We start from the raw sequence: 57,671 nt of genomic DNA, 5'->3' as shown, positions 1-57,671 counted from the left end.
TGTAGCTGAGAATAGTAAAGTTTGTCGAGAATCTGGAGTTTCACTTAAAATTCTTTCGATATCTTCGATGAATCCCATATTTAACATTTCATCTGCTTCATCTAAAACGATCATCTTAATATCTTGTAAACGAATTGTTTTACGTTCAATATGATCGATTAAACGACCAGGAGTTGCAGCGATAATTTCTGGTTTCTTCTTTAATCCGCGAATTTGGCGGTTAATATCTTGTCCACCATAAATTGGAAGAGTACGAATACCTTTTACAGCACCAATACGATTTAATTCTTCTGCTACTTGAACAGCTAATTCTCTAGTTGGAGCAAGCACTAATCCTTGAATAGCTTTGCCTACTTCGATTTTTTCTAATAAAGGAACACCAAACGCAGTAGTTTTTCCAGTACCTGTTTGTGCTTGTCCGATCATATCCTTACCAGAAAGGGCAATCGGAATTGCTTGTGCTTGAATTGGAGTTGGTTCTTCAAACCCCATGTTAGATAATGCGTTCTCTAAACTATTACTTAATTTAAAATCTGAAAAAGTTGTCAATACTTTTTCCTCCTTGTTTTTTACTCTGTTGATTGAACTTCCATTTATACGAGGTAATAATGTCATGGTATGAAATGTGTGTTTCTTTTATGGAATGTAATAACAACACCACTTAATGAGTACATAATTTCTGTCCATAAGTTTATACATAATCCATTCTTGTAAGATCAATCAAGAGTGTATGTGTTAGTTTTGCTATAATATATACTCTCCATTTTATTTCACTTTTTTTCATTATCCAAACATTAAGGTAAATAATAATTAGTGGAAAACCTGTAAACCATCTTTTCATTAGGATTACACACGGTTTTTTAAAAGGAAGAATATAAATAGTAGATTATGTTTAGCTTAAGGATAAGAGTTTATTCTAAAAAACAAACCCTCCCACCAAAAAAAAGGTGATGCGTATAGAAAGGCATCACCTTTTTCCTAAATAAAATTAAGCTTTAGAAACGTTAGAAGCTTGTGGTCCACGGTTACCTTCAACGATTTCGAAAGTTACTTCTTGACCTTCTTCTAAAGTTTTGAAACCTTCTGTTTGGATAGCAGAGAAGTGAACGAATACATCTTGCCCTTCAGAAGACTCGATGAAACCAAAACCTTTTTCTGCATTAAACCATTTAACTTTACCTGTGTTCATTGTAAAACCTCCAAAAATGTGTTACACACTAAGCACCTAATATAACTTTTAGGAAAGCGATTTACATCACTTAATTTAAAAAAATCGTAACTAACAAGCTGTAGGAATAAATCGACTACATGACTTGCAGCTACGACTCTCTAACCCTTAAACATATACCGAACTTAATTGCGTTACCCTTATATTAAACTGTAATCATGGATTTGTCAATCAAGATATGAAAAGTTTCTAAAATACTATTTATTTAGTTGCTCAGCAGAATCAACCGTATGCTTCAATAACATACTAATAGTAACCGGCCCAACCCCACCTGGAACTGGTGTAATTGCAGATGCTTTTTCCAAACAAGCCTCATAGTCAACATCCCCAATATTACCTTTGTTATATCCAGCATCTAATATGACAGCGCCTGGTTTAACCCAATCTCCTTGGATGAAATTCGGCTTTCCAACAGCTGCAATAATGAGATCAGCTTGTCTTACATGGTCTGCTAAGTTCTGTGTTCTAGAGTGACAAGTAGTCACAGTAGCGTCTTTATTTAAAAGCAATGCTGATACAGGTTTCCCCAATATAGGACTTCTGCCAACCACAACAGCATGCTTACCGCTAGCTTCTATTCCATAGTATTCCATTATTTTTAATATAGCAGCTGGTGTACAAGATGGGTATTTTCCAAATCCTAATGCAGTTTGTCCATATCCAAAGCTAGTTACACCATCCACATCCTTATCAATCGCAATTGCTTCAAATGCTTTTCTTTCATCAATGTGACTTGGAACTGGATGTTGAAGTAAAATTCCATGTACTTCTTGATCTTCATTTAAAGCGGAAATAGTTTCTAACAATTCCTCTGTTGTTGTTTCCTTACTTAAGTGAATTCTTCTCGACTCTATTCCTAGCTTCGCACAAGCATTCCCTTTCATTCTTACATATGTTTCTGAAGATGGATCATCTCCTACAAGGATAGTGGCTAAGCATGGAGTAATTCCATTTTCCTTTAAGCCTACAATTCTTTCCTTCAATTCATCCTTCACTGCTTTTGCAACAACATTTCCATCTAAAATCAATTTTTCTTCCATGTATATACCCCCTGGTAAGATGTTAAAGAAGAAATCTTCTTTCGCCCAGACGACCGGCTATACATATACACAGCTCCCATATGGTTAGATCCATTTATGTCGTCAGTTACTATGTATGGTAATACTCCACTTAATGATAACATAGGGATAAATCTATTTAACAGTATTATTTAAACGTAAATAGAAAAAGGCTTTATCTCATTATATAATAATGTGATAAAGCCACTTTTATCGTTATTTAACGATATACATATTGGTTTATATTCAAGGACTATACACTTATTTTCTGGTGTAACACCTAAAACAACGAAAGCCCTACCTCTCTTTCATCCTTACGGTTCCTAGACCGTGCCAGTTTGAATTTAGGGAGAATGCTGTAGAAAAAAGAAATACATTTCTGGGTATTAAAATTGGAAGGTTTTATCCGCGATATTCTGTGTTGGAATGATTTTTTTGAAGATTTATTAGGAGTGTGATTTCTGGCTGAAATGATAAGAATGCCATATTATACATTTTATTATAGTATTGTTCCGATTTAAACTATATCCTATTCATCATAAAATTCTACAAAATTCTGTGTACCTCAAATACATACAACTCATAATATCCTATATCTTACATCAAGTCAAACAAAAGAGGCTGTTACTATTTGGAAATTTTTCAGCCGCCCACATTTGGGGCGGCTAGTAAATAATATCATTAATTAACAGGTATTGTCGCTTTTTGAATCTCTTCTTCTAGTTGTGCTGTTAACATTTCCTTTCTTTCTTCACTCCACTCATAATAAGAGGCCATATAATTAATTACCTGTTCTTTAACTATTTGAAGTGTCTTCATGTCAAATAGAAGCATACCAGTTCTTCTTAACAAGACATCAGTTGGAGTTAATGCGAATTCATATTCTAATGCATAGTGTATTTTAGCCCAAAAATAGGGAATTAATCCTTCCATATTGTATTCTTCACTATTTTGTAATAATTCAAAAAGAATAGGTGCATTACTTCCGTACATTCTTGCTATCTTTTCTGCTTCCACTTTCGTTAAACCTACTTCCATGCCATGTGGTACGATAGACTCCACAAATTTAGTAAATCCTTTTTCGCCCCCTACATCACCACCTGATATTGGTAAATGCTTGGTTGCAGCTTCTTTAAAGGTTTTACCCGTTGTTTCGCTTAACCTTTTTGCCACTAGATTTACTACGGTTTCTGCCATTTTTCGATAACCTGTTAATTTCCCCCCAGCAATCGTAATTAATTTACTATCTGATTCCCAAATTTCATCTTTACGAGAGATTTCCGATGGATCCTTTCCGTCTTCTAAAATTAACGGTCTCACTCCTGCCCAACTTGATTCAATATTTTCTGTTGTTACCGTTACACTTGGAAACATAAATCTAATGGCCTTTAATAGATACTGTTGATCTTCTTTTGACATAGTTGGACTTACTGGATCATCACCATAAAAAGTATCGGTTGTTCCTACATAAGCTTTCCCATCTCTTGGAATAGCAAAAACCATCCTTTTATCAGGTGTATCAAAATAGATTGCTTGCTTTAACGGAAAAACTGATTGATCAATAACAATGTGAACACCCTTTGTTAATTGTAGAGATTTACCTTTCTTGCTTCCATCCTTCTCTCTTAAATTGTCTACCCAAGGACCAGTTGCATTTACGATCAACGACGCATAAATTGGATATGATTCATTTGTTACTATATTTTTCACCATTACACCATTTACAGTACCTGCCTGATCATAAAGAAATTTTTCTACTTTTGTGTAATTCAAAGCAACTGCACCTTTTTCAACAGCCTTTTTCATTACTTCAATAGTTAGACGGCTATCATCTGTACGATATTCTACATAATACCCGCCTCCCTTTAACCCTTCTTTCTTCACTAAAGGTTCTTTTTTTAATGTTTCTACTACTGAAAACATGGTTCTTCGTTCTGATTTCTTTACACCTGCAAGAAAGTCGTACACTCGAAGTCCTATACTTGTCGTGAATTTACCAAATGTCCCTCCAGTATGGAAAGGCAATAACATCCATTCAGGTGTTGTTACATGTGGCCCATTTTCATAAACAACCGCTCTTTCTTTTCCTACTTCTGCGACCATTTTCACTTCCAACTGTTTCAGATATCGCAATCCACCATGAACTAATTTTGTTGATCTACTAGAAGTACCTGCTGAATAATCCTGCATTTCTACTAGTGCTACATTCATTCCACGAGTTGCTGCATCTAGCGCTATTCCTGCACCAGTTATTCCTCCACCAATAACTAAAACATCATATACCTTTTCTTTAATAGCTCTTTCTGTTAGTTCTCTTGTATTTGGCTTTTTTTGCATGTTATTTCCCTCCTATTTGTTAAAAACAACGAAAAAGAGACCACAAAGTTACATTATCAAGTATGTTGACAATGCCTTGTGGTCTCTCCAATTCTCCAGACGATAAATATTAACTTGTTTTTATTATACCATCATTTTTAATATTTTGGTAGTATTTAAGATTATTACTTAAATGCCATGGTTGCTTTTACAGCCTTCTTCCATCCATTATATAATTCTTCTCTTTGATCTTCTTCCATTGCTGGTGTAAAAGCACGTTCTACGCTCCACTGCTCAGCAATTTCCTCTTGACTTTCCCAGAAACCTACTGCTAGACCCGCAAGATATGCAGCACCTAATGCTGTTGTTTCATTAATGACTGGTCTTTCAACTGGTACATCTAAAATATCTGATTGAAATTGCATTAAGAAATTATTTTTTACTGCTCCACCATCTGTTCTAAGTGTTTTTAATTGAATATTGGAATCGGCTTCCATTGCGGATAATACATCTCTTGTTTGGTAAGCAAGCGACTCTAATGTTGCTCGAACAAAATGTTCTTTTGTTGTTCCTCTAGTTACTCCAAACATAGCTCCTCTAACATCACTATCCCAATAAGGTGTGCCTAAACCGACAAATGCTGGCACTAAATAGACACCATCCGTTGAATCTACTCGAGATGCATACACTTCACTGTCTTTTGCATCTTTCAACATTCTTAATCCATCTCGAAGCCATTGTATAGCAGATCCTGCAACAAAAATACTTCCTTCTAGTGCATATTCAACTTTCCCATTTAATCCCCATGCAATTGTTGTTAATAGTCCATGATCTGATTTCACTGCATTTTCTCCAGTATTCATTAACATAAAACAGCCGGTTCCATACGTATTTTTAGCCATTCCTTGTTCAAAGCAAGCCTGACCAAATAGGGCTGCTTGTTGATCTCCAGCAACTCCTGCAATAGGAATGTTTTGACCAAAGAAGTGATAATCTACTGTATGACCATAAACTTCAGAGGAAGGCTTTACTTCTGGTAGCATGGACTTAGGTACAGTTAATATTTCAAGTAGTTCATCATCCCATTTCAAATCGTATATATTGAACATTAAAGTACGGGAAGCATTCGTATAATCTGTAACATGTACTTTTCCACCTGTCAATTTCCAAATCAACCAAGTATCAATAGTACCAAATAATAGATCTCCGTTTTCCGCTCTTTCTCTTGTTCCTTCTACATTGTCTAATATCCATTTTACTTTTGTTCCTGCGAAATAAGCATCAATTAAAAGACCTGTTTTGTCACGGAATAGCTGGTTCAGTCCTTGCTTCTTTAATTCCTCACAGATATCTCTTGTTTGTCTAGATTGCCAAACAATGGCATTATATACTGGAACTCCCGTGTTTTTATCCCAAACTACAGCTGTTTCCCTTTGATTGGTGATACCAATTCCTTCTATTTGAACTGGTTTAATATCTGATTCTGATAAAACAGTTGCAATGACAGAAAGAATAGAACCCCAAATTTCACTTGCATTATGCTCTACCCAACCTGGCTGTGGGAAAATTTGTGTAAATTCCTTTTGTGCTGTATGAACGATTTCTCCTTTTTTATTAAAGATAATCGCTCTTGAACTTGTTGTACCTTGATCTAATGATAAAATATATTTTTCCATGTATAAAACCTCCAAATTTAATCGTTATAGTTTATTCTTATAAATAATCTTTTTAAAAACAATGATTACCTTCGCAGGATAGTCCAGGAAGAATAGATTAAGCAGCTCTTCTTCTTACTGCCTTACTTTGATTTTTAGTCATAACAAATGATAATAATAGAATAATAGCATTTGCAAGTAAGATTATCCAAGTTCCTGATAACATGGTATCTTTAAAGAAGTATGTGTAAAAAATAGCTGCAAGTGAACCTCCCATTATTGGACCAAGAACTGGAATCCATGCATAACTCCAATTTGAGTTGCCTTTACCTGCAATAGGTAAGAGAAAATGAGCAATTCTCGGCCCTAAATCACGGGCTGGATTGATAGCATATCCAGTTGTTCCCCCTAGAGACATCCCAATAACAACAATTAACAAACCAACTGCTAATGGATTTAACCCATCTGTAAAGTTATTTGCTCCAATAAACATTAAACCAAGAACTAGCATGAATGTACCAATTAATTCACTAAGTATATTTCCGAATGTATGTGGAATAGCTGGCCCAGTGGCAAATACACCTAATTTTGCACCTGGATCATTTGTTGCTCCCCAATGTGGTAAGTAATGTAAGTATACGATGCAAGCGCCTAAAATTGCCCCAATCATTTGTGCTAATATATATTCTGTTACTTGATTCCAAGCAAAGTCCCCTGTTATAGCAAAAGCAATAGTAACTGCAGGATTTAAGTGAGCACCACTAAAGCTTCCTACTGCAAACACACCCATTGTTACAGCTAATCCCCAAGCCAATGTTACGACGATCCATCCGCCTCCATTAGAGAATGCTTTCTTTAAATTTCCTCCTGCAACAACTCCAGCCCCAAAGATAATCAAAATCATCGTTCCAATTAATTCACCCATAAATGCTGACATGCAACTTCCCCCTTTGTCAATTAGTTAAAAAAACGCATAAAAAAGGAGAGCACAACAGCATTCATCACATTACAAATATGTGATCACTGTGTGCATCTCCTTATCTTCGACACGTTTAATTAACTTGTAACGTTAGTGTAAACGCTTACCGCAACATTGTCAATTCTTTTTTCGTATTTTCACTATATTTATATTACTTTCCTTTTTGCCATAAAGTTTTTTTAGATGTTGTAATACTTACCGCTCCCGCTTGAATAGCATTTTCCACATCTTCCATACTACGGATTAACCCGCCAGCTAAAATAGGCACTTGCAGCTTTTCTTTTATTTCGCTAATCATCCATGGCATGGTACCAGGAAGAACTTCTATATAATCAGGTTGTGTTCGGTTAACAAGCTTAATACTTTTTTCAATTGCATGACTATCAAGTAAGAAAACTCTTTGAATGGCTATGACTCCCTTTTGTTTTGCTTTTTGAATAACCGACGTTTTCGTGGAAATAAGTCCATAAGGCTTAATCTCTTGACAAATAAATTCAGTAGCATGTTCATCGCTTTTTAATCCTTGAATCAAATCCACATGAAAAATCATTTTCTTTTTTGCATTTTTTGCTAGTATACTAATATTTTTCAGTTGTGAGATATGTATTTCTAAGAAGACACCAACTTCGTAATCACTATCTAAGAAAGCTTCAAACTCCTTCATATTTGATGAAGCAGGTATAATCGTTTGTTTCATTTGCATTTCCCCCGAATTCTATCTTTTTTTAGATTTATTATTCTATTTATTAGAAATCATTTATTCTTTTTTCCATGATAGAGAGGCTTAGGCTATATGTATTATTTATTGTTTCTCTCCTCGTAATATCTAAATGCTAGGATACAAAGGACCAAAAATGCGATTCCAATAGAATATCCTCCTACAACATCTGTTGGATAGTGAACGCCTAAATATATTCTACTTGTTCCAATTAATAGAATAAGTAGAATTAATCCTAAGAAAGACAGTATTTTCGCCCACGTACCCTGTAAGATATGCACCAAAAGATAAGCTAAACTACCATAAAAAAGTAAGGATCCCATGGAGTGTCCACTAGGAAAGCTATAACCTTTCTCCAGAATAACTGGAAGTATATCTGGTCGCTCTCTTTTGAAATACCATTTTAATGTCTTGTTCAATAATGCACCAAGTCCATTTGCTGTTATCATGAATACCATTAAAGCATATTTCTTTTTCCATAAAAGAAGAACAGAAACAAATAAAACAGCGTAAATTAAAAAAGCAACAGAAGCTAAATCCGTTAGTCTTAATACCCATCTAGTTATATCAACTGAGATAAAACTTTGCACGAAAGAAATAATGTGCTGATCGAAGACTAACAAATCTTTGCTTGTTACTTGCTTAGAAACTAAGTAAAAAATTCCTGTAAAGAAACCAATTATCGCCATCATTGTTAATGCATAGCGTATCGTTAGTTTTTTTTCTTTTCTATCCATCATCTATTTCTCCCATTATTTTTAATATAAAAGAAAAAGAAGTTGCATCGAAACAACTTCCACTATTAGTATACTGTATAACATCCCATTAGCCAATAATTGTTAGCTGTTATGCCTCTCTTATTACTTTTTTTCTTGTTCTTTTTTTCTTTTCCACTTGTCTTTCCGGCTTTGTGTTATCTATTGATGCTTGTAATGCAGCCATTAAATCCATTACATTTGATTCAACTGGTTTACTATCACTACTTATTACTATTTCTTTCCCTTGTTTTTTTGTTTCTATCAAATCAAGTAATGCTGTACGATATTCGTCTGTATATTTACTTGGATCAAACGCAGTTGTTAATTGATCAATTAGAAGAATGGCGGTATCTAACTCTTTCTTAGCAATTTCATTCTCTGCAGGCACATTAGGTACATCCTCGATTTTTCTTACTTCATCTGGAAAATGAATGGTTTCTAAGCATAATGTATTTTTATAGACGCGAATGACAGCGAGTTGTTCTTTAGCACGAATAATTATTTTGGCAATGCCTACCTTCCTCGTTTCCACCAGTGCCTCTCTTAATAAAGCATATGCTTTATTTCCACCTTCACCAGAAGACATATAATAACATTTCTCAAAATAAATAGGATCAATTTCTTCCATTTGAACGAAATCTATAATTTCTACAGCTTTATCTTCTTGTTCTTTTCTTATTTTTTCTAATTCTTCTTCATCAAGAACAACATATTTACCTTTTGCATATTCATATGCCTTTACAATATCTTCAGGAGCTACTTCCTTCCCACACGAAGTACACTTTTTTTCATATTTGATAGGAGCATGACATTCTTTATGCAAAGTCCTCAATTTAATATCTTTATCTTCTGTTGCAGTGTGTAATTTTATGGGAATGCTAACTAAACCAAAGCTAATATTTCCTTTCCACATGGTATGCATATATTAATCTCCATTCTATTCATTCATTTTAAGCTTTTTATGTTCCTTAATAAATTGCCTAGATTTCACGGTAAGCATACAGATAATTATTGGCAATGAATCAATGAAATAAGATGATGAATTTAGTGTCATACTAGTAACGAGAAGCAATTGATTGGTTGGTGATTTTCATATGTTAGCAGCATTTTTTATTACTTTTTATCATAAAGTTCAAGATGTTTTTGGAGTAGGAGTAATGAAAAGTGGAAAACCCGTTGAAGTAGGGACGTTTAAAGAAGGGATAGAAAGTGCGGATAAAGAGGCTCTTCTATCTATTATGAAAGAGCATTTTCATAAAGAGGTTGATTCTGTTCTATATATTAAACCAGGTATCATTGTGGAATTAAAAATCACTTCTTATGAAAACGAAAAATTAGTAGAACCAGTCTTTCATCAATTTTTATTTAATAAAACCTTAGCTGACTGCAGTTTTGAGCAATTACTTAAAATTCCTGTTGAAATAACAAATCCTGATAAGCCTTTATTTCCCGAATCAAGCATAACAAAGATAGATTATATTAACTATTTACAGAGGGTCAGTCCATTTTTACTTCCCTTTTTGAAAAATCGTTTACTAACAACCATTAGATACCCGCATGGACTTTTCGGTGACTTTTTTTATCAAAAACAGTGTCCTGATTATGCTCCAAGCTTTGTTGATACATTTTATCATGAAGATATTAAGTATATTGTTTGTAATAATATCGAAACACTATTATGGCTTGGAAATCAATTAGCATTTGAATTACATATTCCTTTTGAAACCATTCATTCGGAATCTATGCCTTCAGAAATAGTCTTTGATCTAGATCCAGCATCTGTTGATAAGTTTTCCTCTGCGATTATAGCTGCCAAATTATTAAAACAAATATTAGATCAACTGCATCTTCATTCATTTGTTAAGATATCAGGCAATAAAGGTATACAGGTATATATTCCCCTTCCTGAAAAGACATATTCCTACGAAGAAGTACGCGTGTTCACTGAATTTGTAGCAAGGTTTATGATTCAATCAGAACCAACACTTTTTACAGTTGAAAGATTGAAAAAAAATCGTAACAATCGCCTGTATATAGATTATATACAACACAGTGAAGGAAAAACCATTATTTCTCCCTATTCTATTAGAGGGAATGCAGGAGGATATGTTGCTTGTCCCATACATTGGAATGAACTTACTGACTCATTAACTCCAGCTCAGTTTAGTATGAAAGAAGTAGCCTTTCGTTTGGAAAAAGGTATAAATCCTTTTCATGATTATTTTCGAATCAAAGATGATCAACCCTTTCAGCCTGTTTTAGATGGGTTAAAAGCTAATTCACAAAGATTATGATATATTAAAGGATAGTTTTATTTACCAAGACGTGAACCCTGTGAAGAGAATTTGTTTATTATATATAAAACAGAAAAAATAAAAGGAGCAAAGGAATAGCTTTTGTTCCATTAATAGCTATTCCTTTACTTAGTAACCCCTATAATGAATGATAAAAAAGTATTTAGTCTGGGAACACACAATCATGGATTGGCATATTTACAAATGATTCAATAACAGGATGTCTTAATGTATTGGCATCTGTCCATTCTAAAAAAGAGATTTTCACAGTAAGTGCTGGTCTAATCCAGTTAGCACCTTTCACATCAGGAAGTCTATTAAATGGAGCCTGGCTGATTACAATGCTTGTAATCACTTTTGTAATATCTCTCCAATCTTTAGCAGTCAGCTTCCCACTTCCGGCACTCCCAATGTACACTAGTTCTCCTTTGTCATCATATAGTCCCAAATGCAAAGAATTAACAATATTATCTCTGTAAGAGACACCACCTACTACTGCCATTAAATCCATTTCTTTTTTCTTTTTCTTCCACTTTCCATCTTTTCCACTAATTTTATAGGTACTATCAAGATCTTTAAATATAACACCTTCTAGATCATTCTGCATACAAACTTGGAATAATGCTTCTTTGTCAATAAAATTTTCTACCAACTGGATATGTTCTGTTGGCGAAATTACTTTCTTTAGTAGATGTTGCCGCTCTCTTAAAGGCAAATCCACTAGCCATGAATTATTTAAATATAGTATATCAAATATCATATAAGTGATAGGAACTTGTTCCATAAGCACAGATATATTCTCGATATTCTTTTTTCTATCCCTTTTCATAACATCGTAAAAGGAAGGCTTTCCATTTCGTAATGAAATAACCTCTCCATCTAATATACAATTTTCACCATGAAAATAAGTATCCAATTGAAGAATTTCCGGATACTGTTTACTTCGATTATTTAGCTTACGATTATAGAGTTCCCGTTTAGTTCCATCATTATAGACAAGTATTCTTGTACCATCCCACTTCACTTGACCAATCCAATTGTCTCCAGTAGGGATATTCTCCGTGACGATTGGTTCAAACGGCTTTATTGGATTCATTTCACTCGTTCCTTTTATTCCTATATTTTAGATAAAAGAAGTCACTTATTGTACATGTGATTTTTGATCCATTTTGCGAATCACAGCAATAATCATACGGGTGAATAAGGATGTGAAAATAACACTTCCAACTGTATGATACATTCTCCACCCTCTCTTCCAGCTAATTAAGTTTGTATATTTTTCAGCCCAATATTCAATAAGAAAAAAAGGACTTGAAATTAGAATTAGCTTACTTATTATTTTAGAGACTCTGTCATGTAATGTCATTTGATTAAAGATTACGGTGAAAGTTGGATAAATTAAATAATCAAAGATGATATGTATTCGAAAATACTTGGGGAAAAAACGATAGGGATATTCCACTATCTTTAACTTAACAAGTATTTTATCTAAAATAACATTTGAAATAGTATTTGCTAGATAAACAATAATCCAATCCTTTAAAGGTGGCTTTCTAAAAATAGTAAATAATAAAGTAATAAAGGAAATAATTGTAATAATTTGTAAGTATAATCTATCTTTATTATACTTCTTCATAGATATTCCGACATCCCCTCATTACAAAATTACATCCTAAATCATTTCTTAGATAGAGCTCTCTCCATTTTTACTAGTGTTTATTGTGCACCATTTCAGATTATTTATACATGGAATTGATGTTAACAATATATCCAGTACTTTTATCTATTTCGGAGCCTAAAGCCAGCTTCTTCTGCTTCCTCTTTCGTACAAAACATAACTTCTGCTTTTGTTGGCTCATACCAAGGGGAGTCAGGTGTATGATATATTTTAGAAGAACTCGTAATGTTTCCTTTTATTACACAGGACGAATCACTTTTATCTTGTTGCTGACCTTGTTCTAATTCAAGCTTCACAGGATGAAATCCATCTTCTTGGGCATAATTTTCTATCTGCCAGATTCCTATTCCTCTTGATTGTGTTTTCTGTTGAATTTCTGTAAATATATCCACATATCTAGTATTTGGAGCATATATATAAGCAACTCGTGCTAATCCTTGTTTTATCAATTCTTCTTGTATCATTTTTCCATCTGCATATACATAAGCCAATAATCTTCCATATTTATCTCGGCTTTGACCACTATCAAATTTTCATTCAAGTTTTTCCGCATGCTCTACAAGATTGGCAGTAAAATCTTTAGCTTCTTGACCAAACGGTTGCTCTCCTAATCTTGGATGAGAAGTTTCTGGAGTATCTACTAGTAAAAAACGTACATTCCTCCTTTATATTTTGAAAAATGACTGTATCGTATCTCCGTCGATTTCCTTTTCTAAGGTTACTTCTACTTTGTTATTTTCATTGTTTTTTACATCTGATTCATTTGAGGAACACCCTGTCAGCACTAAACAAACAATAGAAAATAGAATCATATACACTCTTTTTCTATACATATAACTCTCCTTTTATCCTGATAACAATAAGAAGGTTAGAGTATAAATTCATCTACAAGATGTATCTATATCTCTAACCTTCTTTCCATTCTTTAACTCAAATGTTCTGTTACATAGTTTTTTGCTAAATTTTGTAATCCCTCATACTGTAATAGTTCTTCTTGATAATAGACCTTTTCATCTAATGTGAACTGCTTAGGGTTATCCCATGTCATGTTCACTGTTGTATGATATACATATGTAGCATTACCTATTAAATCAATGCGATATTTTCCATTCTCATGATGTACGAAACAACGCACCTTACCACCATTATTGTATACTTCAACATAAGTATTTTCTTCATTATACCCATTTAAGATGGAAACGAGTGTAGAAGCAGACATCGCAGTTCCACAAGCGTTTGTAAATCCTACTCCTCTTTCAAATGTGCGAACATAAATACTTCCTTTTTCTAGAATTGACATAAAACTAACATTAACACCGTCTGTGAAGAAGTCATTTGGACCGTTAACATAAGTGCTTAATTGTTCTTGTATATTTGTATCTAGCACACTTTTATTCACAATACTAATTAAATGAGGATTTGGAACTGCTAATGCAGTAAAAATTAAATCAGGATTTAATTCAGGTATTTTTTCATTTATTAAGGTTTCCTTCTCCAACTGCAACGGTAGATCTTTTATTTGAAAAGAAACTGGTGATATTTCTACAAGATAGGTTGGGATATCTGTATATATATCTTCTGCATTTTTCACTTCCAAGTTCGCTTTCATTGTCTCAATAATTGCTTCTTCTACCTGTAATAATTCACAAACATATCTTGCTACACAGCGAATTCCGTTTCCACACATGGAAGCTTCAGAACCATCTGCATTAAAAACTCTCATTCTCGCATCACATGTATCACTTGGAAGAATATAAAGAATGCCGTCAGCACCTAACTCACTATTTCTGTCACATAATGCTATAGCGAGCTCTGCTCTTTGCTTTTCAGAAAAGCTATATGATTCAGAGATCTCATCTATTATTAGAAAATCATTTCCGCTTCCATGACACTTTGTTAATTTAATATTCACTTCTATTTCCCCCTCACCCTACTATTCTTTCATTGTACTGTTCTAACACGAATGCTGCAATTATTGTTTAATAAATAAAGAAAAAACCTTTACAACAGCTAATTCAGTTAGTAAAGGTTTCATAGTCCTATTTAATTATCATACTGCCAAAGCTGCTTTGCCCAGTTTATGGATTCTGCATATGCTTTAAAAAGTTCTTTTTCTTCAATTTCTAGCTCTTTACAACCAGTAGCTATTTTTTTCCAATCAGCTGTTTCCGATGCAATCACAAGATCTAATACATCTCTATAAATGGTTTTCTCACCAGATAAAGTAGCAATGATAATTTCATCTAAAGGTAGCTCAGAAAGTACTTTTTCTAGTGGCACATTTAAGATAACATCCATAAGAGAAAACATTCCTGTTAAGAAAAAACTACCTGTTTCTTCTCTTCCTGGGATTAGTTTTGCTACATACTCACACATCTTTGAACGTATTAAGCAATTTTGCATCAATTCATTAGAAATACCATTTCCACTATTCCGTTCTCTAACAGCAAGAATACAAAGCCATTTTTGTAATTCAAGTAAGCCTATATAGATAATAGCTTGTCTGATATTCGTTACTTTTCTTTTTAAACCAAAGCCTAAAGTATTAATAAGCTTTAGAAGCTTATAAGATAATGAAATATCCTGTTCTATAAGATTCGAGATACGATCTATATCAGGGTTCTCCTGTCTTATTAACTCTAATATTTCTAAATACGTATGAATATACGTAGGAACATCATGGGAAGACAAAATAGCAGGCTTTGAAAAGTAATATCCTTGGAAATAATGATAGCCGCTATTCCTAGCTTTATCATATTCTTCTTTTGTTTCTAACTTCTCAGCTACCATTTCCTTATTATGCAATTTAGCAAGTCCTTCTAATTCTTGTCTCTCACTCTCTGATGTTTCACGAAAATCAATTTTCACCATATCGGAAAGCATTAATAAATCAAGAGCAAACTTATTGGTGGTATCAAGGGTATAATCATCTAGTGCTATTTTATAGCCTAAATTCTTTAATTCCATACAAATATTAATAATTTTTGGACTCGGCTCTACTGTTTCTAGAATTTCAATAACTAAATCTCGAGGTTGAAAATATGTAGGTAGCTGCAATTCAAGAAGATTCTCGGTAAAATTAATAAAGCATGGTTTTCCATCTGATAGTTTTTCAATTCCAATATTTAAAAAGCTATTTATAATAACATCAGCTGTTGCCTGATCTCCATCAAAATTAGGGAATTCATTTATTTGATTGTTTCTATATAGTATCTCATAACCAAAAACTTGTTCCATTCGGTTAAAGAGTGGCTGTCTTGCCACAAAAACTTCCATTTATTTACCTCCACCTATTTTCTTCTATATAATGACATTGTAATAAAGAAATAGATAAAATGTTGTCGAAGATTGGATAAAAGCATATTTATCTTTCCACATATTAATCTCATCTATAGAAAGATGTTTCTTTTTCTTTATATTCTTCCAAGAGTCAAAAATGTCAGCCTTATAACGGATAATATATTATATATTATTCATCAGGCTGACATTTTTAAATCATATACACTCTTAATGTGTATATTGAAGTACAAAATTAATTAAAAATAACGAGGATATTAAATATAAAGGAAGTGAAACTTCTTTTGCTTTCCCTAGTGCAATTTTTAATATTGGATAAAGGATAAATCCTATCGCCATACCATCAGCTATACTATAAGTAAATGGAATCATTGCAATAATGAAGATACTTGGAAAACTTTCACTTAAATCCTTTAAATCAAGGTTGCGAATATTTTGAAGCATTAATCCCCCAATAATAATAAGAATGGGTGCTATAGCACTATCTGGTATTAACTTTATCATTGGGATAAAAAAGGCAGAACATAAAAATAGTACTCCTGTAATAACAGAAGTTAGCCCAGTTCGTCCTCCAGCGCTCATACTTGCTGTACTCTCAACTGATGCAACAGTTGGACTTGTGCCAAATATACCCGAAAGAAATACCGAGATGGAATTTGCACGAAAGGCATTTTTAAATCGTTCTGGCATTTGAAGATAGTTTACATGATTAGAGACAAGTCCAATATTCTCAAATACTAATACCATTGTAAGAGAAAATACGGCAACCCAAAATGGAACAGCAAATATTTGTTCGAAGGATAAATGAGCAAACACATTGCTATACACATCTAAATGAAGAGATTGACCACTTGCAGCTTTCAGATCAATCAGTCCAAACAGCCAAGCAATGATGGTTCCTATTATAATAGTAAGAAGAAAATTCCCCTTTACATTTCTTAAGAACAATACAATGCTAATTAAAAAAGTAAGAACTGTTGCTAGTACATGTAAATCACTAAATGATCCTAAAGCAATAATAGAAGTAGTTCCTCTTTCTACTATTCCTCCCTTTTCAAGACCTATTAACATAAGAAATAAGCCTAAACCAACGGTGATAGATTCTTTCAAGGAATATGGTATAGCATCACTAACGATTTTAGCAAGCTTAGTAAAAGCTACAATCATAAACAATATCCCAGAGATAAACACTACCGCTAAAGCTTCTTGCCAAGACAATCCCATAGATTGCACAATTGTATAGGAAAAAAGTGCATTAATTCCCATACCAGGCACTAAAAGTACAGGTACTTTTCCGTAAAACCCCATTAAAAAGCAACCAACAACCGAAGTTAGAATCGTTGCAATGATGGCAGCTTCTATTGGAATACCTGCCTCTGCTAAAATAAGGGAGTTTACTGCCACAATATATACTACTGTGAAAAATCCAACAACTCCCGCTAAAACTTCTGTCTTAAATGTTGTATTACTTTCTTTTAACTGAAAAAAAGAAGAAATAAACTTTTTCATTTGTATTACCTATTTAGTTTTAGCCCTCTCCCTACCCGCATCACCTTAATTTTTTGGATGTTACTTTTATCAAAATATTAAGGGAGCCACAAGAAAACATATTATCAGAAATCCTATACTTTGCCAATATTTTTAGGTAAATTTCCTTATTTTTTCCTGTTTTAAGTATTTGCAGCTATGTTAATGATTGGTATAGGCAAAAATCTTGGTGATGATTGCATATATATGGATGATTTCCTTATCAGAAGCATGATGGTCAATCGTTAATAGCGGAAAGTTTGAATCTCTTAATCGTGTCGTCCAATTTTTTGGCATCCATCCTTTTTTGATTTGTGCTAATTCAGCTCCTTCTTCTCTTTCAAAGTGATAATCTGTATATGTCATGCTTTTTCTCATCACAATACATTTCTCGCTATAGTAGAATAGTTTTACAGACTTCTTACTAGTAGGACACTCTTTTATTTCACTAATTGGATGCTTCGCTTTATTTCTTATCTCAATCACATCTTTTTTTATCGTAAAGCTGTATTGTAATTCATTATTCGTATTATAAAAACCATACGACTTCGCATATAGTGAATCTAAAAAGTAGGGTAAATACCATCGAATAGCAGAAAATTTCATATCGCGAATTTCCCCAACCTTCGTTCCCTCTCCCGTGTATATTCCCAGTCTTAAGGAAGGTGCTGGTAAAAAAGTTAATACCGTAGTCTTCGTTTCAAGTATAGATTTTACCTTTCCTGGAATCATTACTTCCACTGTTTTTCTTCCTTTCTTCTTTTGTATGTAGTAATGAGTAAAGGATGCAATGCTATAGAAAAGAAATGGAAGAATGAGTAAAAAGTAGGTGAAGCTTGAATGAATTCCAATGAAAACAAAAGTCAATAAGATAATGGGAATACAACTAATTAAACTAGCATTTAATGATGACACTGCAGTATATTGATAATATTTTTCGATATCCATACTATATACTCCTTACTGTACTCTTACTGTATGATGAAGAGTTTAATCAAATCTATTATTTATTTCTATTTTATTCTATTAGACCTTATCCATATGTATGATTACTTGTTGTATTTTTCTTCTTAAAATAGTAGAAATTTTCTTCAGGAATAAGAAGTATGTTACTAGATTAAACTATTCCTTGAACAAAACTATCACCAGAAATTTCAACTTTCTACCTAATAGAAGTCTGGAACTTTCCTATTTCAACAAGAAAAAACCGAACTATAAAAGGCTTAATAATTCATCTTTAGCCTAATAGTTCGGTTTGGTGTTTTATAGAGGTTATTACTTTTTAATATAATTTAAACATCTTGTAAAGAGTAGACGGGAGACATGGAAAAACAAGCACTTATTTAGAAGTAAAGGTGGAGCACATCGCGTTCTTCTGCATATGATAAATAGATTATGCTCTTAAAACCACTTTGCATTATTTGATGAAATGAATAGTAAGGGGGATGCGGTACTCTTTTCCTTCATAAGATCTTACTGCAGCGATGATCGTATATACAAATGCCATTATCCCAAAAACAATCATACCAATAAACCCTATTAATATGATGGTAAGAATGCTACTTATAAAGAAGTAAATAGCATACGATATTAAGAAATTAAAATACTCTTTCCCATGATAATCAACAAATGAGGAATCTTTTTTTAGAAGCCATATGATTAATGGTCCAATAATATTCGTAAACAGGCTAGAAACATAAATTAACATGGCAAAAAGTTTATCATCATTTGTTACATTTTTTTCAAAATTCATTATATTACCTCCAACTTAATTTGCTTTCTTACTCTATATTTTATACGATTGAAAGCTTTAAATGTTTCAATTATTTTTCCATCCTAATTAGGCTTTCACTCAAAAATTTATTCATTCAATTATTTTACAAAGTCTTAAATTATATTTTACTTACAAATTATATTTTCCTATTTTCAAACAGAATTTTTTTTTGTATTATATAAATGCAATGGTTGTTATTATAAGATAATAATAGATATAGGGAAGGCAAATGGTGCGCCACCTTTTTAGGTTCTAGTGGGTTCGATTCCCACCCCGAAATTTTTTACAAATTGATAAAAAATTTCGAGGGTGGTTGTTTACGCATGGAGTCTACCGCCCTCGCATGATTTTTTTCTGGAGGGATAATATGATAAAAAAAAGAGAACTTGAAGATTGCCAGGCATTATTCTCTTTAATGACGCACCCTGATGTCTTCCCATTTGTACGTCAAAAAGCCTATTCATATGAAGAATTTCTGTTTTTAACGAAACAAACAATAGAAGCAGAAGAACGTGGAGAGCTTATCTCTAGAACCATTATTGATGAATGGCAAAACCCCATTGGGACCATTAATCTTTATGATATACAAGATAATATTGGATTTTTAGGGACATGGTTAGGAAAGCCGTATCATGGCAAAGGTTATAACAAAATTGCTAAAGATTTCTTTTTCTCTGAAGCTTTTTTTGAACTTCAAATAGAAAGCATTTTAATGAGAATAAGAAGCCACAATATCCGTTCCTTAAAAGCAGCTGAAAAGCTTCCTTATGTAATATCTGCAAATGAGACGAGAAGTCAATTACTACAGACATTAAATAGTTCAGGAAACATATATGAGCTTTTTGAAATTCCAAAAGATTTATTTACTTTATATACTCTACGTCAAACGATGGAAGAGCAATCGAATGATATCAGAGAGGCGTAAACCCACTATATTTCCATAGATAAGATCAGAAAATAGTATTTTACTATTAACTGATCTTATCTTCGTTTTGATAGTTATAAAATCCCTACACTTCTCCTCTTTAAAAATAATAAAATCCCCATTAAAAGTTCTATGATATAATACTCAAAGTTACTGTAAAGAAAGAGGACTTTAAACGATGAAACAAACATTCACCACAACCCAAAAATTGAAACAAATGCTTGTGATACTTCTTCCCGTTCTAGCTACACAAATTGGTATGTTTTCTTTATCTTTTTTTGACACTACCATGTCAGGACATTACAGCCCGGTTGATTTAGCTGGAGTAGCAGTAGGAAGTTCCTTATGGACACCTATTTACACAGGCTTAAGTGGGATCATCCTTGCTTTACCACCGATTATTTCACAATTATTAGGAAGAAAAGAATCTTCAAAAGTAAGTTATTCTGTTATACAAGCTATGTATTTAGCCATAACAATGGGAATAATTATTATTCTGATTGGTTATTTTTCTTTAGATGCTATCTTAAGTATGATGGGATTAGAAGAACAAGTAGAAAGTATTGCTTTCCGTTATTTAGTAGCACTTAGTACTGGAATTCTCCCTATTTTTATGTATTTTGTTCTTCGTACCTTTATGGATTCACTTGGCCAAACAAAAATTACGATGTTTATCACGATGATTGCCATTCCTATAAACATCCTACTAAACTATCTCTTTATTCATGGCGTTTGGATATTCCCTGAACTTGGCGGTGTCGGAACAGGCTATGCTACAAGTATTACCTATTGGTGTATGCTATTTATTGCTATATGGATTGTAAGTAAGAAAGAACCTTTTGTTTCTTATCAATTACGTCAAGCTTTGACAAGTATTTCGTGGTTAAAATGGAAAGAGATTTTAATCATCGGTATTCCAATAGGCTTTTCTGTATTTTTTGAAACAAGTATTTTTAGTGCTGTTACTATCTTGATGAGTAATTATGATACAAGTACAATTGCTGCGCATCAATCAGCAATCAATTTTGCATCTCTGATTTATATGATACCACTAAGCATTTCTACTGCACTAACTATTCTTGTAGGCTATGAAGTGGGAGCAAACCGATTAAAGGATGCTAAGCTATATAGTTATGTAGGTGTTGGTCTTGCCATCACCATCTCCTTTATTAGTGGCTTATTTCTTCTTGCTTTTCGTACTGAAATTGCGAGTATTTACACACAAAACCAAGAAGTGCTCCATTTGACTGCTAATTTTCTTATTTATGCTATTTTCTTTCAGTTATCTGATGCCATACAAGCACCTATACAAGGGGCTTTAAGAGGGTATAAAGATGTTAATATAACGCTTATCATGAGTTTTTTATCTTATTGGATTATCGGATTACCTTGTGGTTTTTTAATCGCTACATATACCACCTTTGGACCATACGGATACTGGATAGGTTTAATTATCGGCTTAGCGGCAGGAGCCATTTGCTTATCTGCAAGATTGTTGCACGTTCAAAAAAGGAAGAAATATAGCAGTATTTATTAAGACATTATGGATAATAAACGTTGATTATACAGGAATTACCAATAAGAGGTTGATAACTATTAAGTCAGATAGATTCACTTACTCATGGAGAGAGTGATGTGGTTGACTATACTCTAATTCATTTTTCATAAATGAGCTGAATAGGTTTTACCCTCTTTTTTTATGGGCAGATACACACTTATTACATCTTAAGAATAGAATGTAAAATCAGTATAACTTTGCTTAAATAAGAAAGGATGAATATCCCATGTTTCCGTGGAATTTATTCCCCTTTAATAAAGAATCAAAAGGTAAATTGGATCAAATGAAGCCACAGGATATTCAAAAATATGTTCAAGATATGATGGATAAAATGATGCCTGAATCTCTTCAAAACCAAACGATGAATCCAGAAAGCATGTTTAAAAATTTTTCTCAAGCACGTAATATGAATAATGAGAATGTCACGAAAGAAGAAAAATTTCATTATATGGTTTTCGAAACACATCATCATGTGTTTGTGAGAATTCCCATTAAAGATCCTGTTTGGCTTGATCAGATTAAAATTTTCTATACTTCGAATCAAATTATTATTCAGCATATACCAAATATGGAAGATAAACAAACCATTACATTACCTGCGGTGGTTAAAAGAAAAGGTTCAGCAGCAGTATATAAAGATGACATACTAGAAATTAGAATCCAAAAAAACAGTGATATACAATATTCTGAAATAGATGTTACAGAAATGCATTAGTTAAAGGATGTATGTATATGAGTTTTGAAGACTTACAAAAAATTTATCAATTTGTGGATCATAGTCATAAAGATGAATATTGGCAGCAAATGTTCACGAATAGTGAATCAACGAAAAGCAGTTGGCATCACAAAGGCAATCCAGCCATTAAGAATAGTGATGAATTTCCAGCATGTGATTATTATTTAAAAGACAATATGTACTATATCGATATAGAGTTGCCTAGTCAAAAGCCCGTAGATGTTACTTTAACCATTAATAAGCACATTCTCTCCATTGAAGGAAGCTACCAGACCTTGCTAAATGGTTGTACGTATTTTATAAAAGAACGACAAAATAAAAGCTTTCAAAAATTAATAAGCATTCCAGAATATATAGGAGAACAGCATATTAAAAAACAATGGAAAGATGGACTTCTTAGAATTAGTTTTCTAGCAAAATAAAATCCGAACTACTAGGCGTATTTAGATGCCTTTTTGTAGTTCGGATTTTCATTGGCTGAAATACGTATATTCCAGCCTCTTTATCATATTATAAGAATAATTTATCATAGCAATAAAACGGATTATTTTTCCCTTCAAAAGAAGTAATACCTACTTTATTATATCCATTTTTAATAAATAAGTTTTGTGCTTTATCATTAAGTGAATACGTATCTGTTTTTAAATAAAAGATATCATGTTCTATCCCAAATACTTCAGCAAAAGCTAGTAATTTGCTAGCAATACCTCCACCACGAATGTCAGGATCTACTACTAATCGATGAATGATCATAAATTCTCTGTCTGTATAGGACCATGCAATTTTATCATAGTTCTTGCCACCAACCTGATCAATCGTAATAGATGCCGCAACCTTATCATCTATTATTGCCACATACAATGTATTGCTCTCAATATCCTTTCTAAATACTGCTTCATTCGGATATTTATCAGACCACTGATCATTACCCTCTTGCTCCATAATTATCAGTGTTTTTTTTACTATCTCCATTATTACAGGTAAATCATTCATGCATCCTTGTCTTATTTTCACTAGTGAATTCTCCTATATAATTAATATTCCCTACTTTTTCTGCTATTTTAGTGTGTATCTATTAAAGAGCAGATATACAGGAAAAACTATTATATAAATTTATATAGAAAAACTCCAGTATTTTATTTTAACTTAACGAAAAAAGCACAAATAAACATTAATTTGTGCTTTTCCATAAATATATTAAAATTCTGTAAAGTGCTGAACAGAAACTATCTTAGGACTTATCATTTTTACTTTTTACCTATATAGTTTATTTTCCAATAAATTGTTGCGTCCAATAATTTCCATTTTCTACATATCCTACACCAATATGGGTGAATTTATTGCTTAAAATATTTGCACGGTGACCCTCACTGTTCATCCAAGCATTCACCACTTCTTCAGGTGAGGTTTGTCCCTTAGCAATATTTTCTCCGGCAGCACTATACGATATTCCAAAGGACTTCATCATGTCGAATGGACTGCCATAAGTAGGACTTGTGTGATCAAAATAATTGTTGTTACTCATATCTTGTGATTTAGCTTTTGCTACTTTACTCAACTCAGAATCTATCTGTAATGCAGTTAAACCATATTTAGCTCTTTCTTTATTTGTTAACTCTACCACTTCTTTTTCAAAAGCACTTATAGAACTTTCTGTAGCAGCAGTTTCCTGGGCTGCTGTTGTGGTAGTTGTTGGCGAATTAGAGGATTCAGGGTTGGAAACAGGTGGTTGTACTGTTTCATTTGTGGCATTGCTGCTTGTAGGCTCTTTTGTTTGCTTATCAAATACCATTTGATTGTACAAATTGGTATATTTACCTTTATTTAGTGAATCCTTTATTTGTGCCATTATTTGATTTTTATTTTCTTCACTAATGTTAATATTATATTTTTTTATTAACTCCTGAAGGTTTTCTTCTGAAAAAGAATGAACTTTCCATTGTTTGGTTGATTGTTGCTCTATTGTTGCCGCATCTGCATGATTCGTAAGTGGGCTAGCCATAAATAATGTCGATGCCGCTGCTACTGTTACTATTAAACTCTTTTTTTTCATTTTTCCATAACCTCCTAGAGTTGTTAACACATGTTTCATAGTTAATTATTTTTTCCATCTCTTACAGAAACATCTTATCATGAGTTTTTCGTCATATTTCAGTCATTAATTTCCATCCTATTCCGCTACTAAATGACCATTCTTATTATCTTTATATTTATCTAGAGAAAAGATTGATAGATTTATAGTTAGAGCAAAAATATCCAAATAATAACATCCCCTCTTTTTTCCACTTCATTTTCCAAATATCTATAAACCATCCAGTAATTGGACTAAATTAATAGTTGACAATATAAAAATATACTTTTGTTATTTACAGATAAGACGGTGATATGACAAGATTCGCATTTATATTACAAGGCTCTGATTCACCTAAATATGTATAAGTATTTTTATTCTTGGAAAAATAAAGATAGAAAAAGTTAGTCAAATTTGGAGGTATTAAATGAATACACCGTATTGCTGTCCTAATTGTAAAACAAATCGAACTCGTTTTAATGTTATCAAACAAGTGTCTCAATCTGTTAAGCTTGATCCGCAAACTGGTGGGTTAGTGGAAGAATACTCACAAGAAAACTTATCACCATTTCATATGAGCTATAATGGACCCGAGTACCGCGTTCAATGTGCAGCATGTGGACTAGTAGAAGAGGAAAGAACCTTTATAAAATTTGGAGAAATGAAAAGTTAACTCTATTCCTTTTTCTTATTGAACACGGTAACTATCCTCTTAAAATAAATATCAAAAAAGTGGCTACCTATCTCATTAAGGTAGCCACTTTTTTATAATAAATCTTCTTTCATTAAAACCTTCCACGGCTCTAATGAAGAAGCTCTCATTAGGTGGATGATTTTCCTCTCCTTTATAGGAGGTGTATTTTTCTTATATACATTCCAGACTACCTCAATATCTATTTCCGTTCCATTTTGATATTGTTCAGGTTTTTTATCTTCGATAGAAACTAACTTAATATTTTCTATAGCCGCTAATCTTTTTTTCTCTATATGCTCTGTAGCAAGATAATTTAAAATGAAAAAATCCTGTTCCTTCATGCCTGCTACAAATGATTGTACAACATCATTTGGATTTTGTTGATCCAGGTATTCCTTTAATATACCTGCTGCTTTATATACCATTAATTTATGAGAAAAATCCATTTTATCTGTTTTATGTGTAGTGCTTCCTAAGAAATGTACACAAAAATGACCAGGAAATTGATTATCAAGTGCTCCAGCTCCATGTGGCATTCCATGCATGGATGCAGCAAACCATTTATCTTCTACCATCACGATAATAGCTCTTCGCTTCCAGCTCCATCTTCCTTGATAGATGTCCTTCATTATCTGTGTTTCTTTTTTATTAAGTGGTTGAACATCTGCATGTTGACTACCTGCTCTTCTTTGAACTTGAAAATGTTTACCACTTTCTACATCAATAATCGTAAATACACTGAATTTAGGTATAATAGGATTCATTTGCTCCCATGAAAGTAATTGTAAATCAAAGCTAATCGGTGAATACCCATCTTTATTTGCAGTCGCATGAACATTAGCTCCTACTGTCGTTATCGTAAGGGAAACTAATAATGGAATTAGTAATAGTTTCTTCAACACTTTAACCATCCTTCACTCAATCTTATATGAAGAGTGTTCCCTACTTTCCACACAGTAAGCAATGCCAATTTCTTCTTATAGTTGATTTAACTTATCTTCTACTTCTCCCCAATTCATATTTTCTCCTATAAAAACCATATTTAAGGGCATTTTCATTTCTTCATTCATAAAGAGAGGCATCCCATATGAATATTGAAAGAGAACTGGATAAGGTGAATGATGAAACTGAACATATCCCTTAATCCGATAAATAGTTTCTGGAAGTGCTCTAAGAAAATCTTCAAATTTATCGGAAGCAATGGTTCTAGTAAACTTATATACATACGAACTCAACTGTAATTTTTGCATTGGTTGTTTCTCCACCTTACTTTGTACTTGACTATCCATTTCTAAGAGCTTTTGAAAAGGAAATTTAGAATAATTAGTAAGAATGGTAAAAGCATATGGACTTATAGACTGTAATTCAAATGTTATTTTTGCTTTTTCTGTCTCTGATAAAAGACTTTCTTTGTTTACAATAATTAAGCTGGCATGACGAGCTTGCTCCAAAATTAATTGATGAATAGCAGGGCTTAATTGAGAGCGTACAAGCCATTGTTCTCCATTTATAACAGTAATAATTCCTCTTAGATGAAGTTTATCAACAAAGTAGGGAGACAATATCCCGTCCATTGTTTCAACAGGATGTGCTGCTCCGGTTGTCTCTAAATAAATGACATCTGGTTGTTCTTCTAGTAATAATGATTGTATTTGCGCTTCAAGCTTGTCTTGGATGGTGCAGCAAACACATCCTCCTAATAATTCTTTAAGTGGGATATCTTCATTCACTTCGTTACTATCAATGGAAATACTCCCCATTTCATTCATCAATACGGCGACTTTACGCCCTAATTCTTTTTCTTTTATTAGTATTTCTTTTAGTAAGGTTGTTTTTCCACTTCCTAGGAATCCTGATAATATGTAAATATCGGTTTTTTTCAACACAACATCCCTCTTTCATTCTTTATTTAGATATATTTCTACTGGAAGAAAAATAGGATGACAGAATCGCCACCCTAATTTCTCTCCTTATTTTGCTAGTTCTCCTTGAAGAACTTCTACAGCTTTTTGCATTTGCGTATCATTTTCTTGAATCAATGTCCGAACAGCATTCATTAAAGCATTTGTTGTTTCACCTGTCACAATGCCATTTACCTCAAGATTTTCTTTTTGTTGAAATGCTTTTGTTGCTTCTATTGTACTAGCATCAAAGTAGCCATTTGCTTCTTCTAACTCATACCCTAATGCTTTTAACATTTCTTGAGCAGTTTTTACTTCATCTGAATTAGTACCTTCTTCTAATTTAGAATCAGGATTAATCATCGTTAGATTTGCATAACTTGGTAATTCCACTTTATATGTTGGTTCAATCCCTTTTTCATGTATCCAGCTACCATTAGGTGTTAACCATTTATCGATGGTATATTTTATATTGCTTCCATCTGTAAAGGTCTTCGCTGTTTGCACAGTTCCTTTTCCAAATGATGTAACACCAACTAGTGGAATTTCTGCGGATTGACTGACAGCACCAGCTAGTATTTCAGAAGCACTAGCACTACCACTATCAATAAGCACAACAAGTGGAATATCTATATTATTACTATTGGAAGAAGTTACTTTATCGATTGTTCCATTTTTATGTTCGATTTCATAAATGATTTCTCCATTTGGAACAAAAAGGCTCGCTATTTTCTTCACTTCCTCTAATAGTCCACCTGGGTTTTGACGTAAATCTAGCACAATCCCTTTCATGCCTTTTTCGCTGTATTCATTTAACAACGTTACTAACTCTGAAGAAGTATGTTCAGAGAAGCTAGTTATTTGAATTTTAGCGATACCATCTTCACCTAGTTCTCCATAAACAGTATCTATTGGTATTGTATCTCGAACTATAGATATTTTAAGAGGGGTGCTCGATCCATTACGCTCAATCTCTAATTGAACAGTAGTTCCCTTTTCCCCTCTAATTAATAAAACAGCTTCTGAAGAACTCATCCCTTGGAGAGATTTCCCGTCCACTGTGAGAATGATATCATTCGGTTTAATTCCAGCTTCTTCTGCAGGTGATCCTTTAATCGGTGTGACTACCATGATACGATCATCCATTTGTTGAATTTCCGCGCCAATCCCTTCGAAAGACGACGAAATGCTTTGTTGAAAACTTGCTGCTTCCTCCTCATTCATATAAACAGAGTAAGGATCTTCTAACGCAGTAAACATACCATCAATAGCACCGTTTACTAAATCACCGGTATCTAGGTCTTTATAATACTCTGAAACTAATGCATCATAGGCAGCGTACAACTTACTAAAATCTGCTCGTTGTTCTGATTCTGTAACAACAGCCTTTTCTCCCAAGGATAAAACTACTGTTGTTATTCCAGCAGCAGCAATGACAAGTGCTAACAGTAGCATAACAAAATAAAATTTCTTCATTTTTATGTAACCTGGTTTTGAATCATGTTCTGGTTCTTTCGTGTTCTGTTCGTTATCCAAATATTTCACCACTTTCAGCATTAAGAGCAATTGCACTCCATATGAAATTAGAATACCATTTTTAATTTAAAGTTATCAAATATTTTATGTAGTAATACAAAAAAGAGAAAAGGAATGACAATATGTGTCACTCCCACCTTCTCATTACTAGATCTTACGCACATTGTTAAAGTATTCTTCTAATGTCCAATCATTTTCATATATGTCTTTAGCAGATTTTTCTCCTACATAACGGAAATGCCATGGCTCATATTTATATTTTGTAATATCTTCCTTCCCTTGTGGGTAGCGTAAAATAAAACCAAATAGATGAGCATTATTAGCAAGCCACTGACCTTCCACTGTTACCCCATAATCCTCTGTTAATAAAAAATTAACACTTTGACTACTAATATCCATCGCTAATCCAGTTTGATGCTCACTATTTCCAGGGTAAGCTACCGCTTCAACAGCTTTTTCTTCACCAACTTGACTAACCTCTGCGTCAAATACTTCTTTTTGACGTGTAAAGGAACGGTATCCTGAAACGGCAAATAAATGAATTCCTTCATTTTGCGCAACAGTAAACATTTTTTCTAAGGCTCTTGCTGCTTCTTCTCTCATGTAACTCTTTTCAATATCTTGGTCACCAAAGGAAAAGCTAACATTTGGTCTTACTAAATCACTAGGAGCGTATGTATCTGGTAACCCAAAATCTTTATTAACAAGTGATACTGTGTTGGTAGGATTTTGTATGATATTTCTACCATCTACCTCTGCAATTTCATTAAAAAAGATAGACTCTAAAGTCCAAGGAGATGCTTCTTCCTGATTATTATTTTCTTCAGTTGGAGCATCCTCCTCTTCATTTGGTGTAGTTTGTGTTTCTTCCTCTTTCCCTTTATCTTCTGATTGTAAAAAAGGAATTTTATTCTTTATAGCATCTACATCTATTTTGTCACAACTTGATAGGCAAACGGATGCTGAAATAGCCATAATAGAATAAGCTATCATTTTTTTCATTGGTATCACCTAAAACTTTCTCTTTTTAAATAGAGCTTTAAATAATGAAAATTTATTCTTTAATTGCAGCTTCTAATGCTACTTCAATCATTTCGTTAAATGTAGTTTGTCTTTCTTGAGCAGTTGTTTCTTCTCCAGTTAGAATATGGTCACTAACTGTAAGTACAGAAAGAGCTTTACGATTAAATTTAGCTGCAATCGTATATAGTGCCGACGATTCCATTTCAATAGCCAAGATTTGATATTTAGCCCATTTTTCTAACTCTGCGTTGTCATTGTAGAACATATCTGCTGTAAATACATTTCCTACTTTTAATGATAATCCTTTTTCTACACCACTGTCATATGCTCTTTTAAGTAAATCAAAGTCAGCAGTTGGTGCATAATCTACTCCACCAAAAGTTAGTCGGTTCATTTGAGAATCTGTTGATGCACTCATGGCTAAGATAACATCACGAACCTTAACATCTTTTTGAATAGCACCACAAGTACCAACACGAATTAAGTTTTGAACATTATAACTACTAATTAATTCATTAATGTAAATAGAAATGGATGGAACTCCCATTCCTGTTCCTTGTACACTAATTCTTTTTCCTTTATAAGTTCCCGTATAACCAAACATATTTCTTACTTCGTTATAGCAAGTTGCATTCTCTAAAAAGGTTTCTGCTATATATTTTGCTCGCAACGGATCTCCTGGTAATAGAACTGTTTCTGCTATTTCATTTTCTTTTGCACCAATATGTACACTCATTTTGTGAACCTCCAAATTAGTATATTATTTTTTCATGTAGTAGTACCGATAATTCTTATTAGATCACATAAAGTAGCTCTATTTCTTACCTTATACCAAAGAATAGAATCTACTCTTACAAAACTACTATTTGACTATATCATAACATAAAGCAGTGTAAAACCTATTTCATTTTAGCATAACTCTTTCACTCCAGGTTATACTAAAGTTAGTCTCTTATATAACTAAGAGAGAAAATGTGACTAAAGGGGATTGTGACTGATATGGGCAAAAAGCATCGTAATCGTATTAATTCTCCAAAAAAGAACAACCATATACCAAAAGAAGCTATCATAGCTGAACAAGAAGCACATGGTAAAGAATATTCCGCTAAAGAGCGAAAAAATTAAAAAAGTCTACCCTTAAATAACTAAGATAGACTTAAGATTATAGATTGCTTCCTTCTGGAAGTGATCTATAATCCATATATATTGGCCAGCTTTTTTACAAAAAATTATGCGAAATGATTTAACTACTATTCTAATGAACCACTATTTAAGCATATTTAGCAATGATAGACTGCATTTTTTGTTTCAAATTTGGTATATCATTTTTACTAATAGTAACACTAACAAATGATTCATCCATATCTAGAGCTTCTGCAAATAAACCACTTAACCCTTTAGCTTTTCTATCTACTTGTAAAAGCATTTCAATCGTGTGCTCTTCAATAGAAAGTAACATTATTTCTAGTTCATCTAAAGAACCATAGAAAGGACCTGATAACGGTTTATATTCTAGCTCTTGAATAAATGGTAGTCTATTTCGATAGATAGAAGAAGCAGCTTTACATTCCGCTGATACTAAGCGAAATCCTAGCTCTGAAACAGTGTTCATTAAAGTTTGAACAAGTTCGTTCGGATTAACTTTAATATAATCATTATCACTAGGATCGATTGCGTTTTTAATATCTAATCCCGTGGATATATATACATTTGTTTTTCCTATCGTTAAAGGCGTATCATTTGGAAGCCTAAAAGAAAAAGGAATCACTTTTTCCTTATTAGCCTCGATCATAAAATCTTCTAGTATCTTTACTTGATGAACAGTTGCTGTACTAGTATGTTTTTTATCATCTACTTCTTTCTCATATGTAGCATGTAAAGCAAGATAAATGCAATCTATTTGTTGAGCAACCTCTCCTCCTTTAACATGTACTTCTCCTTCTACAAGCTCTCCGGGGAAATATTGCTCTTTCCTCAAGATAGTGTCTACTTTTGCTGCTCCTACCCCTATACTTGCAAGGACTTTTTGAAAAAATGACATTATTACCGACTCCTTCTAGTGAATTATCTATTCTACTTTAATTCTTATTTCTGCTTATAATAATACGGCTCAGTGACTAAAAGGTTTCAAGTCTATAAATATATTTTTCTCATTAAAAAAATGGCAAAATAACTTTGCCATTTTAACATGTAATGGTTAGTTTATTCATCCACTTCTTCATCAATAATACACTTATCAAGTAAATATTCAAAAGTTATGTCAGCTAATTCTTCAATCTCACCTTCTGTGGGAACGAACCCCCTTTTTACTAGCTCCCGAAAGAAAAACTCTGCTATTTCCTCCGTATCAATAATCACGTCGATTTCTTTCAAGCTTATCGCCCCCTTTATAAAGAATATATGTGACATAAAGATAAAAATTCTTACTTGGTAAAATTATCTGACAATCCCACCTATATTTCAAGTGAAATCTTAAAATAGCAAGATTTCTTTCTCTTATTTTCAAAAAGAAGAATTTTTTAAAAGGAAGACATGTTTTCAAATGCTTATACATATAGTGAAATAGATAAAACAAAGGAGGCCATAAAAGATGAATTCCATGCAAAATTTAGTTGAAATAATTAAAGCAGATGTAAATGCCGAGGAAAGTCAAATTGTTTCTTCCTTTGAAAAAATAACTAGTAGACTATTTATCTCTTTTATAGCCATAAGTGTACCACTATTTTTATATCTATTATTCGCTCATTAAACCACATTTTGGTCATCATTTTTCTTACTTATCCGTTTTAATTTTCTCATCGTTTGCTTCAACACCTGTTCATACTCTGGATCTTTAAATAGCTTATACAACACAGTATAATCATTGTATAAATCTAGTAAACCATCAATCAATTCTTGTTTCTCTTTAGCCGTTTCTAACAGCTCCTTTTCTGATTGTCGATAAGAGCTGTTTGTTTTATTTAAGTTTACTGGTTTCTTTTTTTTGTCCATAATATATAATAATCCAAGCTTTTGTATGAACGTATCCGCACTATCTTTGTCAGCAACTAGGGTTAATTCATCTTCAGCAGCCTCTAGCCATTCCCCATCACTTACTCTTGATAATTCATAGATAATATCTTCCCAAGCATCTGACTTGTATCTCCATATTTCTGTACGAAACCCCATTATTTTGAATAAATTTGAGCCATACCCTCTAACCTTTACCAAGTCTCCAATAAAGAAGTGATACTCAATGTCAATTTTTTCTGTGTCTGTAATTTCACCTTCATATTCCGAAAGCATTTGCAAGCTTGATTCTAAGTATAATCCCTCGCTTTTATTAACTTCATACACATGCATGTTATCTAAAAATTTGACGCTCGTGATTTTTCCTACTGTTCCATATATGGTAATAACGACAGTGTCTCCAATTTTAAATCTTGGTTTTTTTTGATTTGTCATAATAATCTAATCCTCTCTAAACAAGGTGGTGAGGCATTAATGCCTTAAGGATTTCCCCCACACTCTTGGATAAAGATTTTTATTTTGACGGGTGGGGGAGATTATGATGTACTTCAATACAATCTTTTTCCATAACACTTCATCCCTTTTTCTCATTACCTTACACTAAGCTTTTTTATAGTATATGCAGTGAAAAATTTTTCGCTAAAGAGCTTTTTAGCTTATTTTTATATACTACCTTAAGTAACGTTTTAATTATTATATGAAGAAGTACTTGTGTAAAGAATAGTAAAATTTTATAGAGAAGAATTATCCATCAAACGATAAAAAAACAATCGTCTAATTATAGGCGACTGTTTTTTATTCGATATAACTTTTTTTATCTTCCTGAACTAAATATAATTCCCAAGCTTCATCAAAAATTCTCATGCTTTCTAAGTAATAACCATTTAACTCTAAATAATCACTTATTCTATCATAATCAAAACTATTTTTAGGAAAATCATGATCATGATAAGCATGATTTGCAAATTCACTTATTTTATCAATTGGTTCAGGATGACGAAATTTCATCAGAAAATGATAAAAAGATTTTGTCATACTCGCACCTTCCTTAGCCCTTAGATATAACGTATACTATACATAATAGGAAAGAATGGTGCAAGTTAAATATTCAGCTAAAAAAGGATAATATTACTTAAATTATTGTCGTAACATTAATGGAAGGTTTAGGTGTCAGCATTTAATGAGAAAGCTCTTATATTCTCTCATTTCGATAGGCATTATCATTGGTAGCTATTGTATTTTTTTATTTAATCAACAAAATAGAAATTTTTATGAAAAGATTCAAGCTGGTAGAAATGTAAATTATTTAATTGTCGGCGATAGTATTGGCAGAAGCTCTGGTGCAAGCAGCGATGAAAACAAGTGGTTTCAATTAATGGAAGATTATTTCTCCTATCATTATAATTCTAAACTAAAAAGACACTTAGTTGTCCAAAGTGGAGCTACAGCATTTGAAGGTTTATATAAACTGAAAAACCAAGACATTCAACAAATGGATTTAATTTTTATTGTTTTTGGAGAAAATGACCGAAAGTATATGAATGCAGAGGAATTTTATTTTTTCTACCATTCTCTCTTAGAGGAACTCCTTTTATTAAATCCGAACGCAGAACTAATTACCATAACAGAAAGCAGTCTAGATAACCATGAATTTATTAGTGTTATTCAGGAATTATCTAAAAAGTTTTATGCTACAAATATAGATATGCGCATTCCTTTTCAACATTCAGGATTATCTAACAATCAATTAACAAATGACTTAGTACATCCTAATGATTTGGGATATACTCTGTATGCTAAGGAAATCACAGAGATAATTGAAAAGGCCATTTCTACTAATAAAAAAGTGCTCTCTCCTACTATCCCAGCTGAGGAAATGAATGTACTATCTATGTTTACCAAAAAGAAAGTGACCTATCTAGATCATTCGTTTACGAAGGATGAAGCATACTATACCACTAATGAAATGGCCGCAAAGATTGAATTTGAATTCAAGGGGGCATTTCTTGGAGTCAATGTAATACGAAGTCCACAAGGTGGTATGATGGATGTTTTTATAGATGAGGAGTATGTCACTACTATCTCCACATGGTGGCCATTTGCAAAGAACAGATCTCTTTATGTAGCAAGTGGGCTTAGTAAAGGGGATCATACTGTAACATTTCAGGTTTCTTCTAAAAAGTCTAAATACAATGTATCTGACAAGAATATAATCCAGCTATCTTCTATTATAGTAAATAAAGAAGACAGTTAATGCAAATGGGTATAACTTATTGTCTTCATTCAATTAAGCTGAAGAATTAGGTCTTTCCATTTTTTCTCTTTACAAGAAAGCAAAATAAAGTATTTAAACAAATAAAAAACCCGAATTATTAGTGTGAGTGTGTCACACCTTCTAATCCGGGTTTTTCTTTAGCTGAATTACTTATGTCACAGCCTCTTCATTTATTGAAATAATGCTAAATACTTTCCGTACCCTTCTTTTTCTAATTCTTCTTTTGGAATAAACTTCATTGCCGCAGAGTTCATGCAGTATCGTAAGCCAGTTGGATGTGGGCCATCGTCAAAAACGTGTCCTAGATGAGAATCTGCATCTTTACTTCTAACTTCTGTGCGTATCATTCCATGAGTAGTATCTCGCTTTTCTACTAACTCTTCCTCATCGATTGGTTTTGTAAAACTCGGCCATCCACAACCAGCATCATATTTATCCTTTGAACTAAATAATGCTTTTCCTGATACTACATCAACATAAATTCCTTGTGAAAATTCATCCCAGTATTCATTTCGGAATGGAGGCTCTGTTCCATTATTTTGTGTAACTTCGTATTGAATTGGTGTTAGTTTTTCCTTCAATCCATTTTTATCCATCATCTACCCCTCCAATTTTCTTGTATAAAGGATGCTCTTCCAGAACCTATTTGATAGCGATTATAATGATCTGGATTTTTCTTATAATAGTCTTGATGATACTCCTCTGCAGGATAGAAAGTGCTAGCGGAAATTATCTTCGTTGCAATCGGTTTTGAAAATCTACCACTATTCTGTAATTCCTGCTTGGATTTCTCTGCTAATTCCTTTTGCTTATCATTATGATAGAAGATGGCTGTTTGATAAGACTGCCCTCTATCATAAAACTGCCCACCAGGATCAGTTGGATCAATTTGTTGCCAAAATAATTCTAATAGCTTTTCGTATGAAAAAACATCTGGATTAAACATAATTTGTACAGCTTCAAAATGTCCAGTTGTTTCAGAACATACCTCTTTATAAGTTGGGTTTTCTGTATGTCCACCAGTATAGCCAGATGTTACTTTTATAATGCCTGGCTCTTTATCAAAGGGCTTTACCATACACCAAAAGCATCCACCAGCAAAAGTAGCTAATTCTTCGACTCTATTCAATTCAAAACACCACCCTTTTTACTCTTTCTATTCCCTAAATTTTTTTAAGTAACACCTATTAAAAACAAGTGTTTTACTTATCATACATTTCCATTTATTATTTGTCTCGTTAGATGCATTCTATAAGAACCGAATTATTATTTCCCTTTTCTTTGTTGATTAACCATCTTCCACTTTTTCTTTTCTTCTGCCTGTGCTCTTTTACTTTGTTTTCTTTCTAAATAGGCTAACTCTCTTAAGAGCTTGTTATAGCTTATTAAGCGCTCCTCTTCCATTTCACCTAACTCTATGGCTCTTTTTACAGCACAGCCTGCTTCAGCTTTATGCGTACAATCTCTAAATCTACAGGTAAGACCAAGTTTTTCTATGTCAGAAAAACTAGTAGATAACCCAGATTCACTGTTCCATAATTGTAATTCTCGCATACCTGGTGTATCAATTAATATAGCCTGATTTGGTAGTAATACCATTTCTCTATGAGTTGTTGTATGTCGACCTTTCGCATCGGATTCTCTAATATGTTGTACCTCTTGTTTCTCATAACCAAGTAGGAAATTGGTTAAAGTAGATTTTCCTACACCCGATGAACCAAGTAAAGCCACTGTTTTACCTGGTAGTAAATATTCTTGTAATCTTTCTATTCCTACCTGTTCTACAACACTTACCATAATAACAGGTACACCAAATGCAATTCCTTCAACCATCGCTTTTTTTTCTTCTAGATTATCTACTAAGTCTGCTTTCGTTAAAATAATTACTGGATTTGCTCCACCTTCCCAAGTAAGTGTTAAATACCTCTCCAATCTTCTTACATTTAAATCTTCATTCAACGAATTTACCAAAAAAATAGTATCTACATTAGCCGCTACAATTTGTTCTTCCGTATTATCTCCAGCTACTTTTCGTGAGAATTTACTAATACGAGGTAAAATCCCTGTAATAGTTCCCTTTCCCTCATTAGCTCTTGGCAAAAGAATGACCCAGTCACCAACCGCTGGGTAATCCTCTCTCGACATAGCTTGAAAAGATAACTTACCTGATACTTCACAAAGCAATTCACCCGCTTCAGACCATACTCGATACATTCTCTTATGTTCTAGTGTTACTCTTCCTACTATTTCATCCTTTTTTGCCAAATTAGTAAAAGCTTCTTTCACTGTATCATTATATCCCATTGTTATTAAATCCATTTTTTCAGCCTCCGAATTTTCCGCATAATAAAAAACCATAAGCACATACAGCCCATGGTTTACACGTTCAAAATGGAATTTAAAACAAGTATGACTTTAAATGAAAAGTTAGCCAAAAAACTATTTATACTAGAAAACTCCATCGTATGGAGAAATATCTTATTCGAATATAAATAGGACTAAAGATTAAAGTTTGTTTTAAAAAGGTTTAATGAATGGTAATGGACTGTATGCTATAAACTTTTCCACCTAATAATTCGTTCGATAATCTGCTCATAAAACATCAGCCCCTTTTTAATAGTTACTTTATTATAACTAATTTTCACAATATTTGTAAAGTATCATAAACCATTTTTGTATAGGCACTTTTATTCCTTTTACACATAGAATAGGTGCATGAACGATAAATAGGAGTGATCACCATGGTTTCAAACGATTCTAACTCTGTACAAGAAGCTGGAATGTATAATATGCTAAGCGACTATTATAAATATATAAATCCTGAACTACATGTTTATTATTATCATAAGCATATACAAAGTCTTCAACATGCTTTTAAAAAAGATACCAGGCTATTCTCGGAAACAGATATACAAAGACAAACAGAATATGGGAAAATAAGAGTTTTACACGGCTCAAGCTCCACTCCAAAAGTAGATATTTATATCAATGGAATGCGCATATTTAAAGATATTACTTATAAATCTATGAGCAATGATTTTACTCTTATTGCAGGAATGTACCAAGTGGATATTTATGAAGCTGGTAAAATGGTTGATTCCTTATGCAGCCAAAAAGTTAAAGTAGAAGCAAATAGGTATCAAACGATTTCTTTTAGTAAACAAAGTAATTCGCTTAAAATATTATCTTTTGTGGAAGATACAACTATTCCAGCAAATGAAACAAAGTTAAGATTTGTGCATCTTGCTTCTAGTCAGTCTGTTATTGATGTTGCTGTAAAAAAAGGCGATATTGTATTCCCTAAATTATCATGTAAAACAGCCTCAAACTTTCTTGGTTTATATCCAATGACAGTTATGTTAGAAATAAGAAATACAGAAACAAAAGAAATCATTGCAGAGCTTTCTCCCTTAACGCTTGAAGCTAATAAAGGATATTCTGCCTATATTTTAGATTCAGACAAAGATTCTACATCTATAGAGCTTGTTATTTTTTCCATACATTAAAAAAGCATAAATCTATAAACAATAGATTTATGCTAAGGCTACAATTATATCATTGTTCTGTCGGAAGTAGTAAATCAAATTGGATATGGTCATTCACTAAATCAAAGTCTGTCACTTCCACTTTCAAACCATTATTCACCTTTAATTCTGTTAAATGTACGTAAATTTGTTCTTCATCTGGCTGAATATCTACCCATCCAGGCATTTTATACTGGTTCTCAATGAAACTCATGATATATGAAACTGGAAGTGGTAGTTGTCCTATACTAATTTCTTTCTGTTTTAATAAAAGATCCCCATTATCAAGGGCTGTTGGTTCAAAAGTTAGCTTCATTTGGATATTGGTGTTAAATATCGGCAATGTCCCATATAATTCTACTTCATTCGTTAAGTTTACTTCATAATGTACTGGACCAGTTAGCCCTTCTTTTTCTAAATAATAATTAATCAATTCTGTTAAATCATCTTTTTTTGTTGTTACTTTAAATGGAACTTCTTTTCTATTTTCACTCACTTTACTACTCGTTTGTTCTACTGGTTGAAAAATCAAAAAAACCATAACGAGAACGAAAGCAACTAAAAATCCTACTAAAAGAAAAAAAGCCCATTTCCATTTATTTTTAAACACTCTTTATCTCCTCTATTCTTGCTTTGCGTTTTTTTCCTTTACCATCGTTTCAATGACTCCGCTATCCATTGTCTCGAATAACTCATTAGCAATAAGTTCATAGCCTTGATCGTTTGGGTGGAAATAATCAGTATAAAGTAATTCTTGTGTGGGATTTTCAAAAATATCAGATATGCTAACAAAATATGTGTTTTGATATTGAGAAAGTACATCTTTACTTGTTTGATTCCAATTATCCACAATTTCATTCATTTCTCGAATATCTGAAAATACCTTCAGAAAAGGATTATACACTCCTACTAATATAATAGAAGCTTCCGCATTTTTCTCTCTAATAATTTGTAAGACTTCCATTAAATTTGCTTTATATTCTTCTAATTGCTTGTTAAATGAATCCATTTGCAAGTTAGAGATATTATTTCTAACAACCTTCATAATATCATTACCGCCAATTGTTATGATAATACTATTAGCAGTAGTAAACGAATTTAGTACTTCCTCCGTTTTAATTTTCTTTAATAATTGATCCGATCTGTTGCCTCTCACTCCATAATTATAAAAAACTGCGTTACTAATTTCGCTAGTATTCTCCAATAAGTCTTTTAAATAAGGAACATATCCACCTCTTCCTGTACTGTCTCCCACACCCTGAGTAAGGGAATCACCTACAGAAACAATGGATACATCTTGCGGAATAAAAGTTTCTGGTATACTTTTTTTACTAGTAATCTCCGTGTCTTTTTCTTCATTATATAAAAAAGTTGTATGAGAACAAGAAACAAGTAAAATCAAAGAAAGAAATAAAACAAGAAAGGTAAATGGTTTCTTCATTCTTACACCTACCTTTATTTTTATAGTATAACATATGAAGTATTTTTGAAGTTATTTTCTGACTTTCTCCTTACTACTATTCATTATATCTTCTAATACAGAAGAAAATAGTGAAATATTTTTCCAGTTACTATTTTCATGGAGTAAATTTTTCATCCATAAATAATGGAACATACACTTTAAAAGTAGTTCCTTTTCCCTTTTCACTTTCCACTTCCATTTTCCCCTTCATTTTCTCTACCATCTGGTAACAAACTAATAATCCCATACCGGTTCCCTTTTCCTTTAAAGAATAAAAGGCAGTCCCTAATCTTGCTAGCTCCTCAGTAGACATACCTACACCTGTGTCTCTAACCTGGTATAGAGCATAATTTCCTGAAACACTAAGTGAGACGCTAAGTGTTCCACCGTTTTCCATTGCCTCAATTGCATTTTTAACTAGATTTATTAATACTTGCTTTAATTCGCTAATGCTTGCCCTTATGTATACCTGCTGCAATTCTTTCTCAAAGATAATCCCTTTTCCCATCCTTGCATAAACTTGCATTAAATCAATAACCTTATTTGCTAACTCTAAACCATCTACTTTATCACTAATTTCCTCATTAGGTTTAGCTAATGATAGATAGTCATTTATAATTGTTTCAGCACGATCCATTTCTTCAATCATTAAATGAATATATAGTCTCTCTTCTTTACTGAGATGTTCTTTTGCATAGAAGATTTGTAGAAATCCTTTCACTACAGTCATAGGGTTTCTAATTTCATGAGCTACCGATGCTGCTAGCTGACCCACAGCATTCATCTTTTCCGCTCTTTGAAGTTCTTGGGTCCTCTTACTGAATTCCATCATAAGATCTAATTGTAAAAGAGCATCATTCATGGTCGTAAGATAATAATCTTTTTCCACCGTTCCTAATTCTTTGGTACTGTTCGAAAATCGATTAAATAAAGTTGATACATGCTCAAATAATTCATTTATTGATACAAACATTTGATTAGGATTGGGATTGGGGAACTCATCTTCTTCTACCTTTTGATCCACTTCTGATGAAGATAATTCCTGTGCATTTATAAATATTTCATTAAAAGGCATAGTCGTTCTATGTAACCATTTTTTTAAAAGAACATAAAAGAAAAAACTACAAATAACCAGTGCTATCAGGATTGTAAGCACTGTTTTCAAAGTTCTAAACAGTAGTTCGTTTATAGACGTTACCATTCCAATTACTCCAATTGTATCTCCTTGAGAATCTTTAAGAGGAGTAATGGAGTATATGAGATAATCTCCATTTCTTTTATATATGTTACTATGCTGTGTTTCATTCAAATTCTTCATTTTTTCAAAGAAAATCATGAGATTTGCATCTACGTCTTCTAATACTATTCTTTCTATTTGATTACTTGGATTAGCTTGTAACACAAACTCTATTTCCTTGTTAGGTTGTCTCCAGAACACGAGGTTCACTTGTTCTTTACTATCTAACATGCCATAAATGATGTTAGAGAAAATAGGGATTACTTCAGCTTCCTTTATGTCTTCTACATTAGTTGACGATATGTTAGAGCTCAGCTGAATAATAAGATCCTCCATATCTGCCTGCATATGATGAAGCTCATCTTTAAAATACCGATACACAATGCAAGACATCATGATAAAGAAAAGCAAACATGGCAAAAGAAATAAAAGCATCTGTTTCTTATTTAAAAAGGGAATATTTGTTATTTTATGCATATTAGCAACCAATTCCTTCTTCTAAACTTCTAAATGATAGAGATAGGAGTATGGATTCGACATTCTTTTAAGTTTTCCCTCTAAATATTACATTTTTTTTAACAAAACTCTTCTTTTTTAATAGAAGTAAAAAAAAATCCTATTGTACTCATCCATATGGATGATGAGTGCATGAGGATTTTTTAGGTCTATTTTTTAATCTTCAAAGTAATAACTAAAACCAATTGCACCTTTGCCAGTATGTGTGGATATTACAGGAGTAGTAAAATCAATATCAACAAATTGATAACCTGTTAGTTTTTCGATTGCTTCTTTCAATTTCATAGCATAATCCAAGCTATCAGCATGGGTAATACCTACTCCTTTAATATTTTTTCCAGATGTATGTTCATGAAAAATATTTGCCAAATACTTAACTGCTTGTTGTCTACTTCTAACTTTTGCAACTGGCGTATACACACCGTTTTCTAATGAAGCGATTGGTTTTATATTTAGCAAAGAACCAATAAATGCTTTCCCTTTACCAATTCTTCCACCTTTAATTAAGTTTTCAAGAGTGTCCACTACCACGAAAAGTTTTGTATGGCTTTTTACCTCTTGAATTCTTGAAACTATTTCATCCATACTATGGCCTTTTAACGCCATCTTTGCCGCTTCTATTACTTGAAAGGAAAGTGCCTTTGAAATAAATTCAGAATTGACTACAACCACATTAGCCTCCGTAATATTACTTGCAGTTCTAGCAGATTCCACTGTCCCACTCATACCACTTGTCATATGTATGGATATAACATCGTATCCTAATTTAGCTAATTCGTCATACTTTTCAACAAACAAACCCGTAGGTGGTTGAGAACTTTTAGGAAGTTCTTCTGAATTACTCATTAAATCAATAAATTCTTTCGGAGTAATATCTTTTCCATCTTGAAAAGATTGACCATTTATAAAGATGGACAAAGGAACTACTTCAATTTCGTATTTATCTAAAATTTCTTGGGAAAGATCAACTGTAGAGTCTGTTACAATTTTAATTTTTTTCATAATACACGTCCCTATTCTATCATTTCATCACTCTTTAAGCGCTTACTTATTTTATTTTACAATATTTTTTCTAATATTGTTACTAACTTAACATATATAGTCATTATATTTTGTAAGCACAACATTATAATTATACAACAAAATATTGTTCTAGTAACCTGTGTATTTTCAAACATTATATGTCCATATCTATACCCTAATAAAATAAATAAAAAACACATACACTTAGGATGTTTTCAACCATTAGTGTATGCGCTCCAAACATGCGTTATCCCTAAACTAATAAATGAAATAAATTAGAATCTTTATTTAGCTCTGTATAAGGAAATCCCTTTTTATCCATTCTTTCAATTAAACTCTTATAATCTTCTCGATTTTTTAATTCTAAACCAACAAGAGCTGGCCCGTTCTCTTTATTATTCTTTTTTGTATACTCAAACCTTGTGATATCATCATCTGGTCCTAGAACTTCATCTAAAAATTCTCTAAGAGCCCCTGCTCTTTGTGGAAAATTAATAATAAAGTGATACAATAAACCTTCATAAAGAAGAGATCTTTCTTTGATATCTTGCATCCTATCAATATCATTATTTCCACCACTAATAACAATAACAACATTTTTTCCTTTTATTTTATCCTTATATAAATCCAATGCTGCTACAGGCAAAGCTCCAGCTGGTTCTGCTACAATTGCATGCTCATTATAAAGTGAAAGAATGGATGTACATACTTTCCCTTCAGGAACAAGGACGATATCGTCTACTAACTCCTTACAAATTTCAAAGTTCTTTTGCCCTACACTTTTAACAGCTGCTCCATCTATAAATTTATCAATTTTTTGTAAAGTCACTACTTTATTTTTTAGAATAGATTCTTTCATAGATGGTGCTCCAGCTGGCTCTACTCCGATCATTTTGGTCGCTGGAGACACACTTTTTATATATGTACTTAAACCAGCCATTAGCCCTCCGCCACCAATGCTTGCAAAGCAATAGTCGATAGGAACATCTATATCATTCATAATTTCAATAGCAATTGTTCCTTGCCCAGCAATAACATGCTCATCATTAAAAGGATGGATAAATGCTCTTTCTTCCTCCTCAGCACATGCTACCGCTTCCACATATGAATCATCAAACGTATCACCAATTAAGATTACTTCCACATGATCTTTCCCAAACATCTTCACCTGTGTTACTTTTTGTTTAGGTGTAGTTGCTGGCATAAAGATTTTTCCGTGCACATTTAAATAACGACATGCATAAGCAACACCTTGTGCGTGATTTCCAGCACTGGCACAAACTACTCCATTTTTCATTTTTTCTTTTTCAAGCATTTTCATGGAATAAAATGCTCCTCTTAATTTAAATGAACGGACATGTTGCAAATCTTCTCTTTTAATATAGATATTACAATCATATTTTTCCGATAACCTGTTATTTTTCTGTAATGGAGTATGGGCTACTATGTCTTTAATTCCCTGGTATGCAATAATAATATCCTCCAGTTGCACCCATTTTTTCATTACATTTTGTTCCATATCCACACCCTCATTTCTTCACTTAATTTGTACATTATACCATGATTTCTTGATTTTTCATTGGATAATTTTTAATTTTCTCTTTTTTTTGAATTGGATATCATTTTGATTGCGCAAAATTTTCTATGTGCATTTTTGATTAAAACAATACTAGGGCATTATTTGTTTTCTTAATGGAATTACTTTAAAATAGAAAGAAGGGAGTGATTAGAGTGAATTTTTCTATAAAAGACTTTTCGTTGAAAGAAGAAATAGCTAATAGCATTACACATGGGATTGGCTTTTTATTAAGTATACCAGCATTAGTTATGTTAATTGTTTACGCAGTGGAGACGGAGAATCCTTGGAGAGTTGTTAGTTTTTCTATTTTTGGGGCAACCATGATCATTCTTTATCTCTGCTCTACCTTATTGCATAGTATTACCCATGAAAAAGTTAAAGACTTTTTTGAGATTTTAGATCATTCCTCCATCTATCTTTTAATTGCAGGTACTTATACTCCGTTTGTTTTGGTTGCTATTCGTGGCGCATTGGGATGGACTTTATTCGGAATCGTATGGGGGCTTGCTATATGTGGAATTGTTTTTAAATGCTATTTTGTCAAAAAATTCATTATTACTTCCACTATTCTTTACGTTGTTATGGGCTGGCTAATAGTAATGGCTATCGTACCTCTATATCATGCAATAGGCAAGGCAGGATTTCTGTTTCTGATTCTTGGCGGATTACTTTATACAGTTGGTAGTATTTTTTACGTTTTTCAAAAAATTCCATACTTCCATGCTATATGGCATCTATTTGTACTAGCTGGAAGTGCAATGATGTATTTTTGCGTGTTACTTTATGTTTAAGAAATATGACCTGAAGGTATGAATTTTCTCTTAAATAAAGACCCAAAACTATTCGAAATCCGCTTAGCACTTCGAACAGTTTTGGGTCTTCTTATATGAACATACCAGTATCTTGTTTATTTTCTCTTATACACATAAAAAGTATAACCATACTTATTTTTATCATCTTTGATCCCTTTTTCTTGCTTAATAAGTGACCAGTTTTCCATATCTATTTCTGGCAAATGAGTATCTCCATCGAACTCGGATTCTATTAGAGTAATATATAAACGATCCATAAGAGCTAACGTTTCTTTAAAAAGCTCGGCTCCTCCAATAATAAAAATCTCCTCATTCTTTGTCTTACTCCATTCCTTTATCTCATCAACTGAGTGTATAACGGTACAACCTTCACATTGATAATCTTTATTTCGTGTAATCACCACATTCTCGCGATTAGGTAGATTCCTACCTATTGACTCTCTTGTTTTTCTTCCCATCACTATCGGATGTCCTGTTGTCACATTCTTAAAATACTGTAAATCAGCAGGTAAGTGCCATGGTAATTGATTATCTTTTCCAATAACCCTATTTTGATCCATTGCTACTATTAAAGAAATCATACACTAACAACACCTTTTATATGTGGATGTGCCTCATAATCAACTATTTCAAAGTCTTCAAACGTAAATGAGAAGATATCGGATACTTCTTTATTCATTTTTAACTTGGGAAGAGCTTTAGGCTCTCTAGTAAGCTGTAATTTCACTTGTTCTAAATGGTTTAAATATATATGTGCATCACCTAATGTATGAACGAACTCCCCTACTTCTAAATCACATACTTGTGCAATCATATAGGTTAGTAAAGCATATGAAGCTATATTGAATGGAACACCTAAAAAAACATCCGCAGATCGTTGATAAAGCTGACAAGATAATTTTCCGTCTGCTACATAAAATTGGAATAAGCAATGGCATGGGGGTAAAGCCATTTTACTTATTTCTCCAACATTCCACGCACTAACAATTAATCTTCTAGAATCAGGATTTGTCTTAATGGAATGAATTAACTCCTGTATTTGATCGATTGTTTCACCTTGAGGGCTTGTCCAAGAACGCCATTGATGACCATATACTGGTCCTAGATTTCCCTCTTCATCTGCCCACTCATTCCAGATTCGTACATTATTATCTTGTAAATACTTAATATTGGTATCACCGCTTAGAAACCATAGCAATTCATGAATAATTGAGCGTAAATGCAATTTTTTTGTGGTAATAAGGGGAAACCCTTCTGCTAAATTGAAACGCATTTGATAACCAAAAGTACTAATGGTACCTGTACCTGTTCTGTCTTCCTTCTTTACTCCAGACTTTAAAATATGCTCACATAGATCTAAATATTGTTTCACTTTTTTACACCTTCTTATCTTCATTCATTTTAAAGAATTTATATACTCATATGTCTTTGGCGCGAGGTTCCTAAGCTTTTCTTTTTCTTTGCCTCCGACATAGAACATGGCAAAAGTTTCAGCAAAATACTCTTCTTTGTAATCAAGAAAATAGGATTTGTTAGGGAATAACTTCCTCTTTTCTTCTTCCCAAATCTCTACATACTTCTTAGAATTACTTGCCTTACTAAATACTTTATAATCAATAGAATGAGCTAATTCATGATACTCTAAATTCACTGAACTATGACCCATTCCTTTATTACTGGCACCAATTTTCACTAAAACTACTCTTCCTCCACCAATTCCTGGAACATCATCCCATGTTTTAGTAGAAGTATAACCTCTAGGAATTATTCCTGCATATTGCTTGGCAGTTTCATTATCCGTTAGTTTTCCTGTGAAAAGTTTAAGTTTAATTCCTTCTAGTTCTATTTTTTCCAATAGACTTTTAGGCAACCTATTTATCCTCTCAATAATTGCAGCTGCCTCTTCTTGATCAAAGGCTTCTTCAGGTAAAATAATAATATTCCCTAAATTCTTTTTTGCTTCCTTTGAAATAGCTGAACTAACGATAGAGATTGTTGACATTTTATTTAAGTAGATACCAGAATCAGGGAGCTGTGAATTCCCCATTAATATACTCGCAACTCCAATCATACATAGAGGAGCTACTATTTTCAACCGTACCACCTTTGTTCCCCCCTACCTGTCTATGATGAATATACCTTAATACTAGTTGTTAGGTAGAGCTAAGAAGAAATAAATCTATTAAATTATAACATAGATTGTATTTTTCTAAGAGAGCTAGTTTTCTGGGAATAATAAAAAACCATTTTGCAAAGAAAGATAGGTGCTGAAAAAATATCCTATCATTCATTCAAAATGGTTTTAAGTAGGTTGTATGAATGGTTATACTTCTAACCCATAGTTTCTACATAACGCTGCAAGTCCACCTGAAAATCCACTGCCAATAGCATTAAATTTCCATTCTCCATTGTGCTTGTATAGTTCACAAACAACTACTGCTGTTTCTACAGAGAAATCTTCTCCTAAATCAAAACGAAGTATTTCATTATTATTTTCTTCATTTAACACTCTTACAAAAGCATTGGATACTTGTCCAAAGTTATGATTACGGTTCTCCCCATCATGGATGGTTACGGCAATTCCAATTTTATGAACATGAGCTGGTATTTTCGAGAAATCGATAAGGATTTGCTCATCATCCCCATCTCCTTCTCCACTACGGTTATCTCCCGTATGCTCTACTGCTCCGGTATTATGTGCTAAATTATTGTAAAAAATAAAATCTTCATCATAGAGAACTTTCCCTTGTTCATTCGCTAAGAAAGCGGAAGCATCTAAATCAAAGCTCGTTCCACCATCGTATCTGTTAAGATCCCAACCTAATCCAATAATTGCTCTAGTTAAGCCAGGATTTGATTTTGTTAAGTCAATTCTTTGTCCCTTAGAAAGATTAATACTCATGATCACTACCCCTTAATCAAATGAGATTTTTTATTTAATACCTGCTTAATACTATTAGGAGAAAGACTTTACAACTTCTCCAAGACTTCCCTCATTTGTACCAGTACCTACCGCACCAAACTTCCAATCATTTCCACTCCTATAAATTTCTCCAACTATTAAACTTGTTTTCCCACTATAATCATCTGTTAAATTATAATGAATCAATGTTTGTTTATCTAATGGATTTACAATTCGAATGAAGGCATTTCTAATCATACCAAAATGCTGTTTTCTCTTAACTGCATCATAAATATTTACAACAAATACAAGCTTATGTACATTTGCAGGAATGCGTGATAGTTCGATATGTACTTGTTCATCATCACCATCGCCATCTCCCGTTAAGTTATCTCCGGAGTGTTTAACACTGCCATCTCTGCTACTTAAGTTACCGAAATAGATGACATCACTATTGCTTTGGACTTTATCTTGATCATTTAGCAAAATAACAGAAGCGTCGCAATCAACACTTGCGCCTGTACCTCCACCGAATAGAGAGCCAAATAGTCCACCTGATTTACCTTGCTGAACAGGATCCCAGCCTAATCCTACTAGTATTTTACTAAGCCCTGGATTCCCCTTTGTTAAATCTACTCTTTGTCCTTTTTGTAAGTTAATTGCCATTTTTTCCACTCCTATATATGTATTTTTTTCTAGCTGTCCCGAAGTAGATCTTCTTCTTCAAGACAGCTAAATATCTTATTTATACAGCTAACTTATCCTTTAAGCTTCATTTGTTTGAAATTATTTTGAAGTTGCTCTAATTTCTTAGTACCTTCTTCTCTTAATCGCTTGTTTTCTTCCTCAATTGACTTGGTTTCTTGCATTCCTTTTAAAATAATATTCCATGACTCTTCAATTGTTTCAATCTTTATACTTGGCCCTCCAGCAAGTCTTGCAATATCTACACTTTGTTGAGAAATATTTTGTGCATTCTTCAGTAGCATTTCGTTTGTTCTTTTATCTAACTCACTCATACTATCTGCCACTAGCTTCTGTCTTTTAGCTGCTACGGCTTGAATCAAGCCATTTTTAAAGATTGGGATAGTCGTAACAAAAGCAGAATTAATCTTCCCTATTAATTTTGTGTTACCTCTTTGTAGCAAACGAATTTGTGGTGCTGTCTGCAATGCAACCATTTTAGCCATTTCTAAATCATAGACACGTTGATCTAATAACTCAACTGCATTTCGTAAAGAATCTAGTTGCATAGACGCAATTTGATCACCAGCAATCGCTTTTGCCTCTAATTGAGGTAGTTCATTTGCTTTGAGCTCTTCTGACTTCATATTTCCTGCTACAGCATATTTTTCTAATGTTAAGTAATATTGATAATTTTGTTCATACATATTATCAAGCATGGAAGTGGAATCAACCATTTCTTTTTGGTACTTGGAGATTTCAACATATACTTTATCTATTTCTTGACCCATGGATTGGTATTTACCAAAAAGCTTATCCATGATTTTTTCACTTTTTTTAAATAATTTACCTAGAAATCCCTTTGAAGACTCTTCAAAGTCTTTTTTATCAAATTTATCCATTATCCTACCAAGTTGTTTTAACAGCTCACCAGAATCTTCTACTTTCGTTGTACGCATATTACTAAGTATTTGATCAGAGAATTTAGATATTTGAACAGCTGGCTCTTTCCCAAACTCCAAGATTTGAATTTGATCTTTTTCATCAATGGTTTGAACCAATGCTTGAACTTCTGGTTCATTTCTAAGTGCTATTTTTATTTCAGACACCTTATCTTCTGTTAACACTTCTGTGGTTTGGTTTATTGGTGTTAGATTAGATGGTTGTAAGTTCATGTTATTCTCCCTTTCTATTCTTTAATAATCCACTTAAAAAACCACGTTTAATAAAGGATGGTTCTTTGTACTCTAACTCAAAAACAATATCTTCAAGCCAATGAACATCAAAGGTTACTTCACTTACAAAATTCTCTATGTCTAAATGTCCTGGAGGATTGTAGATGATGATGTCTAATCCGATAGCATTCATCAATAGCAAGATGGCAGCATCTTCTCTTGTAAAAGTACCATTAACCTCTGTTTTAAATACTATTATACTTGGTATTTCCTGTGAATAGTCGAATTTTTGTAATAATTTAAGGATATCATTTGGTATTAATAAGCTTTGTGCAAATAAAAAGATGGAGGTTTCTTCCTCAGACTCATCTGGACTTCTTTTTAACATTGGTTTTTGGCATACTCTACTAATTGCAGCAGCTAATCCTTTTTGCAAACCAATAGGTAATTGACTGTATGTCCAATAATGAGCACTAATCATTAACTCTGGATCAAGCTTACCATTACGAAGTGCTCCTCGGTAATGATATCTATAATCACTAATAATAGCCCTTGTAAAAGGAAATTTTTTTATTAACATGGCATGCTCATTATCCGCTATTTTATGAAGTCGATCCCAATATTCAGATCTTTTTCTACTAACACCCATTATTTTAGTAAACAAGGAAGGAATAAATACTTCCCCATTACTCACTTCAAAATTTGGGCGGATCATAGCCGACTCTTTTTCCAATAAAAATATTTCATCATATGTTGTTTTTAATGTAACGGAAGAAGGAATATAATCTCTAAATTGCCAAGGTTTGTATAAATTAGATCCTTCATAATGAAGAATATTTTCTATCTCTCGTGATGCACGATAAGCTACTGTTGCCGTTCTTCTCCTTTTTTCTTTTGGAAAGGGTTCTGGACTTTTAGTTTGCGGATAATGGTGTGTGAAATAAACTTCCTTATCCAATTCAAGATACTCCAATATATCCTTTCCTTGTGGGTGAACGAAAAGCATGTCACATCCTAAGGATAGTAAATAATAAATAAAATAAACTTGGCTCTTACTTGCATCTCCATACCATAGAAATTTAGGCATGTTATGTTTCTTTTGACTTTCTTCTAAAGCAGGCACTAAATGGTTATAAGACCACTTTACCAAATCCACTAGCACTCTTCTTAATTCTGCATTTTTGATGCCTTTAGTTTCTCGTTCAGCAAATACTTTTAATACTTTAATGGTACTTTCTCTTATTTTCCGATGAATAGCAGGAGTAGATGATTTCACTAGAACACTTTCTCCGTCCAAAAAAGCAACTAAACGATTAATCGATAAGTCTTGATCATGTAAGATGTTCATTACTTTTTGTATCGCTTGAAAATGCTTATTATCTATCGTGCGATCAAGGGTTTCCTCACTTAGGAGATGAACATTATTGTTGCTTTCATAAACCCATTCGTATAGCTGATTGTAATATTCATCCTCATCTAATGATATACCAAGCAATTTTATAACTACCTGACCGTATGTTAATTGATTCTGGTCAAGTTGATATAATGGTCGTTCATTCAATGATTGTTGTAAAATATTTTGCCAATTTTCCATAGATAAAGGAAGTATTACATTATTCAGTGTATGATAATCATTATTCACATAAGTCACTTCCTAATAAACAACGTGTAAATATATTTATATGATAGCATAGGTTCATAAACTTGTTAAAAAATCCGTATATAATATGTACGTTTTTCAGAGAAAAAAGTTTCATTTAGAAAAAAAGCATGGAGTTTTCACATGCTTCAGACTGTAGACATAGCCCTAAATAGATATTCAGGAGTTAATTTAAGGAAGTCTTTTATCATTTCACTAAATAGGGACTGATTTCCATGAACAAGGGTTCGCTCTTAGACTCGGTCTGCTAATAAGCTACAGGGTGTCAGCTATCTCGCAGATGAAGCTACTGAAAATAGTTTAGTCTCCTGTTTTTCGATGCATTTCTCATCACCAATCTAAAGTGCCTTGCATATAATACAGTACCTTAGGCGAGTAGGTGCTAATTATGAGATTTCTTTATAAGAAATATTCCTATCATGAAATTGAGACAGAGTTAGAGCAAGTACAAAATGCATTATCCTCGAACACGTATGTATTTATAGACTTAATTTTTGCTTCGTTAATTATTAGTCTTTTTATTGCTGTTAATCTTCATTCAGTTATATTTGGATGCGTAACCTTTATAAGCTGTTATATCTTGTTCTCTATTCTTTACTCTTTGCTTTTACGATGGTTAAAGGATCCTCCTGAAGAAGACTTCTAATCTAGAAAGTGCTGGTGAATCTTATTAACAATTTCTTCACCAGCATATGCACCTATTGCATCAGTCAACAAATGCTTTCCTTCTAATACATTTTCAAGCACCAGTTCTCCATGGCGCGGTATGATTGGATAATCACTAACATTTAAGAATGGAAAATCTAATACAGAATCTCCTGCCCCAGCCAAAGTAGTAACTCGTTCTCTTTTTGCAATATACTTAATTGCTTCTCCTTTGCATACAGGATTAGGCATAAAATAGAGCTTTCTTCCTTGTAAAGATACCTTCCAGCCAAATTGTTTAGTTAGATTAACAAGCGTTTCTTTCATACCTACTGCTAAATTAGAATCTAAAAGGTAATAAAAAAAATGGTTATCTGCTATTTTTAATGTTCCATTAAGTTTGTAATCCAGAATTTGATCAATAACCTTCTCTTTCTCCATACAATGCTGCTTTAACTTAACCTGTACACTTTCTTCCCATTCCTTTAAAAGCTTTCCCTTATAATGAATTTTTGCTCCATTATTTGTAACAGCATATGTTACTGGAATTTTCGATTCAAAGATAAATACTCTTTTATACTGTTCATAGGTTCTCGTTGTAACAGGTACAAGAAGATGATTAGTAGCCAATTCCTTTAATAAAGAAAAGCTATTTTTTGTCATAAAGGAAGAGTACTCTCCATTTTTTTCTTCAACAGGAATCATGTTTTTATCTAAAGGTGTTTGTAATTCTTCAAGTGCTCTTTTGGAATAAATCAACGTTCTATCTAAATCACTTGCAAACATTTTCATCGTTTTACACAACCTTTTTTATCAATCCGCAGCAAGTATAACTCATGTTAGGATAGGAAATAACCTCTACTCCTCTTTCTTCTGCAAGCATCTTAATATGATGAACATAAGGACTTTCAGTATCTTTCATTAATATTTTCCAAGGTACTCTTCTAAGTAGCACTCTAGTAGTTTCTCCAACCCCTGGCTTCACATAATTAGTAGAATCAATATTAAATTCTGCTTGAATTCTTAACACTTCTTCCATTCCTCGGAAGTCTGCCATTTGATTATATTGATTCTTGACTCTCACTTCTTCTATCTCTTGTTCTATTAAGTTAGGAAATTGTGATGCTATTATATCTATGTATTGGTTAGATACATCAAAAGGTAGAAGCTCTCTATAAAATTTTGCTCCATGAAAATCAAGTGGAGATATGTATAAATGATTCAACACTGTTCTACTTATAAGACCTGATACGGTCGAATTTAAACATGCGCTTGGTATTAGAAAGTCTTCCCTTGTTCCATATAGATTCGTACAATACCCTGGGTCTGCAAGTACTGCTAGTGTATCATCTAATACCACACCATATTTTTGAGAAAAAATTGTACAAGCTTTAGAAAGCTCACGAGATATTGCTCCTTTACCAGTCCAACCATCCATAAATTGAAGACAGTATCCCCTATGTTTTTGTAATATATGTACGATAGCATTTTCATCTATTCCTCTATCTCTTATAATAGAAATACTATAATGAGGGAGAGAAACATTATACTTTTTCTCTATATATCGTTTCACTAATATAGCAATAGGAGTGCCCGCTCTAGCTAATGAGACTAATACAGTTTTATCTCCTTTATTACGGTAAATTTGTTCCGCTACAACGGCTACGCAGAATGCAACTTTCTCCTTATATTCATGAAGGGTTTCCCAAAATAATTGTAAATAATTTTCAGGAGGATTATATTCTAAAGGAAGTGTCTCACTGTAATGCTGCCCACTTTGTATGTCCTTTTCTCTATCTTCTGCACTGCCCTCTAAAGAAACTTTACTTAAATCTTTTAAAAGAAAAATCACATCCTCTTGACCATAAGAACCAAATTTTTCAAAGCTATTCACATTCATCTATATTTTCCCTCCCACTACAAAAAACAATATTAACCTTCTTAACATAAACCATTAACTTACTGATAAGTTCATCTAAGTTTTTCTTTTCTACTTTTCTTTCTAGGAAAAGAAAGATATCATCATATTGATTTTCTTTCAAATTATACAAATAATGGATAATACTGTTGTCTTCGGGATTTAAAAAGCTTATAGATGTTTTTGCACCATAATGTTCTTTATTAAAAGGAAAAATAGGACTGCGAGTTGTAGACTGATACCATACATCTTCTCCCATAAAATGAGCTAATCTCATTGGTATATACATAAACTCACCAGTGCCAATACATAAGGTTTTACCTATCCGTTTCTCTTTTAATAAGTTAGCTGCACTCTCCATCCATTCAGAAGATGAATGATCAAACTCAATTCCAAATCTTCCTGTATCTTTTAAATAGTACTCCTTATTTTCTAAGCTATTTTGAGTAGTTGAAGTAAGGGGGAGGCTAGGAATATTAACATAATTCTGTAAAAATAAGTATTCCTCATTACCTCCTTTTGCAGGTAGAAATACTTCTTCCTTTTCATTCACTAGATTTATATTATTGGATGAAACAGTAAATTTCCCTTTTAAAAGGTATACTGTTTGTATGTTAATCTGTAATTCCTTTTCTAATACACTCATTTCTTTTATCGAGGCCTCTGAGCGCCAATCTAATATTGTAACAATTGTATACTTTGACCTAGGGTATTTACTTTGAATATCTCGGATAATATTAATAGCCGTTTTACCAGTTGTTAATTCATCATCTACTAGGATAATTTCTCTGTTATTATTTAAAACCTCTTCTTTAATATAACAACGATGAGAAGTAGCATGTGAGTGTTCTTCTTCAAACGAAATAAGCGGAGAAATCTCATTAACTACTTCTCTTGTTGTATGTAAAAAGGTGCCCTTATAAAAGGCTTGAGAGAAACTGTGTCCTAATGCAGTGGCTGTTTCTGCAAATCCAATGATAATAGGATTTGCCTTATCCATAGATATAAATGGTTCATCATTAAATGAAGCACTAGAGTCATAATATGCTTGTAATAGGCTGTTTTTAGCTTCTGAATTTGTATGAAGGACCATTTCCTCATACCGACTAGCGAGCATAAAGCCACTTAATAACCCATATCTAGGTTTTATAGGGATATGCTTTCCTAATAATTTGCTCACAAATAAGAAAGAGCGTTTCTTATTGATTCTCGCTGCCATTTGAAAAAAATCCTTCAGTTGTAGTGAAAATGGATTATCCTCTATCTCCACTGTCATTTCTAAGCTAGGAAGGATTGGTAATGTAATTTTCTTGTTTGAGCAAGTCAATGTATGTATATTCTTCATGAAACACCCCATAAACCTTAGATTTTAGTAGGATTTTTTGTGCCCAATAATAATGTGGCTTCATTTCATTCATTTTATTGGAAAAGGTACTTTTCATCACACCAATATTACCGTCATTACTTTCCATAATTGTGCATGCATCTAAATATTCTTCATAGCTCACCACATTAAGAGCCTGAACGGGTTTTATATGACTTGGATGGATAATGGTTTTTCCTGTAAGGCCATTTGTTATATCCATCACTACTTCCCGTATTAAACCATCCATATATTTATCCATTAATTGTGTTCTCATATTCATACCAGCCTTACCATATCTTTTACGAAATGGTGTTTCTCTTAAATGAGGAATAAGAATTCTTTCTTTTGATGAAAAATATTCCCATACTGGCCCTGATACAACATAAGCACTTTCTGCTCGTGTAAATAAGTTAACAATATCAGATATACAATCTCGTATAATAGCAATATCATAAACCGTCGTATCCGTATTTCTCCTAATACCATAAAGCCCACAAAAATCAGTTGCTCCTATCCTCACATTTAATATAAGGTGCTTATACTGATCAAGTATTTTCTTAATAGAAAGTAATTCTTCCATCCTTGTTTCTTTTTCGATAATTTTTTTTGTCTCTAAAATAGGCATTGCATATAGTAGGTTACCTTGTAGGTTATATTTCTCCAGTTCTTGCAAAATCAATGTACCATTCATGGCATCAAATTTTGGTATAACAATACCTGATAATAGATTTTTCTTATTACCTAACAGCTGCATGATTCTTTGAAATTGATCTAATGATCGTATTCTAATAAAAATCAGAGGCATTTCCCTTTTTTTTACGCTTCCTATTTCTAGTTCTTTATAAATAACGGTGAGTTCTTCCAATAACTTTTCTTCAGCTATTTCTACTTCATGGTCACCAATAGAATCTTCTAAACAAATAACCATTGATGTTAACGCTTGGTGTTTCTTTGTTAATAAATCATGACTAATATTTGGTCTTGTTGCTGGCATATAAAGGGTAGAAGCAAGTGCGTAGGATAATATCTCTTTATCAGAAGTAGTTAGTACTTCTTCAGGAGGTTTATAAAAAAGACGATGTATTTGTTGTGTACTCAAATCAGAAAATAATCTCATTTCCTATGCTCCAATCCTTTAAAAAAACTATTCAGACAATTATAATGATACTGTCTATATTAATGGAATAAAATTTCCTTACATCTTATTTTATGGAGAACTAAATAACTTTTGAAAAGAAGTATATTCAGAGGGTTAGTAATGTAGTACTACTAAGAAAGGGGTAAGGGGTAAAAAAAAGATATCTCAAGAATAAAGCTCCGTTTCGCTTATTAATTTCTTGAGATATCTACATCTACTATTACTTACTTATGCTTGTCCTTGCTGCTCCGCTTTCTTTTTATTTCTAAAATGAATAACAAATGTTGCAGCAAAAGCAATCACTAATAATCCAAAGAAATAAATATGCTCAATATGAATATCGAAAACGCTAAGTAGCATTTTTATGGAGATAATCAAAATAAGGATATAAGCAGTAGCTTCAAGCTCTGGTATCTTATCAATAAGCTTTAGGAAAACTCCAGCCACACCACGCATCATAAGCACTCCAAGAATTCCACCTAACAATAATACCCATACTTGGTTACTTACACCAAAAGCTGCTAAAACACTATCTACGGAAAAAGCAACATCCATCAATTCAACGGAAATAACTGTACCCCAAAATAAACCGAATGTACGAATTAAAATTCCATTTTTATTGATACCCTTATGCTCTTCTTCCCCTTCTTCTTGATTAGCTGCTTTTCTTTTATCCATAAAATACTTAATAGCCAGATAAGCTAAGTAAGCTGCTCCTAACACTTTTACCCATGCAAACTCTATTAAATATACTCCGATTCCAATAGCGATAAAACGAAAAACATATGCACCTAATAATCCATAAAATAAAGCTTTTTTTCTAAGTTCAGGTGGCAAATGCTTTACCATCACTGCAAGTACTAAGGCGTTATCTGCTGATAATAATCCTTCTAGAATGACTAAAGTTCCAATATAACCCCAGCTAACAGGATCTGTTAATACTTCTCCCCACATCTGCCAATCAAAAAAAGTAGCATATGTATGAAAGATACTCTCTAATATTTCCATTTGCAAAGCTTC

At 32.8% G+C, this 57,671-nt stretch carries 59 protein-coding genes, 1 pseudogene and 1 riboswitch (1 of these 61 only partly in view); of the genes and pseudogenes, 12 read left to right on the top strand and 48 right to left on the bottom strand.

The window, feature by feature from the left end:
- The 9 genes from F9279_RS01165 to F9279_RS01125 all read right to left on the bottom strand — a co-directional run.
- Nucleotides 1–549, bottom strand: the 5' portion of a protein-coding gene (locus F9279_RS01165; RefSeq protein ID WP_152110799.1) for a DEAD/DEAH box helicase. It extends 957 nt beyond the left edge of the window; 549 of the gene's 1,506 nt are visible here — the first part of the coding sequence; it begins with the start codon at nucleotides 547–549; its stop codon lies beyond the left edge, outside the window.
- A gap of 439 nt (nucleotides 550–988) precedes the next feature.
- Nucleotides 989–1,189, bottom strand: a complete 201-nt coding sequence (locus F9279_RS01160; RefSeq protein ID WP_152110798.1) for a cold-shock protein — start codon at nucleotides 1,187–1,189, stop codon at nucleotides 989–991.
- Between the two features lie 236 nt (nucleotides 1,190–1,425).
- On the bottom strand, nucleotides 1,426–2,268 hold the full coding sequence (locus tag F9279_RS01155; RefSeq protein WP_152110797.1) for a bifunctional 5,10-methylenetetrahydrofolate dehydrogenase/5,10-methenyltetrahydrofolate cyclohydrolase: 843 nt from the start codon (nucleotides 2,266–2,268) through the stop codon (nucleotides 1,426–1,428).
- 36 nt (nucleotides 2,269–2,304) lie between these two features.
- Nucleotides 2,305–2,388, bottom strand: a riboswitch (ZMP/ZTP riboswitch).
- 579 nt (nucleotides 2,389–2,967) lie between these two features.
- Nucleotides 2,968–4,623 (bottom strand): glycerol-3-phosphate dehydrogenase/oxidase, encoded by a 1,656-nt coding sequence (locus F9279_RS01150; RefSeq protein ID WP_152110796.1) that lies wholly within the window; start codon nucleotides 4,621–4,623, stop codon nucleotides 2,968–2,970.
- Nucleotides 4,624–4,787: 164 nt separating this feature from the next.
- A complete protein-coding gene (glpK, locus tag F9279_RS01145) occupies nucleotides 4,788–6,278 on the bottom strand; it encodes a glycerol kinase GlpK (protein ID WP_152110795.1) in 1,491 nt (496 codons plus the stop codon).
- 97 nt (nucleotides 6,279–6,375) lie between these two features.
- Complete coding sequence (locus F9279_RS01140; protein ID WP_152110794.1) at nucleotides 6,376–7,194, bottom strand: MIP/aquaporin family protein; 819 nt, start codon at nucleotides 7,192–7,194, stop codon at nucleotides 6,376–6,378.
- Nucleotides 7,195–7,387: 193 nt separating this feature from the next.
- Nucleotides 7,388–7,939: a glycerol-3-phosphate responsive antiterminator gene (locus F9279_RS01135; RefSeq protein WP_152110793.1), complete on the bottom strand. Its 552-nt coding sequence runs from the start codon at nucleotides 7,937–7,939 to the stop codon at nucleotides 7,388–7,390.
- A gap of 95 nt (nucleotides 7,940–8,034) precedes the next feature.
- Nucleotides 8,035–8,691, bottom strand: a complete 657-nt coding sequence (locus tag F9279_RS01130) for a phosphatase PAP2 family protein (RefSeq protein WP_152110967.1) — start codon at nucleotides 8,689–8,691, stop codon at nucleotides 8,035–8,037.
- 109 nt (nucleotides 8,692–8,800) lie between these two features.
- Entirely contained in the window at nucleotides 8,801–9,634 is an 834-nt protein-coding gene (locus F9279_RS01125; RefSeq protein ID WP_152110792.1) for a Ku protein, read from the bottom strand.
- Nucleotides 9,635–9,806: 172 nt separating this feature from the next.
- On the opposite strand from F9279_RS01125, the gene ligD reads away from it, so the two are divergent.
- A complete protein-coding gene (gene ligD, locus F9279_RS01120; RefSeq protein ID WP_152110791.1) occupies nucleotides 9,807–11,006 on the top strand; it encodes a DNA ligase D in 1,200 nt (399 codons plus the stop codon).
- Between the two features lie 163 nt (nucleotides 11,007–11,169).
- On the opposite strand, the gene F9279_RS01115 is transcribed toward ligD, so the two are convergent.
- The 8 genes and pseudogenes from F9279_RS01115 to F9279_RS01080 form a co-directional block, all read right to left on the bottom strand.
- Nucleotides 11,170–12,102, bottom strand: a complete 933-nt coding sequence (locus F9279_RS01115) for an RNA ligase family protein (RefSeq protein ID WP_152110790.1) — start codon at nucleotides 12,100–12,102, stop codon at nucleotides 11,170–11,172.
- A 45-nt stretch (nucleotides 12,103–12,147) separates the two neighbouring features.
- Nucleotides 12,148–12,642, bottom strand: coding sequence for a CBO0543 family protein (locus tag F9279_RS01110; protein WP_152110789.1), 495 nt, complete (start codon nucleotides 12,640–12,642; stop codon nucleotides 12,148–12,150).
- A 143-nt stretch (nucleotides 12,643–12,785) separates the two neighbouring features.
- Nucleotides 12,786–13,496, bottom strand: a pseudogene (locus tag F9279_RS01105) (thermonuclease family protein).
- 113 nt (nucleotides 13,497–13,609) lie between these two features.
- Nucleotides 13,610–14,596 (bottom strand): diaminopimelate epimerase, encoded by a 987-nt coding sequence (gene dapF, locus F9279_RS01100; protein ID WP_152110788.1) that lies wholly within the window; start codon nucleotides 14,594–14,596, stop codon nucleotides 13,610–13,612.
- A gap of 131 nt (nucleotides 14,597–14,727) precedes the next feature.
- Complete coding sequence (locus tag F9279_RS01095) at nucleotides 14,728–15,960, bottom strand: EAL and HDOD domain-containing protein (protein WP_152110787.1); 1,233 nt, start codon at nucleotides 15,958–15,960, stop codon at nucleotides 14,728–14,730.
- A 231-nt stretch (nucleotides 15,961–16,191) separates the two neighbouring features.
- Nucleotides 16,192–17,490, bottom strand: a complete 1,299-nt coding sequence (locus tag F9279_RS01090; protein ID WP_152110786.1) for an NCS2 family permease — start codon at nucleotides 17,488–17,490, stop codon at nucleotides 16,192–16,194.
- A 180-nt stretch (nucleotides 17,491–17,670) separates the two neighbouring features.
- Complete coding sequence (locus F9279_RS01085) at nucleotides 17,671–18,456, bottom strand: hypothetical protein (RefSeq protein ID WP_152110785.1); 786 nt, start codon at nucleotides 18,454–18,456, stop codon at nucleotides 17,671–17,673.
- A gap of 469 nt (nucleotides 18,457–18,925) precedes the next feature.
- Nucleotides 18,926–19,261, bottom strand: coding sequence for a DUF4870 domain-containing protein (locus F9279_RS01080; RefSeq protein ID WP_152110784.1), 336 nt, complete (start codon nucleotides 19,259–19,261; stop codon nucleotides 18,926–18,928).
- A gap of 388 nt (nucleotides 19,262–19,649) precedes the next feature.
- Between F9279_RS01080 and F9279_RS01075 the strand changes: the two genes are divergently transcribed.
- The 4 genes from F9279_RS01075 to F9279_RS01060 all read left to right on the top strand — a co-directional run bounded on the left by F9279_RS01075 (nucleotide 19,650) and on the right by F9279_RS01060 (nucleotide 22,923).
- Complete coding sequence (locus F9279_RS01075; protein WP_152110783.1) at nucleotides 19,650–20,207, top strand: GNAT family N-acetyltransferase; 558 nt, start codon at nucleotides 19,650–19,652, stop codon at nucleotides 20,205–20,207.
- Nucleotides 20,208–20,385: 178 nt separating this feature from the next.
- Nucleotides 20,386–21,744 (top strand): MATE family efflux transporter, encoded by a 1,359-nt coding sequence (locus tag F9279_RS01070; protein ID WP_152110782.1) that lies wholly within the window; start codon nucleotides 20,386–20,388, stop codon nucleotides 21,742–21,744.
- Between the two features lie 247 nt (nucleotides 21,745–21,991).
- Nucleotides 21,992–22,480 (top strand): Hsp20/alpha crystallin family protein, encoded by a 489-nt coding sequence (locus F9279_RS01065; RefSeq protein WP_152110781.1) that lies wholly within the window; start codon nucleotides 21,992–21,994, stop codon nucleotides 22,478–22,480.
- Nucleotides 22,481–22,497: 17 nt separating this feature from the next.
- A complete protein-coding gene (locus F9279_RS01060) occupies nucleotides 22,498–22,923 on the top strand; it encodes an Hsp20/alpha crystallin family protein (protein WP_193224378.1) in 426 nt (141 codons plus the stop codon).
- A gap of 88 nt (nucleotides 22,924–23,011) precedes the next feature.
- Here F9279_RS01060 and F9279_RS01055 read toward each other — a convergent pair whose 3' ends face one another.
- Nucleotides 23,012–23,515 carry a GNAT family N-acetyltransferase gene (locus tag F9279_RS01055; RefSeq protein WP_152110779.1) on the bottom strand — a complete coding sequence of 168 codons (504 nt, stop codon included), beginning with the start codon at nucleotides 23,513–23,515 and terminating at the stop codon, nucleotides 23,012–23,014.
- Nucleotides 23,516–23,768: 253 nt separating this feature from the next.
- The gene (locus F9279_RS01050; protein WP_152110778.1) at nucleotides 23,769–24,554 is read right to left on the bottom strand and encodes a CAP domain-containing protein; all 786 of its coding nucleotides are present in this window, start codon (nucleotides 24,552–24,554) and stop codon (nucleotides 23,769–23,771) included.
- Nucleotides 24,555–24,999: 445 nt separating this feature from the next.
- Here F9279_RS01050 and F9279_RS01045 point away from each other — a divergent pair, with 445 nt between their 5' ends.
- Nucleotides 25,000–25,245, top strand: coding sequence for a DNA alkylation repair protein (locus tag F9279_RS01045; protein ID WP_152110777.1), 246 nt, complete (start codon nucleotides 25,000–25,002; stop codon nucleotides 25,243–25,245).
- 92 nt (nucleotides 25,246–25,337) lie between these two features.
- Here the strand turns inward: F9279_RS01045 and F9279_RS01040 are convergent, their stop codons facing one another.
- From F9279_RS01040 to deoD, 5 genes are all read right to left on the bottom strand, one after another.
- Entirely contained in the window at nucleotides 25,338–26,165 is an 828-nt protein-coding gene (locus F9279_RS01040) for a hypothetical protein (RefSeq protein WP_413463178.1), read from the bottom strand.
- A 78-nt stretch (nucleotides 26,166–26,243) separates the two neighbouring features.
- Nucleotides 26,244–27,152, bottom strand: coding sequence for a GTP-binding protein (locus F9279_RS01035; protein ID WP_319020735.1), 909 nt, complete (start codon nucleotides 27,150–27,152; stop codon nucleotides 26,244–26,246).
- Between the two features lie 84 nt (nucleotides 27,153–27,236).
- The gene (locus F9279_RS01030; protein ID WP_319020734.1) at nucleotides 27,237–28,712 is read right to left on the bottom strand and encodes a S41 family peptidase; all 1,476 of its coding nucleotides are present in this window, start codon (nucleotides 28,710–28,712) and stop codon (nucleotides 27,237–27,239) included.
- 138 nt (nucleotides 28,713–28,850) lie between these two features.
- Complete coding sequence (locus F9279_RS01025) at nucleotides 28,851–29,705, bottom strand: D-alanyl-D-alanine carboxypeptidase family protein (RefSeq protein ID WP_152110774.1); 855 nt, start codon at nucleotides 29,703–29,705, stop codon at nucleotides 28,851–28,853.
- 52 nt (nucleotides 29,706–29,757) lie between these two features.
- Entirely contained in the window at nucleotides 29,758–30,462 is a 705-nt protein-coding gene (gene deoD / locus F9279_RS01020) for a purine-nucleoside phosphorylase (protein WP_152110773.1), read from the bottom strand.
- A 263-nt stretch (nucleotides 30,463–30,725) separates the two neighbouring features.
- Between deoD and F9279_RS24805 the strand changes: the two genes are divergently transcribed.
- Nucleotides 30,726–30,851 (top strand): hypothetical protein, encoded by a 126-nt coding sequence (locus tag F9279_RS24805; protein ID WP_193224376.1) that lies wholly within the window; start codon nucleotides 30,726–30,728, stop codon nucleotides 30,849–30,851.
- A 145-nt stretch (nucleotides 30,852–30,996) separates the two neighbouring features.
- Here the strand turns inward: F9279_RS24805 and F9279_RS01015 are convergent, their stop codons facing one another.
- Together F9279_RS01015 and F9279_RS01010 are read right to left on the bottom strand one after the other, a co-directional pair.
- Entirely contained in the window at nucleotides 30,997–31,767 is a 771-nt protein-coding gene (locus F9279_RS01015) for a sporulation protein (protein ID WP_152110772.1), read from the bottom strand.
- Nucleotides 31,768–31,928: 161 nt separating this feature from the next.
- On the bottom strand, nucleotides 31,929–32,099 hold the full coding sequence (locus F9279_RS01010; RefSeq protein ID WP_152110771.1) for a YozD family protein: 171 nt from the start codon (nucleotides 32,097–32,099) through the stop codon (nucleotides 31,929–31,931).
- Nucleotides 32,100–32,316: 217 nt separating this feature from the next.
- On the opposite strand from F9279_RS01010, the gene F9279_RS24800 reads away from it, so the two are divergent.
- Entirely contained in the window at nucleotides 32,317–32,475 is a 159-nt protein-coding gene (locus F9279_RS24800) for a hypothetical protein (protein ID WP_193224375.1), read from the top strand.
- Here F9279_RS24800 and F9279_RS01005 read toward each other — a convergent pair.
- The gene (locus F9279_RS01005; protein ID WP_152110770.1) at nucleotides 32,472–33,170 is read right to left on the bottom strand and encodes a hypothetical protein; all 699 of its coding nucleotides are present in this window, start codon (nucleotides 33,168–33,170) and stop codon (nucleotides 32,472–32,474) included. The genes F9279_RS24800 and F9279_RS01005 overlap by 4 nt on opposite strands.
- Before the next feature lie 360 nt (nucleotides 33,171–33,530).
- Nucleotides 33,531–33,770: a YozE family protein gene (locus F9279_RS01000; RefSeq protein WP_152110769.1), complete on the bottom strand. Its 240-nt coding sequence runs from the start codon at nucleotides 33,768–33,770 to the stop codon at nucleotides 33,531–33,533.
- Between the two features lie 145 nt (nucleotides 33,771–33,915).
- Here F9279_RS01000 and F9279_RS00995 point away from each other — a divergent pair, with 145 nt between their 5' ends.
- A complete protein-coding gene (locus F9279_RS00995; protein WP_152110768.1) occupies nucleotides 33,916–34,989 on the top strand; it encodes an SGNH/GDSL hydrolase family protein in 1,074 nt (357 codons plus the stop codon).
- Nucleotides 34,990–35,180: 191 nt separating this feature from the next.
- Here F9279_RS00995 and msrB read toward each other — a convergent pair whose 3' ends face one another.
- The 3 genes from msrB to rsgA all read right to left on the bottom strand — a co-directional run bounded on the left by msrB (nucleotide 35,181) and on the right by rsgA (nucleotide 37,329).
- Nucleotides 35,181–35,606, bottom strand: coding sequence for a peptide-methionine (R)-S-oxide reductase MsrB (gene msrB, locus F9279_RS00990; RefSeq protein WP_152110965.1), 426 nt, complete (start codon nucleotides 35,604–35,606; stop codon nucleotides 35,181–35,183).
- The gene (gene msrA / locus F9279_RS00985) at nucleotides 35,606–36,088 is read right to left on the bottom strand and encodes a peptide-methionine (S)-S-oxide reductase MsrA (protein WP_264298211.1); all 483 of its coding nucleotides are present in this window, start codon (nucleotides 36,086–36,088) and stop codon (nucleotides 35,606–35,608) included. Before msrA ends, msrB begins: the two co-directional genes overlap by 1 nt.
- 188 nt (nucleotides 36,089–36,276) lie before the next feature.
- On the bottom strand, nucleotides 36,277–37,329 hold the full coding sequence (gene rsgA, locus F9279_RS00980; RefSeq protein WP_152110766.1) for a ribosome small subunit-dependent GTPase A: 1,053 nt from the start codon (nucleotides 37,327–37,329) through the stop codon (nucleotides 36,277–36,279).
- 422 nt (nucleotides 37,330–37,751) lie between these two features.
- Between rsgA and F9279_RS00975 the strand changes: the two genes are divergently transcribed.
- Nucleotides 37,752–38,516, top strand: a complete 765-nt coding sequence (locus F9279_RS00975; RefSeq protein WP_152110765.1) for a DUF4397 domain-containing protein — start codon at nucleotides 37,752–37,754, stop codon at nucleotides 38,514–38,516.
- A gap of 49 nt (nucleotides 38,517–38,565) precedes the next feature.
- Here F9279_RS00975 and F9279_RS00970 read toward each other — a convergent pair whose 3' ends face one another.
- From F9279_RS00970 to ilvA, 5 genes are all read right to left on the bottom strand, one after another.
- Complete coding sequence (locus F9279_RS00970) at nucleotides 38,566–39,144, bottom strand: YpmS family protein (RefSeq protein WP_152110764.1); 579 nt, start codon at nucleotides 39,142–39,144, stop codon at nucleotides 38,566–38,568.
- A gap of 12 nt (nucleotides 39,145–39,156) precedes the next feature.
- Complete coding sequence (locus F9279_RS00965) at nucleotides 39,157–39,975, bottom strand: SGNH/GDSL hydrolase family protein (RefSeq protein ID WP_152110763.1); 819 nt, start codon at nucleotides 39,973–39,975, stop codon at nucleotides 39,157–39,159.
- Between the two features lie 136 nt (nucleotides 39,976–40,111).
- Nucleotides 40,112–41,710 (bottom strand): ATP-binding protein, encoded by a 1,599-nt coding sequence (locus F9279_RS00960; protein ID WP_152110762.1) that lies wholly within the window; start codon nucleotides 41,708–41,710, stop codon nucleotides 40,112–40,114.
- Between the two features lie 195 nt (nucleotides 41,711–41,905).
- Nucleotides 41,906–42,751, bottom strand: a complete 846-nt coding sequence (locus F9279_RS00955) for a DegV family protein (RefSeq protein ID WP_152110761.1) — start codon at nucleotides 42,749–42,751, stop codon at nucleotides 41,906–41,908.
- A gap of 274 nt (nucleotides 42,752–43,025) precedes the next feature.
- Nucleotides 43,026–44,291, bottom strand: coding sequence for a threonine ammonia-lyase IlvA (gene ilvA, locus F9279_RS00950; RefSeq protein WP_152110760.1), 1,266 nt, complete (start codon nucleotides 44,289–44,291; stop codon nucleotides 43,026–43,028).
- 212 nt (nucleotides 44,292–44,503) lie between these two features.
- On the opposite strand from ilvA, the gene trhA reads away from it, so the two are divergent.
- The gene (gene trhA / locus F9279_RS00945; RefSeq protein WP_152110759.1) at nucleotides 44,504–45,142 is read left to right on the top strand and encodes a PAQR family membrane homeostasis protein TrhA; all 639 of its coding nucleotides are present in this window, start codon (nucleotides 44,504–44,506) and stop codon (nucleotides 45,140–45,142) included.
- 116 nt (nucleotides 45,143–45,258) lie between these two features.
- Here the strand turns inward: trhA and F9279_RS00940 are convergent, their stop codons facing one another.
- The 7 genes from F9279_RS00940 to F9279_RS00910 all read right to left on the bottom strand — a co-directional run bounded on the left by F9279_RS00940 (nucleotide 45,259) and on the right by F9279_RS00910 (nucleotide 51,566).
- Nucleotides 45,259–45,744 carry a dihydrofolate reductase gene (locus F9279_RS00940; protein ID WP_152110758.1) on the bottom strand — a complete coding sequence of 162 codons (486 nt, stop codon included), beginning with the start codon at nucleotides 45,742–45,744 and terminating at the stop codon, nucleotides 45,259–45,261.
- The gene (locus F9279_RS00935; RefSeq protein ID WP_152110757.1) at nucleotides 45,741–46,535 is read right to left on the bottom strand and encodes a thymidylate synthase; all 795 of its coding nucleotides are present in this window, start codon (nucleotides 46,533–46,535) and stop codon (nucleotides 45,741–45,743) included. The genes F9279_RS00940 and F9279_RS00935 overlap by 4 nt, the downstream gene beginning before the upstream one ends.
- 24 nt (nucleotides 46,536–46,559) lie before the next feature.
- A complete protein-coding gene (locus F9279_RS00930) occupies nucleotides 46,560–47,267 on the bottom strand; it encodes an anthrax toxin lethal factor-related metalloendopeptidase (protein WP_226793078.1) in 708 nt (235 codons plus the stop codon).
- Nucleotides 47,268–47,486: 219 nt separating this feature from the next.
- On the bottom strand, nucleotides 47,487–48,065 hold the full coding sequence (locus F9279_RS00925) for a TerD family protein (RefSeq protein ID WP_152110756.1): 579 nt from the start codon (nucleotides 48,063–48,065) through the stop codon (nucleotides 47,487–47,489).
- Nucleotides 48,066–48,119: 54 nt separating this feature from the next.
- The gene (locus F9279_RS00920) at nucleotides 48,120–48,731 is read right to left on the bottom strand and encodes a TerD family protein (RefSeq protein WP_152110755.1); all 612 of its coding nucleotides are present in this window, start codon (nucleotides 48,729–48,731) and stop codon (nucleotides 48,120–48,122) included.
- 92 nt (nucleotides 48,732–48,823) lie between these two features.
- Nucleotides 48,824–49,924: a toxic anion resistance protein gene (locus tag F9279_RS00915; RefSeq protein WP_152110754.1), complete on the bottom strand. Its 1,101-nt coding sequence runs from the start codon at nucleotides 49,922–49,924 to the stop codon at nucleotides 48,824–48,826.
- Between the two features lies 1 nt (nucleotide 49,925).
- Complete coding sequence (locus tag F9279_RS00910; RefSeq protein ID WP_319020733.1) at nucleotides 49,926–51,566, bottom strand: YceG family protein; 1,641 nt, start codon at nucleotides 51,564–51,566, stop codon at nucleotides 49,926–49,928.
- Nucleotides 51,567–51,972: 406 nt separating this feature from the next.
- On the opposite strand from F9279_RS00910, the gene F9279_RS00905 reads away from it, so the two are divergent.
- Nucleotides 51,973–52,230 (top strand): hypothetical protein, encoded by a 258-nt coding sequence (locus tag F9279_RS00905; RefSeq protein WP_152110753.1) that lies wholly within the window; start codon nucleotides 51,973–51,975, stop codon nucleotides 52,228–52,230.
- Here F9279_RS00905 and F9279_RS00900 read toward each other — a convergent pair.
- The 5 genes from F9279_RS00900 to F9279_RS00880 form a co-directional block, all read right to left on the bottom strand.
- Complete coding sequence (locus F9279_RS00900; protein WP_152110752.1) at nucleotides 52,227–53,021, bottom strand: HAD family hydrolase; 795 nt, start codon at nucleotides 53,019–53,021, stop codon at nucleotides 52,227–52,229. The two genes, F9279_RS00905 and F9279_RS00900, sit on opposite strands and share 4 nt — an antisense overlap.
- Before the next feature lie 4 nt (nucleotides 53,022–53,025).
- Nucleotides 53,026–54,129 (bottom strand): cysteine protease StiP family protein, encoded by a 1,104-nt coding sequence (locus F9279_RS00895; RefSeq protein WP_152110751.1) that lies wholly within the window; start codon nucleotides 54,127–54,129, stop codon nucleotides 53,026–53,028.
- Nucleotides 54,116–55,492 carry a phosphoribosyltransferase family protein gene (locus F9279_RS00890; RefSeq protein ID WP_226793076.1) on the bottom strand — a complete coding sequence of 459 codons (1,377 nt, stop codon included), beginning with the start codon at nucleotides 55,490–55,492 and terminating at the stop codon, nucleotides 54,116–54,118. Before F9279_RS00890 ends, F9279_RS00895 begins: the two co-directional genes overlap by 14 nt.
- Nucleotides 55,431–56,630 carry an HpcH/HpaI aldolase/citrate lyase family protein gene (locus F9279_RS00885; RefSeq protein WP_152110750.1) on the bottom strand — a complete coding sequence of 400 codons (1,200 nt, stop codon included), beginning with the start codon at nucleotides 56,628–56,630 and terminating at the stop codon, nucleotides 55,431–55,433. The genes F9279_RS00890 and F9279_RS00885 overlap by 62 nt, the downstream gene beginning before the upstream one ends.
- A 249-nt stretch (nucleotides 56,631–56,879) precedes the next feature.
- Entirely contained in the window at nucleotides 56,880–57,659 is a 780-nt protein-coding gene (locus tag F9279_RS00880) for a TerC family protein (protein WP_152110749.1), read from the bottom strand.
- Nucleotides 57,660–57,671 lie beyond the last annotated feature (12 nt).

Source organism: Bacillus sp. B1-b2 (genome assembly GCF_009183415.1).
Taxonomy (GTDB): Bacteria; Bacillota; Bacilli; order Bacillales; family Cytobacillaceae; genus Niallia.
The sequence above is the reverse complement of the archived record's forward strand: the minus strand, read 5'-3'. Positions and strand labels throughout refer to the sequence as shown.

Excerpts from the sequence above, each read along its gene's own strand:
- F9279_RS01160 (WP_152110798.1), bottom strand. The coding sequence starts at position 1,189 with ATGAACACAGGTAAAGTTAAATGGTTTAATGCAGAAAAAGGTTTTGGT.
- F9279_RS01155 (WP_152110797.1), bottom strand. The coding sequence starts at position 2,268 with ATGGAAGAAAAATTGATTTTAGATGGAAATGTTGTTGCAAAAGCAGTG.
- F9279_RS01150 (WP_152110796.1), bottom strand. The coding sequence starts at position 4,623 with ATGCAAAAAAAGCCAAATACAAGAGAACTAACAGAAAGAGCTATTAAA.
- glpK (WP_152110795.1), bottom strand. The coding sequence starts at position 6,278 with ATGGAAAAATATATTTTATCATTAGATCAAGGTACAACAAGTTCAAGA.
- F9279_RS01140 (WP_152110794.1), bottom strand. The coding sequence starts at position 7,194 with ATGTCAGCATTTATGGGTGAATTAATTGGAACGATGATTTTGATTATC.
- F9279_RS01135 (WP_152110793.1), bottom strand. The coding sequence starts at position 7,939 with ATGCAAATGAAACAAACGATTATACCTGCTTCATCAAATATGAAGGAG.
- F9279_RS01130 (WP_152110967.1), bottom strand. The coding sequence starts at position 8,691 with ATGGATAGAAAAGAAAAAAAACTAACGATACGCTATGCATTAACAATG.
- F9279_RS01125 (WP_152110792.1), bottom strand. The coding sequence starts at position 9,634 with ATGCATACCATGTGGAAAGGAAATATTAGCTTTGGTTTAGTTAGCATT.
- ligD (WP_152110791.1), top strand. The coding sequence starts at position 9,807 with ATGTTAGCAGCATTTTTTATTACTTTTTATCATAAAGTTCAAGATGTT.
- F9279_RS01115 (WP_152110790.1), bottom strand. The coding sequence starts at position 12,102 with ATGAATCCAATAAAGCCGTTTGAACCAATCGTCACGGAGAATATCCCT.
- F9279_RS01110 (WP_152110789.1), bottom strand. The coding sequence starts at position 12,642 with ATGAAGAAGTATAATAAAGATAGATTATACTTACAAATTATTACAATT.
- F9279_RS01095 (WP_152110787.1), bottom strand. The coding sequence starts at position 15,960 with ATGGAAGTTTTTGTGGCAAGACAGCCACTCTTTAACCGAATGGAACAA.
- F9279_RS01090 (WP_152110786.1), bottom strand. The coding sequence starts at position 17,490 with ATGAAAAAGTTTATTTCTTCTTTTTTTCAGTTAAAAGAAAGTAATACA.
- F9279_RS01085 (WP_152110785.1), bottom strand. The coding sequence starts at position 18,456 with ATGGATATCGAAAAATATTATCAATATACTGCAGTGTCATCATTAAAT.
- F9279_RS01080 (WP_152110784.1), bottom strand. The coding sequence starts at position 19,261 with ATGAATTTTGAAAAAAATGTAACAAATGATGATAAACTTTTTGCCATG.
- F9279_RS01075 (WP_152110783.1), top strand. The coding sequence starts at position 19,650 with ATGATAAAAAAAAGAGAACTTGAAGATTGCCAGGCATTATTCTCTTTA.
- F9279_RS01070 (WP_152110782.1), top strand. The coding sequence starts at position 20,386 with ATGAAACAAACATTCACCACAACCCAAAAATTGAAACAAATGCTTGTG.
- F9279_RS01065 (WP_152110781.1), top strand. The coding sequence starts at position 21,992 with ATGTTTCCGTGGAATTTATTCCCCTTTAATAAAGAATCAAAAGGTAAA.
- F9279_RS01060 (WP_193224378.1), top strand. The coding sequence starts at position 22,498 with ATGAGTTTTGAAGACTTACAAAAAATTTATCAATTTGTGGATCATAGT.
- F9279_RS01050 (WP_152110778.1), bottom strand. The coding sequence starts at position 24,554 with ATGAAAAAAAAGAGTTTAATAGTAACAGTAGCAGCGGCATCGACATTA.
- F9279_RS01045 (WP_152110777.1), top strand. The coding sequence starts at position 25,000 with ATGAATACACCGTATTGCTGTCCTAATTGTAAAACAAATCGAACTCGT.
- F9279_RS01025 (WP_152110774.1), bottom strand. The coding sequence starts at position 29,705 with ATGAAAAAAATGATAGCTTATTCTATTATGGCTATTTCAGCATCCGTT.
- deoD (WP_152110773.1), bottom strand. The coding sequence starts at position 30,462 with ATGAGTGTACATATTGGTGCAAAAGAAAATGAAATAGCAGAAACAGTT.
- F9279_RS24805 (WP_193224376.1), top strand. The coding sequence starts at position 30,726 with ATGGGCAAAAAGCATCGTAATCGTATTAATTCTCCAAAAAAGAACAAC.
- F9279_RS01015 (WP_152110772.1), bottom strand. The coding sequence starts at position 31,767 with ATGTCATTTTTTCAAAAAGTCCTTGCAAGTATAGGGGTAGGAGCAGCA.
- F9279_RS24800 (WP_193224375.1), top strand. The coding sequence starts at position 32,317 with ATGAATTCCATGCAAAATTTAGTTGAAATAATTAAAGCAGATGTAAAT.
- F9279_RS01005 (WP_152110770.1), bottom strand. The coding sequence starts at position 33,170 with ATGACAAATCAAAAAAAACCAAGATTTAAAATTGGAGACACTGTCGTT.
- F9279_RS01000 (WP_152110769.1), bottom strand. The coding sequence starts at position 33,770 with ATGACAAAATCTTTTTATCATTTTCTGATGAAATTTCGTCATCCTGAA.
- F9279_RS00995 (WP_152110768.1), top strand. The coding sequence starts at position 33,916 with ATGAGAAAGCTCTTATATTCTCTCATTTCGATAGGCATTATCATTGGT.
- msrB (WP_152110965.1), bottom strand. The coding sequence starts at position 35,606 with ATGGATAAAAATGGATTGAAGGAAAAACTAACACCAATTCAATACGAA.
- msrA (WP_264298211.1), bottom strand. The coding sequence starts at position 36,088 with ATGGTAAAGCCCTTTGATAAAGAGCCAGGCATTATAAAAGTAACATCT.
- rsgA (WP_152110766.1), bottom strand. The coding sequence starts at position 37,329 with ATGGATTTAATAACAATGGGATATAATGATACAGTGAAAGAAGCTTTT.
- F9279_RS00975 (WP_152110765.1), top strand. The coding sequence starts at position 37,752 with ATGGTTTCAAACGATTCTAACTCTGTACAAGAAGCTGGAATGTATAAT.
- F9279_RS00965 (WP_152110763.1), bottom strand. The coding sequence starts at position 39,975 with ATGAAGAAACCATTTACCTTTCTTGTTTTATTTCTTTCTTTGATTTTA.
- F9279_RS00960 (WP_152110762.1), bottom strand. The coding sequence starts at position 41,710 with ATGCATAAAATAACAAATATTCCCTTTTTAAATAAGAAACAGATGCTT.
- F9279_RS00955 (WP_152110761.1), bottom strand. The coding sequence starts at position 42,751 with ATGAAAAAAATTAAAATTGTAACAGACTCTACAGTTGATCTTTCCCAA.
- ilvA (WP_152110760.1), bottom strand. The coding sequence starts at position 44,291 with ATGGAACAAAATGTAATGAAAAAATGGGTGCAACTGGAGGATATTATT.
- F9279_RS00940 (WP_152110758.1), bottom strand. The coding sequence starts at position 45,744 with ATGATTTCTTTAATAGTAGCAATGGATCAAAATAGGGTTATTGGAAAA.
- F9279_RS00925 (WP_152110756.1), bottom strand. The coding sequence starts at position 48,065 with ATGAGTATTAATCTTTCTAAGGGACAAAGAATTGACTTAACAAAATCA.
- F9279_RS00920 (WP_152110755.1), bottom strand. The coding sequence starts at position 48,731 with ATGGCAATTAACTTACAAAAAGGACAAAGAGTAGATTTAACAAAGGGG.
- F9279_RS00915 (WP_152110754.1), bottom strand. The coding sequence starts at position 49,924 with ATGAACTTACAACCATCTAATCTAACACCAATAAACCAAACCACAGAA.
- F9279_RS00905 (WP_152110753.1), top strand. The coding sequence starts at position 51,973 with ATGAGATTTCTTTATAAGAAATATTCCTATCATGAAATTGAGACAGAG.
- F9279_RS00900 (WP_152110752.1), bottom strand. The coding sequence starts at position 53,021 with ATGAAAATGTTTGCAAGTGATTTAGATAGAACGTTGATTTATTCCAAA.
- F9279_RS00895 (WP_152110751.1), bottom strand. The coding sequence starts at position 54,129 with ATGAATGTGAATAGCTTTGAAAAATTTGGTTCTTATGGTCAAGAGGAT.
- F9279_RS00890 (WP_226793076.1), bottom strand. The coding sequence starts at position 55,492 with ATGAAGAATATACATACATTGACTTGCTCAAACAAGAAAATTACATTA.
- F9279_RS00885 (WP_152110750.1), bottom strand. The coding sequence starts at position 56,630 with ATGAGATTATTTTCTGATTTGAGTACACAACAAATACATCGTCTTTTT.
- F9279_RS00880 (WP_152110749.1), bottom strand. The coding sequence starts at position 57,659 with ATGGAAATATTAGAGAGTATCTTTCATACATATGCTACTTTTTTTGAT.